Origin of the sequence: Sphingomonas sp. 2SG (assembly GCF_005503285.1) — a bacterium.
In the GTDB taxonomy this organism is placed as follows: Bacteria; Pseudomonadota; Alphaproteobacteria; order Sphingomonadales; family Sphingomonadaceae; genus Sphingomonas; species Sphingomonas taxi.
The window spans coordinates 1-55,216 of sequence record NZ_SCMZ01000012.1; the positions used below are offsets into that span (position 1 = coordinate 1).

Sequence of the window (55,216 nt, forward strand, 5' to 3'; positions counted from 1 at the left end):
ACAAGCTCTTTCCTGCCGATGTGACGAGCGACACCGTCGACTGGAGCCAGGGTCTGACCATCAATGCCATGCCGCTCAACGCCGCGATCTGCGTGCCCGGCTCTGGCGAAAGCTTGCCGGCCGGGGAGGTGCGGATCGAGGGCTATGCCATCGCCTATGATCGCCGCGTCTCTCGGGTCGAAGTGTCGGTAAACGGTGGTCGCGACTGGCAACAGGCGACGTTCACCGATGATCCGGAGGCGCACTGGGGTTGGCGGCGCTGGACCCTCGACGCCACGCTCGACAAGGGGCGCCAGCACCTTGTCGTGCGCGCCTTCGACGACACTGGACAGGGTCAGCCCGAGCGGCCGGATACGATGTGGAACTTCGCTGGCTATCTGTGCACCGCCTGGCATCATGTGCACGTGCTGGTCGAATGATCGAAGCGTCAGCGGCACCGGATCTCGGCTTTTGGATCGATGCGATCGGGCGGCTGGTGGTGGCGACCGCGGCTGGGATGGTGCTCGGCTGGGAACGCTCGCGCGAGAACCGGCAGATCATGGGCTTGCGGACGCTGGGCCTCGTCGGTCTGGCGAGCTGCATCGCCGTGCAGGCGATCGTACACAGTGGCTTGCCGAATGTGAACGCCGATGCCGCAGGACGGGCGATGCAGGGCATTCTGTCCGGCGTCGGCTTCATCGGTGCCGGCGCTGTGCTGCGGGTCGGCCAGGGTCAGGAAGTGCATGGATTGGCGACTGCCGCATGCATCTGGGTAACAGCCACGATCGGCGCGGCAGCAGGGTTGGCGGTGTGGCCGCTCATCATCGGCGGGTTGAGCCTTGCGATGCTCGTACTGTTCGTCGGCGCTCCACTCGAACGTCGCATTCGCGAACGGGCCAGGCTGACTCCGGCAGAGGCCGACCGGAACGATGCCGCGCGCAAGCCGTGATCCCGCTGGTCCGCCCAGTGCCTGTCGGCGCTGAGAACTGGCCAGGTGCTATCAGGACACAAGCGCCGCATCGGCCTGGCGCTGGACCTCGTTGGCGATCGGATGCAGCTCGGCAGCGGGGCGCTCCCCCACCACACTATAGCCGATCCCGTCGACCGCCCATGTGACCCGGCCCATGGTCCCGCTGGACGTGCTGGTCATGCTTGCGCTCTTGTCGATTTGCATGGGCCTCGTCAGCACCGCAAGCTTCGACGCTTGCGGTCCATCATAGAGGAGCAGCGCTGCAGGGCCGTGGGGCGTCGCGACCAATCGCCCCCCGCCATAGCGGTAACCCGCTGTGCTGAGGTCCGGGATGGTCACGCGCTCACCCAATCGGCTGGAGGTCCATCGGATCAGCATGGCGCGCTGGTCGGGGCCGATTTCCGCCGGTCGAATCCGGTCGGCGGCATAGACACGGAAATTGTCGCTCGCCTCATTGGCCAGCGCCGCGATGCCCGCGTGGGGTTCGCCGCTCCACCGCGCGCTCGACCAACCACCGCCAAATCCGACCGCCAGCAGAAGCGACGCGGCGATGGCGAGTTGCCAAGGCGGTTGGCGTTGCCGTCCCCTGATGGCTGCGACGCGCATCGTCGCCGGGATCGGTTCCTCCGCGATGGGAGCGAACAGGGACGCAAGGGCTCGCGCCTGCTCCGCCTGCTCCCGCAAACGGGCATGCACGTCCGGCTGGCCTTCAAGGTAAGCGTCGACCAGACGCTGCCGCTCGGGCGACAGCCTTCCATCGATCCACGCGGCCAGATCGTCCTCTCCGATCGGGCTGGTCATCGAATACTCCTTAATCGTGGCCGTTCAGCCTCGCGGAGGAGCGTCGCCAGACGGTCGCGCGCCCGCGATATGCGCGACATCACCGTTCCCAGCGGCACGCCGACGACGGCAGCGACTTCCCCATATGACAGACCTTCGACGGAAATGAGGAGCAGCACCGTCCGCTGCTCCTCGGGCAACGCATCAAGTGCGCGCAACAGGTCTCGGTGGTGCAGGCCTACGTCCTGATCGGCCGGGCGGCCGAGCGCAGCGTCGTCGACGAGGTGGAGCGGAACCGCCGTACCTCGCCGACTGTGCTGCCGCTGATGGTCGACCAACAGATTGTGCAGGATCGCGTAGACCCATGGGCGAACCTCCGCACCCCGTCGCTGGCGCCAGCGCCCGACCGCGCGCTCAAGGCAATCCTGCACCACGTCATCCGCCATCGCCGGATCGCGCAACCACGACCGGGCATAGCGGCGCAGACCGGGGATCAGTGGCTCGATCGCGGCGGCAAGCGGGTCCATCTCAGTCGCGCTGCACCTGCACGATGCGGCCCGGAGCGCCGTTCACCACCTCGGCGACCGCCAGAAAACGCCGGGGTGCCGCGGTGCTGCCTTGAACGATCTGCCGGATCGGACCCGACGCGTTGACGATCGCCGCACCTGCCGGATTGCTCATGAAGTTCGCAAGCGGCTCTACCGCACCGCTGCCGTCCGCGTTGGCGGTGAGCACGAGCATGTAAGGCTTCTTGGGCTGCAAACCGGTAACGGCACTCTGCACGACCTGAATGATGCCCTGGTCGAAGAGGGTAATGCTGCTTGCAGCACCATTGCCGCGAACCGGCCCCATGTTCAGATGCACCGCCTTGCCTGCCGTACCGAGCGGTTGAAGATTGTCGGTGCCGAGGCCTGTCGGAATAGCGTTCGGCACATAGGCGATCGCCTGCGGTGCCTGTCCGACCGGCACGGTGGCAACGACCTTGTTGCCGGCGGTGTCGATCGCGGCAAGTTCATCAGCATTCTCCAGCCCGACATAGATGCGCCGGCCGTCGCCCGATGGCCAGACACCGTGCGGCATCTTGCCGACCGGGATGGTGGCGACAAGCGCGAAGTCGGACGTGCGGAACACCTTCACCGCGTTTTCCCCGCCTACCGTGACATAGGCGAACTGTCCCCTGACCGTGCGGGCGAAGTTGACGTGATTGGTGATCGGTCCGGTATCCAGCACCTTGAGGATCGCGAAAGGCGGCTTGGCATCGAATGCGACCGTCTTGCCGATGTCCTTCAGCGTGAACCACACCTGCTTGCCGTCCGGCGTCGCGGCGATGTTGGGACAGAACGGACTCGGCTGCGCCACCTGTCCGACCTGCGCGTGGGTCGAGACATCGAACACGGCCAGCACCGGATTGAACGAGGAACAGACATAGCCGTATCGGCCATCGGGAGAGAAGATCGTCATGCCCGGACCACCGGGCGTCTTGATGCGACCGGTCTCCTTGTACGTCTTGGGGTCGAGCACGGCGATGTAATCCTCGCCGCGTACCGTAACCCACACCTCCTTGCCGTCCGGCGTGAAGAACGCCTCATGCGGGCTGCGCCCGACATAGGTCGTGTGCTTGACGGTGTTGGTGGCGGTGTCGATCCACGACACGGCGTTGGATCCGATCGACACGACCGCCAGTGTTTTCCCGTCCGGCGAGAAGCCGAGGCCGTGAACCAGCACCTGCCCCTTGTAGAGCGGGGAAAAATTCATCGGCTGCGGATCGCCGAGCTTGATGACGCCGAGCAACCTGTTGTCGGCCGGGTCCGTCACCGACACCGTGTTGGAGAATTGTTCGGATGCATAGACGCGGTCGCGGTGGCTGACAGGCACGTCCTTGGCGTTCCACGGCGCCTGCTGGGCCATGGCAATGCCCGGTGCGGCGCTCATCAGCAAGGCGGCCGAGCGCAGGAAGGTCCGGATCATGTCAGTGCTCCATATGGCTGTGGTAGTCGCCGCCCTGCGTCGGGGCTGGCGTCGAAGGGGGTAGCGGCTGACCAATCGCCAACTTCATGGCGGCGATCTCCTGCTGCTGATCGATGATGATCTCCTGCGCAATGCGCTTGAGCTGCTCTTTATGACCGTAGCGCAGCTCTGCCACCGCCATATCAATGGCGCCCTGGTGATGCGGAAGCATCATTGCGACGAAGTCGCGGTCGACGTCGCCGGACGGCTTGACCATCATGCCCGCCATCATCCGGTCCATCGCGGCAGATACCATGCTGGCGTAGCCATCGGCGGGGGCGGCCGCGGCTGCGCCGGTGAGCATGGCCGAAGCAGTCAGACCCAGCATCCAATTTCGTCTACGCATAAGCCTCCGGCGCATCAGTCTCGAAAGCGTAGACGACGCCCGTCGAGATTTATTCCATGGTTGAGCCAATTATTGATCCTCAGCAAAACAATGGTCTCATCGTGACCCTGCCGATGGTTGACCAGGTCGCCGTCGGACAGCATATGCTCGGCACGGCGATGGATTTCCGCCGGGCCATTCGGCCGAACCGCCCTCGCAAGGGTCGATGATTCCTACCAGGCGCCGCAAGGCAGCAAGGAGGAATCGTGCGCGCGACATTTCGCAATCTCTACGACCAGTTCAACATGGCAGCGTTCATTCGCGATCGCCGCACCCATGCCATGTCGGTGCTGCGATGGGCCTTGATCCTGGTCCCGATGGCCGCAATGGTGGGAACGCTCTGCGCGGCTTTCTTGTGGAGCCTCGATGCCGTGACCTGGCTTCGCTTTGCCTTTCCCTGGCTGCTCTACCTGCTGCCGATCGGCGGGTTCGTGGTCGGACTGCTTTACCATCTGACCGGCCGCTCGGTGGAGGGCGGCAACAACCTTATTGTCGAGCAGATCCACGAACCGGGCGGGGGGGTGCCACTGCGGATGGCACCGCTGATCTTCTTCGGCACGGTGGTGACCCATCTGTTTGGCGGTTCGGCCGGGCGCGAAGGCACCGCCGTCCAGTTGGGCGGCAGTCTCGCCAGCGGTTTCGGTCGCGCGCTCAAGCTCGATGCTGACGGCACCCGCATCCTGCTGATGGGGGGCATTGCGGCCGGGTTCGGCGCGGTGTTCGGCACGCCCATCGCAGGGGCGGTGTTCGCACTGGAGGTGTTGGCGATCGGGCGTGTCGAATATCGCGCGCTGGTGCCGTGCCTGGTCGCGGCACTGGTCGGCGACTGGACGTGCCTTGCCTGGGGCATCCATCACGGCGTCTACCGGATCGATGCGCTGGTGCCGGTCGATGCGCTGCTCGTCACCAAGGCGGGCGTCGCCGGGGTTGCGTTCGGGCTGGTCGGTCTCGCCTTCGCCGAAGCCAATCACACGCTCGGCGGGTGGCTCAAGCGCATCGTCTCCTATGGCCCGTTACGCCCCGCCATTGGCGGCATCGCGGTCATCGCGCTCGTCTACCTGTTCGGAACGCGCGACTATCTCGGACTCGGCACGTTGGCAGCGACGCCCGACAGCCTCACCATCGCCAGCTTCTTCGGACCGGACACGCATCCGTGGAGCTGGGCGATCAAGCTGCTGTTCACCGTCGTCACGCTCAGCGCCGGCTTCAAGGGTGGCGAGGTGACACCGCTGTTCTTCATCGGCGCGGCGCTCGGCAACGCACTCGCCCCCATGTTCGGCGTGCCCACCAGCGTATTCGCCGCGCTCGGCTTCGTCGCGCTGTTCGCGGGCGCGGCCAACACCCCGCTCGCCTGCACCTTCATGGGCATCGAACTGTTCGGCGCTGCCTATGCGGTGCCGATCGCGGTGGCCTGCTTCGTCGCCTACCTCTGCTCCGGTCATAACGGCATCTACCTGTCGCAGCGCGTCGCGGTGCCGAAGGTGCCGGCGACCGGCCTCACCCCGAACGCGACGCTTCGCGAGGCGCGGGCACACCGCGCCTCGCGAAGCCCACGCTCCTGATCCCCCCACCAATCGAGGGTTTGTCCATGCCCAATCGTTTCACCGTCCAGCATCGCGAAATCGGCATGCTGCGTATCTACATGAAACCGTCCGACCGAATTGGTGAGCGCAGCCTGCGTACGCTGTGGGCTGCCAAGCCGCTCTATCGCGAGCTAATCCAGACGGCATCATCAATGCCGTCGCGCAACACACGCACTATGGGTTCAGCAACCACGGCCAGATCCGCGAGAACGGATCGGAGGCGGCCGATCCCCATCTGACGATCTGCGTCGAACTCGTCGGCGAACGCGACCAGCTCGACCGGTTCTGCCGGCGACATGGCGACCTGCTCGGCGACAAGGTGATCGTCTACAAGCAGCTGGAACACTGGTCGGTCATGCCGCGGTTCGACCGATGACACCAATGATCGAATATGGGCTGCTGATCGTCGGTGCATTTGCGGCTGCTGCAATCTCGGGTTCGGCCGGGTTTGGCGGGGCACTGCTGTTGCTGCCGCTGCTGATTTAAGTCGTCGGCGTGACCGAAGCGGTGACGCTGCTGACGATCGTCCAGATCATCGGCAACGGTGCGCCGGCCGGGATGGGCTGGGCTGGCGCCAATCCGTTGGCGGCCCGTGTTGCTGTTCCTCTCCGCTGCCATACCGTTCTCGATGCTGGGCGCATTGTCGTTCGCGTCGCTACCGACGGCGCTCGTTGCGCGGATCGTGGGCGTGGCGATCCTGCTGTTCGTCATCCTGAAGGCCACGGGCATGATCGCGTTTAAACCCTCGCGCCGCGTGCTGGTGATCGGGGGCGGTGTGACCGGCCTGTTGTCCGGGCTAGTCGGGAGCGCCGGGCCGCTCGGCGCAGCGGTGTTCCTGAGCCTCGGTTTGCCACCGCTTGCCTATGTCGCGAGTGACGCGGTCGCCTCGATCGTGATGCACAGTTCCAAGACAATTGTTTACGGCGCGACGATCGACCTTGGACCAACCTTCTGGCCGCTGGCGATCGCGATGGGGCTGGCGATGATCGTTGGCACCTGGGCGGGGTGCTTGCTCATCAAGCGTCTGCCCGTTGAGCGCTTCCGCCAGCTCGTCATGGTCCTGCTCGCGCTGATCGCGACCGAGATGATCGTCATGGGTTAGTGGGAGGATTGTCGCGAATATCCTGAGTTTCGCTACACCAGCTCAAGCGTGGTCGGCTGACGGCGTAGCTGTCGCGAATGTCAGTCGCGGAATTACGCGACTTTCAACGCACATCTGCGACACGCTAACCTGTGCGTTAACGGTGTCGCTACGCAGGAGCCGGTGCCCGGCTCGTTCAGCTGAGCCGCAGCCAACCGCGCGGCCGGACGGCGGCTTTCAGGGAGCAGAAAAGTTGTCCTGAATGACTTACTATGGGTCGGAAGTCGCCCGGCAGCTTTCGCCGAAACGCCGCCCAACAGCGGACAGGCGGTTTTCCACCAGGATGCAGACCTTCCGCTTCCAGAGGATCGACAGGTGGTTGCCCCCTGCCCTTCCCGCCAAGTTCTAGCGGATCGTCACGACCTTGACCTCGACTGCATCCGCGATCTTCTTCCAGTTCTGGTCGCTTGTCCAAGCGGGCAATCCATCCCGTCGGGCTAGAGCCAGACAAAAGCGATCTCCAAGGCTAAGGCCCGCCTCGGCCGTCGCGGCGCGCAGCCGCCCGGCGATTTTCGCCAAGGCCTTGTCGGCCGGCACTACCGTCAGTGGCAGCGGATCAAGCATGGCATCAACTTCTCGCTCGGGCATTCCGGTATGAATGAAGTGGGTCACCACCTCAGCGTAGTTCACGCTGCTCACTCGCGCACCGGCGATACCGGCTGCAACCTTGGTAGATCCCTTTTCACCCTTGATCATTGCGATGAGAGCCGAGGCGTCGAGAACCACGCTCATTCGCCGCTATCTTCGCGACGCCGATTGAGGAATGCGTCAACAGAGGCGTCGGGATTACCGCCGGTATATTGCTCGGCCAGCGCCTGCGCCCTTGCCACCGCTTGGCTGGCGGTTCGCAGAACAACGCCATCTTCGGTTTCGTCGAGATATACCGCACCGCCACCCGTCAGGCCCAACCGCTTGCGAACGTCAGCGGGCAGGCTCATGCGCCCGTTTGGCGTTATGTTGATCTGTAGCGTCATGACGGCCTCTGTACCTCTGATCAGCATCGTCATCATCTTCTAGGGATATCCCGGCTTAGCAGCAACCGTCCCCACGGTATGCCAGCGAGCCTCGTTTGTACCACACCGTTTGGATTATGGCTCATCGACGTGAAGCTGCCCCACGTGCATAATCTCCGGTGCTTTTAACGTATACCCTCAGGGCACCTCACTTTCCTGGTTCGTTTTACGTCTAAGAACAACGAAAAAAATCTTGATTAATCTGCCCGCCTGGTCCTCCTGAGGTCTTAAACAAAGAGGACCATACGGCACCCAATCAAACGGCACCGTGAAGCTGCGAACAGGGCTAACAAGGCGCAGTGGCGGCCGAACGAGCGACCGGAACTTTGGGCAAGCACCGCATTTGCCCTGACCCAACGCAACTCCTGAATTTCGGCCTTATTCTTCCATTCGACGTATGATCGGGCAATCGGGACGATCATCGCCGTGGCAGCGCTCAACCAAGTCGATCAGCGCCGATTGCATAGCTTCCAAGGCCCGTGCCTTGCGGCCCAGCTCGGCAGCCCGCGCTTTCGCCAGCGCCTTCACCTCGGCGCTCGACCGATCCCGATCCGACCACAAGCCGAGTAGCGTGCGGATCTCCTCGATCGGAAAGCCCAGATCACGCGCGTTCGCTATAAATCGCAGACGGTGAACGTCCGGGTCCGAATAGTCCCGGTAGCTCCCGCGCCGGGGCGGCGCGGGCACGAGGTCGATCTTCTCGTAGTGACGGATCATGCGTTGCGAGACGCCGCTGGCCTCCGATGCCGCCCCGATGTTCACAATTTCACCGCGTTTAGACGCAACGCGTTGAGGACAACGGTGAACGACGAGAGTGCCATCGCCGCGCCGGCCAGCATCGGCGACAGCAGGAGGCCGGCAACGGGGTAGAGCACACCGGCCGCGACCGGGACGCCGACCCCGTTGAACAGAAACGAGAAGAACAGGTTCTGCCGGATATTTCGCATCGTGGCACGGGCGAGCTTGCGGGCGCGCACGATCGCCGAAAGGTCGCCTCGCGTAAGCGTCATGCCAGCACTTTCGATGGCCACGTCCGTCCCAGTGCCCATCGCGAGCCCGACGTCGGCAGCGGCCAGCGCCGGGGCGTCGTTGATGCCGTCGCCCGCCATCGCGACCTTGGCACCACCCGCTTTAAGCTCGCCGATGATGCGCGCCTTATCTTCCGGCCGCAGATCGGCATGCACATCGTCCAGACCGCCCACGGCGCGCGCAACCGCATCGGCCGTCCCGCGATTGTCGCCCGTCAGCATGATGACCCGCAGCCCCTCCTTACGGAGAGCCGCGATGGCATCGCGTGCCGATGCCCGAACCGGGTCGGCAACCGCAAGCAGGCCGGCGAGCGCGCCATCGACGGCGATCAGGATGACGCCGGCTCCTTCGCTTCGATGGCGATCCGCCGCAGCGTCGAGTGGCTTGGGATCGGCGCCGATCCTGTTCATCTGTGCGGCGTTGCCGATCACCACCGACCGGCCGCTCACCGTGGCACTGACACCCATGCCCGTCTGCGAGGCGAAGTCGGCAATCGTGCCGAGTTGCAATCCGCGTTCCTTGGCAGCGACGACGATCGCATGGGCGAGCGGATGCTCGGACTGGCCTTCGACCGCGGCGGCAAGAGCGAGCACGTCGTTTTCCCCGACCGTGCCCGTTGCCTCGATCGCGATCAGCGTCGGCTTGCCTTCGGTAAGCGTGCCCGTCTTGTCGATGACCAGCGTATCGACCTCGTCGAGCGCCTGCAGACTTTCGGCGTTCTTGACCAGCACGCCCGCCTGCGCACCGCGCCCGGTGCCGACCATGATCGACATCGGCGTAGCAAGCCCGAGCGCGCAGGGGCAGGCGATCACCAGCACGGCAATCGCATTAAGAAGGGCATGGCCCATCCGTGGCTCGGGACCCACCAGTGACCACACCACGAAAGTCGCGATCGAAATCAGCACGACCAAGGGTACGAACCAGCCCGATACGCGATCAGCGACCGCTTGAATCGGGGCACGGCTCCGCTGAGCTTCCGCGACCATGCGGACGATGCGCGCCAGCATGGTGTCGGAACCGACCGCGCGAGCTTCCATGACGAGGCTGCCCGTGCCGTTCACCGTTCCCCCGGTGACCGCGGCATCGACTTCCTTGAGGACGGGAGCGGGCTCGCCGGTAAGCATGGATTCGTCGACCGAGGAGCGACCCTCGACCACCACGCCGTCGACCGGGATCGCCTCGCCAGGGCGAACCCGCAGCCGGTCTCCAGTTGCCACGTCCGCAAGTCCGACTTCTTCCTCTGAGCCGTCAGACCGCAACCGTCGCGCTGTCTTGGGAGCGAGGTCCATAAGGGCGCGGATCGCGCGCCCCGTTGCTGCCCTGGCGCGCAGTTCAAGGACCTGTCCGAGCAGCACCAGCGTCACCACGACGCCGGCAGCCTCGTAATAGACCGGGACCATGCCCCCGTGCATCCGGAACGTCGCAGGGAAGATGCCGGGCGCGAGCGTCGCGACCAGGCTGTAGAGGAATGCCGCACCCACGCCGATCGCGATCAGCGTGAACATATTCAGATGGCGGGTGCGAAGCGACGTCCACCCCCGCTCGAAAAACGGCCAGCCCGCCCAAAGCACGATGGGTGCAGTGAGCGCGAGCTGAATCCAAGGCGAAGCGGCAGGGCCAACGATGTGGATCCCCGACATTTCGGCGAACATCGAGACGATAAGCAGCGGGATGGTGAGCGCGCCCGCCACCCATAGGCGACGGGTGAAATCGACCAGCTCGGGGTTGGGGCCGTCGTCGAGCGACGGTTCTTCCGGTTCGAGGGCCATGCCGCAAATCGGGCACGTCCCCGGCCCTTCCCGGCGAATTTCCGGGTGCATGGGACATGTCCACATCGCCCCCGGCGTTGCCAACGGCTCGGGCTTTGGCTTGGCACCGAGGTAGGCATCTGGGTCGGCTACGAACTTGGTCCGACACCCTGCGCTACAGAAATGATAATCATGGCCGGCATGCTCGGCATGGTGCGCTGTTTTTGCCGGATCAACGGTCATGCCGCATACCGGGTCGGTCACTGTGGCCGAGGGTTCTCCGCCCGCCTTCCCCGAGCAGCAACCTCCTTTGGCAGCTTGCGGAGCAGCCGGAGGTCCGGAGGACGAGCAGCAGGAAGCGCCGGCTTCGCGCTCGACCGTAGCCGGTTTGCCGTCTTGCTTGCCCGAGCAGCCGCAGCCCCCGGCAGAATGGGCGTGGGAATGAGGGTCGTTCATAGAGAAACTCCTTCGACCCGAAAGCATGTAGGGTCTGACACCGTGTCAGGGTCAAGTCCCCCATTCTGCCGCCGCACGGTACGTGATGGTTATACGTCGCCGAGCCCGATTGCCCTCGTCCTGCTTCTCACATTGCCGATGCGGGCGGCTCGAGGGTTCCCAGCCAGGCGACCAGCGCCAGGATCGTGACGGCGCAGGCCGCCTCGACCGCAAGGCTGCGCCGCAGCGTGCCGAGCGCGCCCCGATGATCGGCCCCGGCGATCGACCGCTCAAATGCGGGGGTCAGTCGGAAGCGATTGAGCGAGGCCAGCCCCAGCATTGCGCCGAACAGCGCGAGCTTGGCTAGAAGGAGCTGTCCGTAGCGGGTGCTCGGAAGGCTCAGCAGATTACCCGCACCTACCAGCAGCCAGCCATTCACCAGGCCCGTCACGACGATCGTGCCGACCACGATTGTACCCACCATGCCGAAGCCGTGCAGCGCGCGATGGGTCAGTTTGAGATAGGTAGCGTCGACCCGACTTGGCGCGCGCGCGACGAGCAGCGTCAGCCCAAGCAGCGCACCGACCCAGGCTCCGGCTGCCAACAGGTGGAGGATGTCGGCCACCAGATGCACCCAGCCCGTCGCGTTTTCGTCCATCGCGCCATGACCCGTCCACGCGAGTGTCGCGAGCGCGATCCCCGCCGCGAGTGCAACCGTGCCGAGTGGAACGGCCCGTCCTGCCGCGATCAGCGCGACGACTGAGGCGACCACCAGCGCAACCATGCGTGCCTCCCACGCCGCGCCGGTCGCGGATCCGGTGAGCAGCATCCCGATCGCCTCGCGATCGATCGGCCAAGGCGGCACGCCGGCCATGGCCGCGGCAAGCAGCGCGAGGGCGATGGCAGAGAGCAGCAGGCCGAGCAGGCCGCTTCCGACCAGCCAGGGGCGCAAGGTGATCGCGTCCGTCCGCTCACCGGCCTTGAGACCATAGAGGCTGAAAGCCGAGAGGCCGAACAGCCCGCTCAGCGTCACATAGAGCGCGAAGCGGACCGCGATCAGCGGCCAGTCGGCTTCCACCTTACTTCACCGCGAAGGCGAAGTTGCCCGCGACCCGGTGCGTGTCGGTCGAGACCACGTGCCAAGCGACGCTGTACCGGCCCGCGCCGAGTGGCGACTTGGGCGTGACGACAAGGGTGCGACCGTCACCGGAGACACCGGCTGCAGCCGCTACCTTCATCGGTGCGTGCGAGGCGCCGCCATGTCCGGTCATCATCAGATCCGCGCCCGAAAACTTCGGCATCAGTTTCTCGCTGAAGTGCATCTCGACCCGGGCCGGCTTGGCGACGGTCGCGTTCGGAGTCGGAGACGCGGACACCAGCTTAGGGTGGGCGTAGGCCGTGCTGGCGAGGCCAAGAAGGGCAAGGGCGGCAGGAAGGGCAACGTGACGCATAAGGTTACTCCAATGGAGGGCTCGTATTCCCTTTTACGCGGCGCCAGCGCCCACCCCTCACGCTCGTATGAGGGATGATGGGCAGCGCTGCGTAAGGGATGGTAGAGGGGCAGAGTGGACAGCATGGACGATCTGGACAGAGCACTGGCGAGACTGGCGGGCGCACCCGTCCCCCTTGCCTTGAATGACATCGAAAGCCGGGTGCTGGCGCGCATCGGCGCGCAGCCGGTTGTCGCGCGGCGGGCCGGGCTCGGCATCGGCGTGATGACAGTGGTTGCGCTGGGAATCGGGATGGCCGGTGCGGAGCTGCCGGCAACTGCCAGCTCCGTCGCATCGCTTGCGCCACTCGGAGGAGCCTCGCCGCTCGCGCCTTCCGCATTGCTGATCGGCGAGCCATGACATCGACCACTCGCGTTGTTCTGTGCGTTGTGCTCGCCTTCCTAGCCGCGGTCGGAGGCGTGTTCGTTGGACGTGCGCTGTTGCCCCATCCCAAGCAGCCCGGCGCGGCGCTGCACGAGGTGCTGCATCACAAGCTTGCCCTGAATGGCGATCAGCAGGCAAAGTTGAAGGTTCTGGAAGACAGGTTCGCGGTGCAGCGCCGTGCCCTCGAACTGGAATTGCGCGCCACCAATGCTCGGCTCGCCGAGGCGATCGAGTCCGAGCACGGCAATGGTCCCCGTGTCGCCGCTGCGGTCGACCAGAGCCACGCCGCAATGGGCGAGCTGCAGAAGGCGACGCTCGCGCACATCTTTGCGATGCGGCAGCTCCTCCGTGCCGATCAGACCCCTCAATTCGATGCCGCGGTGGTGAAGGCGCTCACCGACGGCCAGGGGTGAGCCTTGATTGGACTTCGCTGACCGATAGCGAGCTGGCGACACTAAGCATCGCCGGGCGACAGGCTGCTTTTGGCGAAATCATGCGGCGCTACCGGCAACCGGTCTTCCGTCTCGCCCGCGCCTGCACTGGTGAGCCGGACGAGGCACTCGACCTCGTGCAAGAGACGTTCGTCTCCGCTCACCAGGCCCTGTCGCGCTACGATGCGCAGCGGTCGATGAAAGCATGGCTGTCGGCGATCGCAATCAACAAGTGCCGCGATTGGGGGAGAAAGCGGACTGTGCGCCGTTTTCTATCCTTTGCCCTTCCCCTCGACGGGCAAGCCGAAGCAGTCGTCGACGAAGAACCCGCGGCCGACGCCGCTGCGGCGGACCGGCAGGAACTGGCCCGAGTGACGCGCGCGATCGCGACCCTGCCGATGAACCTCAAGGAGGTGCTCGTGCTTCGGACCATCGAGGGCTTGAGTCAGGCCGAAACCGCAGATGTGCTGGGTGTTAGCCAGAAAGCGGTCGAGACACGCCTGTACCGTGCTCGCGCTCGCCTGGTCGAAAAGTTGAATGCGGCTCAAGGGGTAGGCTCCCCGTTCGCGTAGAGGAATAAGACGGGCCGACAGCGGCCCAACCCCAAGGAGCCACCATGTCGCGCGTTCTCGACCGCCGCCAGTTATTGCGCGGTGCTACCCTTGCCGGAGGAGGCGTCGCCCTGTCGGCGTACATGCCGGCTTGGGCGCAGCCCGTTTCCGCCGGCATCGTGAAGCCACTGCCGACCGTGTCGGGCGATGACATCCGGCTGCGTGTCGCGCATCAGATGATGACGATCGACGGGCGGCAGAGCCACGCCATCGGCATCAACGGCACCGTCCCCGCCCCGCTGATCCGCCTGCGTGAGGGCCAGACTGTGCGCCTTCACGTCGAGAACGGCCTGGACGAGCAAACCTCCTTGCATTGGCACGGCCTCATCCTGCCGTTCCAGATGGACGGCGTACCCGGCATCGCCTTCCCCGGCATCGATAAGGGCACGACCTTCACCTACGAGTTCCCGATCGTTCAGGCGGGGACCTATTGGTATCACAGCCATTCCGGGCTGCAGGAGCAGATGGGCCTCTACGGGCCGATCGTGATCGACCCCAAGGGAGCCGATCCGATCCAGTCGGACCGTGAGCACGTCATCGTGCTGTCCGACCATAGCCAACTCCACCCGCATCGCATCTTCATGAAGCTCAAGAAGCAGTCGGGCTATTTCAACCGGCAGCAGCAGACGCTCGCCGGCTTGCTGAAAGGCGAGGATCAGCCGCTCAAGGATCGCCTCGAATGGGGCAAGATGCGGATGGACCCGACCGACGTCGCCGACGTGACCGGCTCAACCTATACCTATCTGGTCAACGGCCATGGCCCACAGGACAATTGGACCGGCCTCTTTCGACCCGGCGAGCGAGTTCGCCTGCGCGTCATCAACGCGTCCGCGATGACGACCTTCAATGTTCGCATCCCAGGTCTGAAGCTGGCGATCGTTCAGGCCGATGGCTTGAACGTGCGCCCCGTCGAGGTCGACGAATTCCAGATCGGCGTTGCCGAAACCTACGACGTGATCGTCACCCCGACCGACGAGCGCGCCTACACGCTGGTGGGCGAGAGCGTCGATCGTTCCGGCATGGCGCGTGCTACCCTAGCACCGCGCGAAGGCATGGCGGCCGAGGTTCCTCCGCTCCGCAAACGTCCCGTCGCCACCATGAAGGACATGGGGATGGACATGAACATGGACATGTCGGGCGGCGGATCGATGCAGGGCATGGATCATAGCGCCATGCCCGGGATGGATCATGGATCGATGCCGGCTGCCAGCACGCCCGCTCCCACGATGGATCACTCGCAGATGGGCCACGGCGCCACCGGTGCGGGTGCCGGCGCGATGGCCGGCATGGCGGGTATGGATCACGGCACCCAGGCCGGGGCTGCGATGCCGGGCATGGCCGGCGCGTCAGGCGCACACGACGGCATGGCGATGGGCGGAATGGCCGGCATGGATATGAACATGCGGGACTTCTCCAAGGCCCCCGGCGTGAAGAAGGGGCCGGGTGTCCAGACCATCTCGCCGATGCCGATGGACCGCACTGGCGATCCCGGTCAGGGGCTGGAGAATGTCGGGCATCGCGTGCTCACCTACCGCGATCTGGTCGCGGTCGATCGTAATCCCGATCTGCGCGCGCCGTCGCGCGAGATGCAGATCCACCTGACGGGCAACATGGAGCGCTACATGTGGGCGCTCGACGGCGAGAAGCTGTCCGAGGTGAAAGCACCGATCCCGTTCCTTGCCGGCGAGCGCGTCCGCGTCACGCTGGTCAACGATACGATGATGGGCCACCCCATCCACCTGCACGGTCACTTCTTCGAGCTGGTGACGGGCCACGGCGCGTACAGCCCTAGGAAGCACACCGTCATGGTGCAGCCCGGGGGCAAGGTCAGTTGGGATGTGACCGCCAACGAGGGCGATTGGGCGTTCCACTGCCACATGCTCTACCACATGCACGCGGGCATGATGCAAGTCGTTCAGGTCCGTTCCGCGAAGGGAGAAGCAGCATGAAGACGCTCCTCCTCGCCGGGATCGGCGCGCTCATCGTGGTCGCGCCCGCGACGGCCCAGACGATGGACCATTCGATGATGCCGGGCATGAGCATGCCCGGGATGAAGATGCCCGCGAAAAAGCCGGCTGCCAAAACCAAGCCCGCTACTAGGAAGGCCCCTGCCAAGAAGGCGACCCAGCGGAAGGCACCAACGAAGCGCGCGGTCGCTCCCGTAGCCGATCCTCATGCTGGTCACGCCATGTCGGGCATGGACATGGGCGGTGCCAAGCCGGCCGACCCGCATGCCGGCCACGACATGTCGGGCATGCAGGGCATGGTCATGAGCCCCGCTCCGGCCACGAACGGGGGCGAACACGCCGGGCACGACATGTCGGCGATGCCCGGCATGGAGATGGCACCCGGCCAGCCAATGCAGCACGACATGGCGTCGATGCCGGGGATGACGGCACCGATCGGCACAGATCTGAAACCGGGTAATGCTCCCGCGCCTGCCCCTGCCCCCGGGCTTGCCGCGTCGCGCTACTATGGCGAGGCGGCGATGAGCGAGGCCAACCGTAACCTGCGCCGCGAGCATGGCGGGATGACCTACTATCAGGTGCTGTTCAATCTCGCCGAGTATCAGGCGCGCAAGGACGGCGACGGTTATCGCTGGGATGGCGAAGCGTGGATCGGGGGAGATATCAACCGGTTTACCCTGAAGAGCGAGGGCGAAGGCACGTTCGGCAAACCGCTCGAAGCGGCAGAAGTGCAGGCACTCTATAGCCGCGCGCTCGACCCTTACTGGAATCTCCAGGCGGGCGTTCGCTACGACTTCAAGCCGAACCCGTCGCGCACTTATGCTACGGTCGGCATCGAGGGACTTGCCCCTTATTGGTTCGATGTCGAGGGCGCTTTGTTCCTGTCGGACAAGGGGGACGTCCTAGGCCGAGCCGAGGCTTGGTACGACGAGCGGGTGACGCAGTTCTTCGTGCTGCAGCCGCGCGTCGAAGCCAATTTTGCAGCCCAGGACGTGCGGCGCGACGGCATCGGGTCGGGGCTCACCGACCTCGAGCTCGGGCTGCGCCTCCGTTACGAAAAGTCGCGTGAGTTCGCCCCCTACATCGGTGTGTCTTGGGAACGGCAGTTCGGCGATACCGCGCACTTTACGAGGGCGCGGGGCGATGACACCGGCGGGTTCAGTTTCGTCGCCGGCGTGAGGACGTGGTTCTGAGCCCCCGGCTTCGCCTCCACCTTGGAGCTAGCAAGATCCACCGCTGGCTTGCCCTCCTGATCGGCGCGCAGGCGATCGTCTGGTTCACCAGCGGCCTTGTGATGAGCCTGCTCCCGATCGACACCGTCCATGGCGATCACCGGATCGAACGGAACGCCGAGCCGGCGCTGTCGAGCACCCAAGGCTTCGCACCGTTGCCTGCCTTGCTCGCATCGGCAGGAGCGCCGGTCCGCCAGCTTCAGCACCGCATGCTGCTTGGGCGACCTATCGTCGAGGCACAGCTTGTCGACGGACACATCCGCCTGCTGGACGCCCGCACCGCTGCGCCGCTTCCACTACTGGACGCCAAGGTGGCCGGTATGATTGCCCAGAAAGCATATCGTGGGGCTGGCGTCCCCGCGCCCACTCTCGAGCGGGTTGAACGCGCCAGTACCGAATATCGGGGGTCATTGCCCGCGTGGCGTGCCACTTTCGCCGACGATGACGCCACGCGCATCTATGTAGCGGCTGAGACGGGACGGCTCACTTCGGTCCGGACAGGAACGTGGCGGCTCTACGACTTTTTCTGGGGCCTCCACATCATGGACTGGACCGAGCATGAGCGGTTTAACACGCCATGGCTCAACGCTTTTGCCGCAGGCGGTCTCGTTTTCGCGGTGTCGGGCGCGATTCTTCTGTTCATGCGTTGGCCGAGACGGTCGCGCCGTAAAGCCGGGGGGCGTATTTCCAAACAGGGAGTCGCATGATGGACGACCACCAAGGCAAGATGAACATGGGAATGGGCTACGGTCGCTTCGCGGCGATGGTGGCGACCTCGACCGTCGTCATGTTCGGGCTCATGTATGTGAATGTCTATGCTCTCGGGCATATCGAGTTCAGCCAGACACGGTTCTGGATGGCCTTCGTGATGGGCGCCACGATGTCGATCATCATGCTCCTCTTCATGTGGTCGATGTACAAGAACAAGCGGATGAATGCCGCGATCATCGGCGGTAGCATCGTGGTGTTCGCGCTAGCGCTATGGCTTGTCCGCAGCCAGGAGACCGTGGACGACGTGAGCTACATGAAGGCGATGATCCCGCACCACTCGATCGCGATCATGACGAGTGAGCGTGCCCACATCAAAGACCCTGAGGTGCGCAAGCTGGCAGACGGGATCATCGACGCTCAGGTCCGTGAGATCACACAGATGATGCGAGCGATCGCCCGCCTCGAGGCACACCCAACGCCGGCGAATGCGCCCGACCTGCTCTCCTATCGTGACAAGCAGGTGCCCCCTCCGCCGCCAGAGACCGACGAGACCGTCGGAGTGAACACCCTCCAGCCGATCCGCTAAAATCAACCAAGGCCGCAAGGGGTAAGACCCTCCCGGCCGTATCTCTCCTTGGGCGGGGGCCGTTCTAGGAGCACGACCATGAAGAACATTACGACGATCGGCCTTCTTGCCGCAGCGCTCGCCGCCACCCCCCTTGCCGCGCAGCAGGGTGGCATGGCGGGGATGGACCATAGCCAAATGCAGGGCATGGATCATTCCAAGATGATGCAGTCGACTCCGGCCAACCCTTATGGGCCGGACATGATGAAGATGAACGAGAAGATGATGTCGGCGATGGGCGCCGATGCCGGCGAGACGTGGATCCGCAAGATGATCGAGCACCATCGCGGTGCCGTGACCATGTCGCAGACCGTGCTTCATCACAGCCAGAATGCCGAAATCCGGCGTGAGGCGCAGAAGACAATCGCCAGTCAGAACCGCGAAATAGCGACGCTCAATGCTATGCTGCGCAAGATGGGCAAGCGTTCACAGTAACGCCGTTGCCTAAGCCCCCGCCCTAACGGGCGGGGCTTAACCGAGGAGTCGAGCGATGAAGTTGTCGATCCGAAGCGCACTTGCTGCCGCAGCCATGATGATGCCGGCTGCCGCCTTGGCGGCGAACAGTATTGCGATGCATCGCGATCCAGGATGTGGCTGTTGCGAGAAGTGGGCGGCACAGGTGCGCCAGCAGTTCGGCCGCAACGTCCAGATTATCGACGATGCGCACCGCGATGTGCTCCAGCGCAAAACAGGCGTGCCCGCGGATCTCGGCTCCTGCCATACCGCGATCATCGACGGCATGGCGTTCGAGGGACATGTCCCGATCGCTGACATGAAGCGAGCGCTTGCGCAGCATTCCAAGGGCGTGCGCGGCCTCGCCGTGGCTGGGATGCCGATGGGTTCACCCGGCATGGAAGTGCCGGGCATGAAAGCGCAGCCGTATGACGTGATCGCGTTCGGCCCTGGTGGCCGGCGTGTGTTTGCCCATCACGGCGGATAGTCGTTGACACCCGCACGTCCACGCCCGACCGTATCGGTGTGAAAGGTCATCTTTCCCTCTTTCTCCTCTTGGGAGCGTTGCTTGGCCTGTTCGGTCAGCAGGCTGCCTATGCCGGGGGGCCGGCGCTCGCGCCGATGATGGAAGCGAGCCATGCCATGCCGTCCGGCATGGACTGCGCCGGCATGGAGGGCATGCCGAAGGCCGTGCACGAGCAGCCCTGCAAAGGGCTTACGCTCGCATGCATCGCTCAGATGGGATGCATGATCCCCATGACCATCCAGGACCGCCTCCCTTTGACGGCACCACGCGTTCCCCTGCCTCCTGTCGCCTACCGCGTTGTGGATGCACCCTTGGCCGGACGCGACCTAATGCCGGAACTGCAACCGCCCACCGTCTGAGTTGACCCGATCGCGGTCTTGCATCCGCGTTCCCGTAAGGGGGCGTGGGCGAGAGCGCGTGATCGTATCACTCCCTCCAGACGGACTTAGCCATGCGCGCATCCCTGATGCTGGCCGTGGCGGCGCTTTCGACGAGTGCCGCACACGCAGAATCTCTTACTTACGACCAAGCGATACGCGGGGCGGTCGCAAACGCCCCCGGGGCAGCCGCAGGGCGCGCGGGAGTCACGGCTGCCCAAGCTGAGGCCGGCGCTGCCGGAAGTCTTCCCGATCCCCGATTATCGATCGGGATCGATAACTATCCAATTTCGGGACCTCCCGCCTTCTCGCTGTCGCGTGACGACATGACGATGGGGCGGGTCGGCTTTCAGCAGGACTTACCCAACCTGGCCAAGCGCCACGCCGCGCAGGCGCAAGCCCAGGCGGCGATCGTAACCGCCCAAGCATCCCAGGAGATCAAGCTCCGGCAGATCCGGTTGGGTGCAGGACAAGCGTGGATCGACCTTGCCTATGCCGGTCGACGGTTGGCAGCGATCGATGCGATCATCCGGTCGCTGGGCGCACTTCCACCTGCCGCGCGAACGGCCGTTTCGTCCGGCACGGCGCGTCCGGCCCAAAGCTTGGGAATCGATCAGGCCATTGCCGGTCTGGAGGATCGGCGCGACGAGCTGGTAGCCGCAGTTGCGCGTGCCCGCGCCATGCTGGCCCGCTGGACGGGCGTACAGGCTCCCGAGATCGCAGGAGACGTGCCGGCGATCGACTTGGCCCCGGTACGCCTGCGGGTAGCGCTTGAGCAGCATCCCGACATGATTTCTGCCGACGCTGGCATTCGTCGCGCCCAGGCCGATGTGGACGCAGCACGAGCGGAGAAGCGCCCGGATTGGGGTGCCGAGGTGGCGTACCAGCGCCGCGATCCTCGCTATGGAGATATGATATCGGCCGGCGTTTCGATGAGCCTGCCGCTCTTCGCACGGTCCCGCCAGAATCCGCGCATAGCGGCGCGGCAATCTGCTGAAGCACAGGCAGAGGCGCAGCGCGAGGAAACGCGACGCACTCTCGCGGCCGACCTCGAGGCCGCTCTGGCTGACCATCAGATGCACCACAGCCAGTGGCAGCGGGCACAACGCGTCCTTCTTCCGCTCGCTCGGGAGCGAGCGGAATTAGAGACGGCCAGCTACTCGGCCGGTCGGGCAAGCCTCACCGACGTCATTGATGCCAAGGCGGCGTTTGCAGACGCCGAACTGACGGCGCTCGAACGGGAGGCGCAGGTCGCTTCCGATGCAGTCCGCCTCACCATCACCTTCGGGAGCGACGACCGATGAGCGGCACGACCATGACCCGCGCCCGTCTTGCAACCGCTGCGGGCGCACTGGCCCTTGTAGCAGGCGGCATTGGTTTCGGCATCGCGCGGCTTGGAAACACCGCCGGCTCGCCAATGCAGCAGGCGCCGACCGACCAGCGCAAGATACTCTACTGGTATGACCCCATGATACCGGCCGAGCATCATGACGGCCCGGGCCTTTCGTCGATGGGGATGAAGATGATCCCCCGATATGCCGATAATGGCTCCGCTGCGAATGCCCCTCCAGGTGTCACTATCGACGCAGCGAGTATCCAGCGCCTTGGTGCGCGGATCGTGTCAGCGGAACGAGGAGCGCTCACCAATCCGATGACGGTGACGGGCAGCATCGACTTCAACGAGCGTAACCTCGCTGTCGTTCAGGCGCGCAGCGCCGGCTTCGTCCAACGGGTCTATGCGCGCGCGCCTGGTGACGTAGTGCCTGCGGGGGCTCCGCTTGCCGACCTCCTCGTTCCCGAATGGGCAGGCGCGCAAGCCGAGTACGAAGCCGTCCGGCGCACGGGCGACGCGGCGCTGTTACGTGCCGCTCGCCAACGCATGACGCTGCTCGGCATGACCGGCTCGACGGGCGGACGCACGACGATCCGCACGCCGATCGGCGGTGTCATCAAGACGCTCAGCGTTCGGCAGGGAATGACCATGGCGCAAGGGCAGACCCTTGCCGAGGTGAACGGGCTTGGCACGGTCTGGCTGAATGCGGCCGTTCCCGAGGCGAGCGCCGGTACGCTGCGCGTCGGCGTCCCTGTAACCGCCACGCTTGCGGCCTTTCCCGGCGAAAGTTTCGCTGGCCGCGTTGCCGCGATCCTACCCCAGGCGCAGGCCGAGACCCGCACGCTGACCGTTCGGATCGAGCTTGCCAACAAAGGCGGCAGGCTCCGACCGGGCATGTTCGCCAGCGTCGCCTTGGGTCAGGACGCACGCGACAGACTGCTCGTGCCCAGCGAAGCTGTGATCCGTACCGGCCGCCGCACGCTCGTCATGCTCGCCAGTCCCGGAGGGCGGTTCCGACCCGCCGAGGTCCGGATCGGCACCGAAGGCGGCGGGAAGACTGAAATCCTTGCGGGGCTCGCGGACGGCGAAAAGATCGTGGCATCGGGCCAGTTCCTGATCGATTCCGAGGCTAGCCTTGCGGGGCTCGATGCGCGGCCAATCAGCGGCGACGCGAAGCCGCAACCGAAGCAGCCATCCGCTTCGACGGGTCAAGTCTATGAAACCCTCGGAAGTGTGGAGGCGATCGACCCTCGCTCCATCACGCTGTCCCATCAGCCGGTGCCGGCGATCGGGTGGCCGGCGATGACGATGACCTTCCGCGTTGCCGATCCCGCCTTGCTACGCGGCTACAAGAAAGGCGATCGTGTCCGGTTCGGCTTCGAGCAGCCGTCGGAAGGCCCGACCTTGCGCCGCATCGTTCGGGAGGGCGGACGGTGATCGCCACCATTATTCGCTGGTCCGTCGCCAATCGCTTCCTTGTTGTGCTGGCAGCCCTCGCGCTCGCCATTGCCGGCGTCTTCGCCATGCGAGCGACCCCTGTCGATGCCTTGCCCGATCTATCGGACACCCAGGTCATCATCCGGACGAGCTGGCCGGGCCAAGCCCCGCAGATCGTCGAGAACCAGGTCACCTATCCGCTGACCACCACCATGCTTTCCGTGCCCGGCGCCAAGACCGTGCGCGGCTATTCCTTCTTCGGCGACAGCTACGTCTATGTGATCTTCGATGAGGGCACCGACCTGTATTGGGCACGTTCCCGCGTCCTCGAATATCTGAGCCAGGTTCAAGGTCGGCTGCCACAAGGGGCGCAAGCCGCGCTCGGCCCCGATGCCACCGGGGTTGGCTGGATCTACGAATATGCGCTGGTGGACCGCAGCGGCCGCCATGACCTGTCTCAGCTCCGATCGTTGCAGGACTGGTTCCTGCGGTACGAGCTGAAGACCCTTCCTGGTGTCGCGGAGGTCGCCAGCATCGGGGGCATGGTGAAGCAGTACCAGGTTCTGCTCGACCCGACGCGGCTTGCCGCGCTCGGCGTCACCCACGCTCAGACCGTAGAGGCCATCCGCCGTGCCAATCAGGAGGCGGGCGGTTCGGTGCTCGAGATGGGCGGGGCGGAGTATATGGTCCGCGCGTCGGGTTATCTCCGCACAGTTGACGATTTCCGTGCGATCCCCCTCAGGGTCGCCGGCGCCGGGGTTCCGGTGACGTTGGGCGACGTCGCCACCATACAGCTCGGGCCGGAGATGCGGCGCGGCATCGCCGATCTGAACGGAGACGGAGAGGTTGCGGGGGGCGTCGTCATCTTGCGCCAAGGCAAGAACGCCCGCGAGACAATCGAGGCGGTTAGAACCAAGCTGGCGGACTTGAGGCAAAGCCTTCCTTCCGGCGTGCAGATCGTCACCACCTACGACCGTTCGCAGCTGATCGATCGCGCGGTGGAGAACCTGTCGGGCAAGCTCCTTGAGGAGTTCGTCGTCGTCGCGCTCGTCTGCGGCCTGTTCCTGTGGCACGTTCGATCGGCCTTGGTCGCGATCGTGACCTTGCCGCTAGGTGTGCTCGCCGCCTTGCTCGTCATGCGGGTCCAGGGCGTGAACGCCAACATCATGTCTTTGGGCGGGATCGCGATTGCGATCGGAGCCATGGTGGATGCTGCCATCGTCATGATCGAGAACGCGCATAAGCGCATCGAGCATTGGGAGCATGAGAACGCCGGCCAGGCACTCGTCGGTGAGGAGCGCTGGCAGGTCATTACCGAAGCTGCCGCAGAGGTTGGGCCCGCACTGTTCTTCAGCCTTGTCATCATCACACTCTCCTTCGTGCCGGTCTTCACGTTGGAGGCTCAGGAAGGGCGGCTATTCGCCCCGCTCGCCTTCACCAAGAGTTATGCGATGGCCGCGGCCGCTATTCTGTCGGTCACGCTCGTTCCGGTGCTGATGGGCTGGTTGATCCGAGGGCGCATTCCCGCGGAGCAGGACAATGTCATCAACCGTGGACTGACCCGCCTCTATCGTCCTGCCTTGGATCGGGTCATGGCGCGCCCCTGGGTGACGATCGCCGTCGCCGTCGTCGTGCTGGCAACAACAGCCTGGCCGCTTGCTCGGCTCGGAGGCGAGTTCATCCCCTCGATGGATGAGGGCGACCTGCTTTACATGCCGTCGGCCTTGCCGGGCCTCTCAGCCGCCGGTGCCTCTGACCTGCTGCAACGGACTGATCGGCTCATCAAGACGGTGCCGGAGGTCGCAACCGTGTTCGGGAAGGCCGGGCGCGCCGAAACCGCGACAGACCCCGCGCCGCTCGAGATGTTCGAGACGACGATCCAGTTCAAGCCACGCGACCAGTGGCGAGCGGGGATGACGCCGGCGAAGCTCGTGGAAGAGCTGGACCGGACTGTACGTGTGCCCGGGCTCACCAACGTCTGGGTGCCGCCCATCCGAAACCGGATCGACATGCTCGCGACCGGGATCAAGAGCCCGATCGGCGTGAAGGTTTCGGGCGCCGACCTTGCCGAGCTGGACCGGATCGCGGCGAACGTCGAGCGGATCGCCAGGACCGTGCCCGGGGTCAGTTCCGCTTTGGCGGAGCGCTTGACTGGTGGACGCTATGTCGACGTGGACATCAATCGGGCGAACGCCGCCCGGTACGGCCTCAACATTGCCGATGTGCAGGAGATCGTGTCGGGCGCGATCGGGGGCGAGACGATCGGGGAAACGGTCGAAGGCTTGGCCCGCTATCCCATCAGCGTTCGCTACCCGCGAGAATTGCGAGACAGCCTGGACGGGCTGCGCACGCTTCCGATCGTGACCGCCACGGGGCAGCAGATCACGCTCGGTACCGTCGCTACGGTTTCGGTCGCCGAAGGACCACCGATGCTGAAAACCGAGAACGGCCGACCATCGACATGGGTCTATGTCGATGTCCGCGGCCGTGATCTGGCCTCGACCGTCGCGGACTTGCAGCGTGCCGTTGCAAAAGGGGTGCGGCTCAGCCCCGGCGTATCGATCGCCTATTCAGGGCAGTTCGAGTATCTGCAGCGTGCCGAGAGCCGGCTGATGCTGGTCGTTCCGGCAACGCTCGCGATTATCTTCCTGCTGCTTTACCTGACCTTCGGCCGGCTCGACGAGGCGGCATTGGTCATGGGGACCCTGCCTTTCGCCCTCGTTGGGGGCATCTGGATCCTCTGGCTGCTCGGCTATGCGCAGTCGGTCGCGACGGGCGTCGGGTTCATCGCCTTGGCAGGCGTCTCCGCAGAGTTCGGCGTCATCATGCTGATCTATCTGAAGCACGCGCTCGCCGACCGCGGGCCGGCGCCTTCGAGAGAAGAAGTAGTCGAAGCGATCCGGGAAGGCGCGCTGTTGCGGGTGCGGCCTAAGGCGATGACCGTTGCCGTCATCATCGCCGGCCTGCTTCCCGTGTTGGTCGGACACGGTGCCGGTTCTGAGGTGATGAGCCGTATCGCGGCGCCGATGATCGGCGGAATGCTCACAGCCCCTCTCCTCTCCATGTTCATCTTGCCTGCTGCCTACATGCTGTTGCGGCAGCGGGGTCTCACTAGCGCCAAAAGGAGTACATCATGAAAGTAACGTCTATGCTTCGGGCCGGTCTTATCCTGCTCGTAACCCCCCTCGCCACCAATGCCTTGGCCGCTCCAGCGTCGCCGGCCGCTTCGGCCGTCAAAGTCGGCAAGGGCGTAGGCACGATTACCGCTCTCGACCCTCGCGGTGGAACCGTAACCATCAAGCACGGTCCCATCCCGGCAATCGGTTGGCCGGCAATGACCATGACTTTCCGTGCTTCGCCCCCCACGCTGCTCAAGGATCTTCAAAAGGGGCAGCGGGTCGGTTTCACCGCCAAGGCACGGGGTATGACCGCCGAAGTCACTTCGATTAGGCGGCAATAGCCGGTCTCGATCCCCAAAAGCGGGGTGCGGGTGGTTGCCTGACAGAAGCTGCCCGCATCACGCTAGGAGGCGCGATGGCAATTACTGCGGGGCTAAGGCCTCAAGGATCCTGCAGTCCGCCACTGTGTTGCGGCTACAGGAGTCGATCAGCGTGTCCAGCTCGGCCGCAAGCGCCGTCAGGTCGGCAATCTTCCGCGTTATTGCATCCCGATGTTGGTTGGCGATCACGTCCACGGCCATGCAGGATTGCTCGCGACGATCGGCGAGCCCCATCAGCTCCCGCACCTGTTCGATGGAGAAGCCGAGATCGCGCGCCCGACGAATGAAGGAGAGGCGGCGCAGATGCTCACCCTCATAGGTCCGGTAATTGCTGGCCGACCGAGCTGGGGCCGGCAGCAAGCCGATTTGTTCGTAATAGCGGATTGTCTCGACCTTGGTGCCCGTCGCCAAGGCCAGTTTCCCGATCGTCAGTTTTTCAGACACAGTGCTTGACCCTCTAGCGACTAGAGGGTCCATATAGGCTGCCAGATCGATTCTATCGAGGTGGCAAGATGGCCTGCACGAGCTGCGCGTCCGACAAGGCGGGCACCCTGAATGACCCGAAGTGGCGGCGCGCGCTATGGATCGCGCTCGCCATCAATGGCGGTATGTTCGCGGTCGAGATCGTCGCCGGGATCACGGGCGGGTCGAAAGCGCTCCAAGCCGACGCGCTCGACTTCTTCGGTGATGCCGCCAACTACGCGATCAGCCTTGGTGTCGCCGGGATGGCGATAGCCTGGCGCGCGCGCGCAGCGATGCTGAAGGGAGCGACCCTTGCGCTGCTCGGGCTCTATGTGCTGCTCGCCGCGGGTTGGGGAGCGCTCCACAGCACTGTGCCTCATGCCGAGGTCATGGGTGTCGTGGGCGTCGCGGCGCTGATCGCGAACATCTTGGTAGCAGTGATGCTGTATCGCTTTCGCAGTGGTGACGCGAACATGCGTTCGGTCTGGATCTGCTCGCGCAATGACGCGATCGGCAACATCGCCGTGGTGCTGGCCGCAGGCGGCGTCTTCGGTCTGAACAGCGCGTGGCCTGATCTTGTGGTGGCCACGTTGATGGCGGTGCTCGGTTTGTCGGGTGGCATCCAGATCATGCGACAAGCGCGCGCCGAACTGCGATCCGGTTCCACGCCTGCTCCTTCCAATTACAGGCAGCCGTTACATGGCAACCGGTAAGCTGCTAAAGTGGAGGCCAATGCACCGACTTTCCGCCTTGTTCCTCTGTCTCATGCTCATGCTTTCGCTTGGGTTGGGATCGGTCGCGCATGCGACCGAAGGCTTGAGATGCGTCGATCCTACCTCCGCCAGCTCGCTCGAACATAGCGTCGGTGACGGGGACCAGGTGCCGGCCGATGCCGACAAGTCCTACCCGCACCATCATGGTGGTTGTCACGGCCATCATATCGGCGTGCCCTTCGAAGCCAGTCTTGCCGCCTCCGTAAGCGAGCTGCCTATGGCGCCCATCGCGTGGAACAACGACCCGATGGCACCGGTGCCTTCGGACCCGGCCCTGCGACCACCCCAAGCCTGACGATCGCCTAATCCGCCGGGAGCTCCCGCGCGGCACCTCAGGTTCGTCAGGAGTTCGTCACCATGTCCCGTTTTATCGCGGCCTTATTGGCCGTGGCGTCGTGCGCGTCGATCGCGCATGCGCAATCATCCGAGCCGGCATCGACCAGTCCCCCGCTCACGCTGGAGCGAGCGCTGGCGCTCGCCGGCGCAACCGCGCCTAGTCTCGAAGCCGCTACAGCCGGGGTGCGGGCGACCGAGGCGGGACGTACCGTCGCCGGCTACCGGCCAAACCCGTCGATCGTCGCCGAAACCGAGAACATCGCCGGCAGCGGCCAATATCGCGGCCTCCGCAGCGCCGAGACAACCGCCGGTCTGGCGCTCCCCATCGAACTAGGAGGAAAAAGGTCGGCACGGATCGCGGTCGCCGACGCACTCGGCAATCGGGCGCGTATAGGCACGGTGCTGGCCGAGGCCGATTTGCGGCTTGCCGTCACCCAGCTCTACATTCAGGCAGCATCGGCCGAGCGTCGTCTCGTTACGGCGCGCGAGCAGGCCGGCATCGCCCGTGAGGCGCTGCGCGCAGCCGGGGTCCGTGTGCAGGCGGGACGTGCATCACCGCTCGAACAGCAGCGTGCCGACGTGCTGCGCATCAACGCAGAGACGGCCGTGGAGCGTGCCCAGCGGCTTGCCGAGGTGGCGCGGGACAATCTCGCGCGCCGGATTGGGCAGCCCGTGACCGCGCCCCTGGACCTCGCATGGTATGATCGTGTCGAGGGCTTCGGACCGGCGAGGCCGATCGAACCCGCCGGTACGCTCGCCCTGGCAGCGGCCCGTGCCGACGCAACGACGGCCGAAGCACAGGTGCGGCTCGCTCGCTCTCAGCGCGTTCCCGACATAACGCTGAGCGCCAGCGCACGACGGCTCGAGGCGACCAACGACGTTGCCGCGGTATTCGGGGTTTCCATCCCGTTCCCCGTCTTCAACAACGGCAAGGCAGCCGTAGCCCAGGCCCGCGCGCAGAGCGATCAGGCTCAGGCCTTGCGGCGTGCCGCCGAGCTGGACGTGGCGCAGGACATCGCGAACGTTCAGGCGGAGGTGGCCAATGCCGCCACGTCCGCACGCAATGCGAGCGGGCCGATGCTGGCGTCAGCTGCCGAGGCGGCTCGTATTGCCCGGATCGGCTACCGCGAGGGCAAGTTCGGCCAGCTCGACTTGCTCGATGCCGAGCGGACACTGTCCGAGACGCGCACCGCCGCGATCGACGCGCTCGCCACCTATCACGACGCAAAGGCACGCCTGGAACGGCTCGTTGCCGCCGCGCCCTCCCCCGAGGAAACCATTCAATGACGAAGATCATCATGCGGACGCTGGCGCCCGTGACCCTGGCCCTCATCCTTGCCGGATGCGGGGGAGCCGGCAGCAGTGGTGAAGCCGGCGAAAAAGCCGGAGCCGAAAAGACGGAAGGCGCCGAGGCAGCCGAGGCCAAAGAAGGCCCCAAAGATGTCGTCACCCTATCCGCGCAGCAGATCGCGGACGCCGGGATCGAGGTCACGCGGCCGACGGTCGGTGGTGTGGCCGGTGCGATCGAGCTTTCGGCAACGATCGAAGGCGATCCGCAAGGCGTGCAGGTGGTATCAGCATCGTTGGGCGGGCGGCTTGTCTCGCTGACTCGCAATCTCGGCCAGTCCGTCGGTCGCGGCGATCCCCTCGCCATCATTGAGAGCCGCGAAGCGGCTTCCCTCAAAGCCGAAGTGGAAGCCGCTCGCGCGCGTGCCGCCCTTGCGCAATCGAACCTTCGTCGGGAGCAGCGCCTGTTCGCCGAGCGTGTCTCGCCGGAACAGGATCTCGTAGCGGCGCGGACCGCCGCCACGGAAGCCGGCATAGCACTTCGTTTGGCGGAGCAGCAATTGTCCGCGACCGGCAGCGGAGGCGGCGCGCTCAACCGCATCGCGGTGCGCTCGCCGATCGCCGGTCAGGTCATCGCGCGCTCGGCCACGCTCGGTCAGTCAGTCGCAGCCGACGCCGAGCTTTTCCGGGTCGCCAACCTTTCCAAGGTCACGGTCGCAACCTCGCTGGTGCCTAGCGATGCGGGCCGGGTGAGGCCCGGCGCGCGCGTCGAGGTGACAGCAGCGGGGCGCCGTCAGGAGGGGCGCGTCACGTTCGTGTCTCCCATTCTGGACGAAACGACGCGCTTGGTGCCGGTGATCGTCACGCTCGATAATGCCGGCAGCACATGGCGCATCGGTGAGACGGTCAACGTTTCGATCCTGGTGCCGACCAGCGGGGATCGCACCGTCGCCGTGCCATCCGCCGCAGTACAGATGATCGAGGACAAGTCGTTCGTCTTCGTGCGAACCCCGACCGGGTTCCGGGCAACGCCGGTGACGTTGGGGCGCACCAACGGTGGTCAGGTCGTCGTCACGTCCGGGCTCACAGGCTCGGAACGGATCGCTTCCACCAACAGCTTCACGCTCAAGGCCGAACTCGGCAAAGGCGAAGGCGGGGATGAGGACTGAGCCATGATCGGTCGCATCGTCACCCTCTCCGTCGAGAAGCGTTGGCTGGTCCTGCTTCTCACCGTCGCTGCTGCGCTGCTCGGGATCGGCGCGCTGCGCCAGCTCCCGATCGACGCCGTTCCCGACATCACCAACAACCAGGTGCAGATCAACGTCGTTGCTCCTGCACTGTCCCCCGATCAGATCGAGAAACAGGTCGCGTTCACGGTCGAGACCGCGCTCGCCGGCATTCCCGGCCTCGAATATACCCGCTCGCTCAGCCGCAACGGCTTCGCCCAAGTCACCGCCGTCTTCACCGAAAAGACCGATATCTACTTCGCCCGTCAACAGGTGGCGGAGCGGCTGCGGACTGCGGAGGAAGACCTTCCCGAGGGCGTGAACCCCGAAATCGGGCCGATCGCGACCGGGCTCGGCGACATCTTCATGTGGACGGTCGAGTACCGCGAGCTGGATCAGGTTCGTCACCGCAACGGTGAGCCTGGCCTGCAACGTGACGGCAGCTACATCACGCCCGAAGGCGATCACCTCGTCAGCGAGGCCGACAAGGCAACCTACCTGCGCACCGTCCAGGACTGGATCGTCACTCCTCAGCTCAAGAGCACGGCGGGCCTAGCGGGGGTCGACTCCCTTGGCGGTTACACCAAGGAATATCTCGTCGTCCCCGACGTTCAGCGGATGGCCGCAATGCGGCTGACGCTGCAGGATCTCACCACCGCGCTGGAGCGCAACAACACCAGCGCCGGCGCCGGGGTCGTCAATCGCAATGGCGAAGGGCTTGCCGTCCGCTCCGATGGGCGCGTGCGCAATGCCGACGAGCTTGCCCGAACCGTCGTCGCCACCCGCGAGAGTGTGCCGATCCTCCTCAACCAGATCGCGACCATTCGGACCGGTCAGGCGCTGCGCATGGGTTCGGCGTCCGAGAACGGGCATGAGGTCGTCGTCGGGACGGCCGTCATGCGGATCGGCGAGAACAGTCGCACCGTCTCAACCGGAGTAGCCGAACGGCTGGCCCAGATCGGCCGTTCGCTGCCGGTCGATGTCGTCGTGAAGCCGGTGATGAACCGGACCGAACTGGTGAACTCCACCATATCGACGGTTGCCCGCAATCTCGCCGAAGGCGCGCTGCTGGTCATCGTCGTTCTCTTCGCCCTGCTCGGAAACTTCCGGGCAGCGCTGATCGCGGCCCTCGTCATTCCGATCACGATGCTGCTCACCAGCATCGGCATGTTGCAGGCGGGCGTTTCGGCCAATCTGATGAGCCTCGGCGCGCTCGACTTCGGCCTGATTGTGGACGGCGCCGTCATCATCGTTGAGAACGCATTGCGGCGCCTCGCCGAGGCCCAGCATGGTCGCGACGGCGAGCTGACGATGGAGCAGCGGCTCGGGCTGGTCGCCGCGTCCGCACGCGAGATGATCCGCCCGTCCGTCTACGGCCAGGCGATCATCATCCTCGTCTACGCGCCCTTGCTCACCTTCACGGGTGTCGAGGGCAAGATGTTCGAGCCGATGGCGCTCACCGTCATCATCGCGCTAGTGTTCGCTTTCATCCTGTCGCTGACCTTCGTGCCCGCGGCCATCGCCATCTGGCTCAGCAAGCGGGTGGAGGAGAAGGAAAGCCGGGTCGTGACGTTCCTCCGGCAGCGCTACGAGCCGGGTCTCGATGCGGCCATGCGTCGCCCGACACTCACCATCGGCGTCGCAATCGGCGCGCTGGCGCTTGCCGGCGTCGCCTTCACCACCTTGGGGCAGGAGTTCCTGCCTCAGCTCGACGAGGGAAACATCCTCGTACAGGCCGTGCGTATCCCCGGCACGTCGGTCGACCAGAGCCAGGCAATGCAGTTCCAGGTGGAAAAGGCCCTCGCCAAGGCACCCGAGGTCCGCTTTGCCTTCTCGCGCACGGGTACGTCCGAAATCGCATCCGACCCAATGCCGCCGAACGCCACGGACACCTTCGTCATCCTGAAGCCGAAGGCGGAATGGCCCGATGCCGGTCTCTCCAAGGAAGAGTTGGTGGAGCGCCTTGAGAAGCGTCTCTCCGCCCTCCCCGGCAACGCCTACGAGATCACGCAGCCCATCCAGATGCGCTTCAACGAGCTGATCGCAGGCGTCCGCGGCGACATCGCCATCAAGGTGTTCGGTGACGACTTCGGCGAGATGAATGCGACCGCAGATCGGATCGCCGGCATCCTTCGGCGGACACGGGGTGCCGCAGATGTGCGGGTCGAACAAACTGAAGGTCTGCCGATGCTCGACATCCGGCCTAACCGCACTGCCATGTCGCGTGTCGGCGTAACCGCCGGCGACGTGCAGGACACGGTTGCGGCCGCGATCGGGGGCCGACAGGCCGGCGTGATCTTCGAGGGCGATCGCCGCTTTCCTGTCGTGATCCGAATGGCGGAAAGCTCCCGGTCCGACCTGACGGCAGTTGCTCAGGTGCCGGTGCCGACCTCGGGTGGTGGCTTCGTGCCGCTGTCGACCGTGGCCGATATCGCCGTTGTCGATGGACCGAACCAGATCAGCCGGGAAAACGGAAAACGGCGCGTGGTGGTGCAGGCGAACGTGCGTGACCGCGATGTTGCGGGCGTCGTTGCGGATGCCCGGTCGGCGATCGACGCCCAAGTGAAGCTGCCGGCGGGGACGTACCTCGAATGGGGCGGTCAGTTCGAGAACCTGGCGTCGGCCCGTGATCGCCTCGCACTCGTAGTGCCGATCTGTTTCGTGGTTATCATGCTGTTGCTCTATGGGGCGCTAGGCTCCGTTCGAGACGCCCTGATCGTGTTCACCGGCGTCCCCTTGGCGCTGGTGGGAGGGGTACTCGCGCTCGTGCTGCGCGGGATGCCCTTCTCGATTTCCGCGGCGGTCGGCTTGATCGCGCTTTCCGGCATCGCTGTTCTCAACGGGTTGGTCATGGTGACGTCCATCCACGACCTGATGCGGGACGGCATGGATCGGTCGCTTGCGGCCCACCAAGGCGCGCTGGTCCGGCTCAGGCCGGTCGCGATGACGGCGCTCGTGGCTTCGCTCGGTTTCGTGCCGATGGCACTGGGGCATGGCGCGGGAGCGGAGGTGCAAAAGCCGCTGGCCACCGTCGTCATCGGGGGCCTGATCTCCGCGACGCTGCTCACCTTGTTCGTGCTGCCGACGCTCTACGCCCGCTTCGGAAGCCGCGCCCTGCCCGCACCGGCAGACGGACATGTCGAACTCCCGCCCCTCCCCGCGCAGGCGCACTGAAAGGCATAATCATGCACGAGCATGCAGCGGGCGGACACGCCCACGACCACACTGCCGGCGCCAATGCCAAGATGCTGAGTTGGGCATTGGCACTTACGACCGCCTACCTCGTGGCCGAGGTTGTCGGAGCCTTTGTCTTCAACAGCCTCGCGCTTCTCTCCGACGCAGCGCACATGCTCACCGACGTGGCAGCGCTGGTGATCGCGCTGCTCGCGATCCGGTTCGGACAGAAGCCGGCCGATGACAAGCGGACCTTCGGCTACAAGCGGTTCGAGATCCTAGCTGCTGCCTTCAACGCCCTGCTGCTGTTCGCCGTAGCGATCTACGTGCTGGTGGAGGCGGTACAGCGCTTCCGGCAGCCCGAGGTGGTCCAGTCAACGGGGATGATGATCGTCGCTGCGATCGGCCTCGTGGTGAACCTCATATCCATGAAGCTGCTCACGTCCGGCAAGGACACGAGCATGAACGTGAAGGGTGCCTACCTCGAGGTTTGGGCCGACATGATCGGCTCCGTAGGGGTGATCGCGGGGGCGCTCGCGATCCGGTTCACCGGGTGGACGTGGGTCGATCCCATTGTCGCGGTCGGCATCGGCCTATGGGTACTGCCCCGAACGTGGGTGCTGCTCCGAGACACCACCAACGTGTTGCTGGAGGGTGTCCCCGGAGGGATCAAGCTGCCCGAGTTGCGTGCCGGGATTGCCGGCCTGCCCGGTGTTGCCGGAGTCCACGACCTTCATGTCTGGTCGATGGCATCGGACAATATGAGCTGCACCGCGCACGTCACGCTTGCCGACGGCGCCGATGCTGATGCGGTGAGGAAGACGGTTGCGGACATGCTCGATAGCCGGTTCGGGATAGAGCATTGTACGATCCAGACCGAGGCGGCCGCCGAGCCTTGTGAGGACACCGGGCACCTGCACCCGTGAGCGCGCGGTGACGACACGAAAGCTGTGGCGCTGGACGGAGGAAGCCGACGCAGAGCTTCGCCAACGGATTGCTGCGAGGCAGCCCCTGGCGACGATCGCGAGGGAGATGGGCAGAACGATGGATGGCGTTCGAGGGAGGGCGACTGCGCTACGGGTCGCCCTTCCTTCCCCTACACGTCCATGGCGTGCGACGGTTAAACGGGAGCCGAAGCCACCGCGCTTCTAAGCCTTTTGGCTATTAGGTGTTGATGGCAATGCTCGACAGATCGGTTGTGATGTCGACCGGCACGCCGGCGTGCTTGCGCTCCGAGTAACGGTCGACAAGCTGGTCTGCATGGGGGCGCAGCAGGACGGTGAAGCGCACCAGTTCCTCCATCACGTCGACGATCCGGTCATAGTAGCTCGACGGCTTCATGCGCCCCATTTCATCGAACTCCTTGTACGCCATCGCGACCGAGGACTGGTTCGGGATCGTAAACATCCGCATCCAACGACCGAGAAGGCGCAGCGTATTGACCGCGTTGAACGACTGCGATCCACCCGAAACCTGCATCACGGCCAGCGTGCGTCCTTGTGTCGGCCGCCTGCCCTTCATTTCAAGTGGCAGATGGTCGATCTGCGCTTTCATGATGCCGGTGATCTGGCCGTGCCGTTCCGGGCTGCACCATACGTGCCCCTCCGACCACATCGACAGCTCGCGCAGTTCGTGGACCGCCGGATGATCGTCGCCAGCCACCTGATCGGGCAGCGGCAGCGTGGAGGGATCGAAGATGCGCGTTTCGGCGCCGAATAAGCGCAGCAGGCGAGCGGCTTCCTCGATGGCAAGGCGCGAGAAGGAGCGCTCGCGCAAGCTGCCATAGAGCAGCAGGATGCGCGGGGCCGGCTCGGCCGGCCCCAGGCCCTCCGCAGGCCGCGAGCGGAGATAGGCTGCATCTAGCGCCGGCAGGTTATCGGGATCGGTGAGGGTGCGAAGTGGCATCAGAGGACTTTCACGAGATAAGACGCCGAAGCGGGGCAGAGCGAGGTGAACTCGCGCGTGGCGGCAATGGCCGAGGGTGCCGCATGCCGATCGGCAGCCGCATAGCCGAGCGAGCGGAAGAACACGGCTGCTGTCGTGGTCAGCAGATGCAATCGCTCCACGCCCAGTCCGCGCGCTTCTTGTTCCAGCGCCGCGACCAGCGTTCGGCCGATGCCGGCGCCTCGACGATCGGGGACGACGAGAATGGAGCGGAGCAGGCGGTCTGCTCCCTCGCCTTCGAGACCGCCATAACCGACGAGGCTATCCGCATCGAACCGGAAGAAGATGCGGTCAGGCTCCGCGAGATCGGCACTGGGCAGGCTTGCGGTATTGAGAAGCCATGCCAATCCCGTCAGCTCGTTCGGATCGAGGCGTGTGGCGATCAGCGCCGTCACACAGCACGCGGCCCGAGCAGGATCACACAGGTTCCAATCAGGCACAGGGCAGCGCCGCCGACATCCCAGCGATCGGGACGGATGCCCTCCACGCTCCACAGCCAAAGCAGGGAGGCGTAGATGTAGATGCCGCCATAAGCGGCATAGGCCCGCCCCGCTGCGTCACTGTCGACGCGGGTCAGAAGCCAGGCGAACAGGATCAAGCACGCAATGCCGGGGACCAACCAGAGGGGCGCCTTGCCCATCCGGAGCCACGCCCAAAACGCGAAGCATCCGGCGATTTCCGCAAGCGCCGCGCCGACGTAGATGAGGGCTGTCATCCAAGAGTGATCCTCAATGCCAAGGCGCCAAGGGTGATGAGCAGTACCGGCACGGTCAGCGTGACGCCGACGCGGAAATAATAGCCCCATCCGATCCGCACGCCCTTCTGACCGAGAACGTGAAGCCACAGCAACGTCGCGAGAGACCCGATCGGCGTCAGCTTCGGGCCGAGGTCGCAACCGATTACGTTGGCGTAGATCATTGCTTCCTTGACTGCGCCGGTCGCGTGCGCCGCCTCGATCGACAGCGCTCCGACCAGCACGGTCGGCATGTTGTTCATCACCGACGAGAGGATGGCCGCGATGATGCCCGTTCCGAAGGCCGCACCCCACACACCGCCTTGTGCCGTGCGATCGAGCAGCGCGGCGAGGTGATCGGTCAGGCCGGCGTTCCGCAGGCCGTAGACGACCAGGTACATGCCGAGCGAGAAGATCACGACCTGCCATGGCGCGCCTCGCAGTACCTTCCGTGTCTCGATTACATGGCCGCGCCCAGCGATCACCAGCAGCAGGATCGCGCCGGCAGCAGCAACTGCGCTTACCGGCACGCCGAGGGGCTCGAGCAGGAAGAAGCCGGCGAGCAGGAGCGCCAGGACAACCCACCCGGCGCGAAAGGTTGCGGCATCACGAATAGCCTCATGGGGCGCGCGCAGCGCTTCGACATCATAGGCTTGTGGAATGTCACGGCGGAAGAACAGCATCAGTGCGCCCAGCGTGGCGGCGATCGACACCAGATCGACCGGCACCATCACAGAGGCATATTCACCGAAGCCAACTTTGAAGAAGTCAGCCGACACGATGTTGACGAGATTGGAGACGACCAGCGGCAAACTTGCTGTGTCGGCGATAAAGCCGGCTGCCATGACGAACGCCAGCGTCGCCTTGTCCTTGAAGCCCAGCGCGCGCAGCATGGCGATGACGATCGGCGTCAGGATCAGCGCCGCGCCGTCGTTGGCGAACAGGGCAGACACCGCCGCGCCCAGCAGGACGATCAGGACGAATAGCCGGCGACCGTGCCCCCTGCCCCAGCGCGCAACGTGCAACGCCGCCCATTCGAAGAACCCTGCCTCATCGAGCAGTAGGCTTATGACGATGATCGCGACGAATGCGGCGGTCGCGTTCCAGACGATACCCCACACCACCGGCACGTCGGATAGCGTAACGACGCCCGCGAGCAGCGCTACGACGGCCCCGCCCATTGCACTCCATCCGATGCCGAGGCCTTTGGGTTGCCAGATGACGAGCGCGATCGTGGCGACGAAGATCAGGACAGCAAGGAGCATCAGGCGACGCGCTGACCCGATGCGCCAACCACTTGCTGGCCGTCTTCCTTGGCGAACGCTCCGAGCTGATCCGCTGGCAGCAGATCAAGAACTGCCTCCGAAGGCCGGCAGAGCTTCACGCCGAGCGGCGAGACGACCAGCGGGCGGTTGATGAGGATCGGGTGTGTCATCATCGCGTCTACCAGCGCGTCGTCAGACAGTGACGTGTCGTCCAGACCCAGCTCGGCATAGGGCGTTCCCTTTTCGCGCAGCAGATCTCGCGGCGAGATGCCGGCGCGGTCGATCAGCTCAACGAGCAGCGCGCGCGCAGGCGGAGCCTTCAGATACTCGATGATGTGCGGCTCGATCCCCGCATTGCGGATCAGGCCGAGGGTGTTGCGGGACGTGCCGCACTCGGGGTTATGATAAATGACGATATCGACGGCCATGAGGGGTCCTTTCAGCAGCAGGGGGCGAGTTCGGCGACAAGCGGCGCCCACAGCGCGGCATTGCCGGCGCAGCAGTCCTTGACGAGGAACAGCGTGAGCGCGCGCAGGCCGTCCAAGTCGGCCCGGTAGATGATGGAGCGGCTGCGTCGTTCGGACCGCACGAGGCCCGCCCGCGCGAGAATGCCGAGGTGTGCGGACATGGTGTTCTGTGGCACGTCGAGCTGACGAGCGATGTCGCCTGCTGCCATGCCGTCCGGTTCATGCAGTACCAACAGACGGAAGACGTCGAGGCGCGTCGCTTGCGCGAGCGCGCCCAACGCAGTTATGGCAGAATCGCTTTCCATAAATCCAGCATAGCGGATATATCGGTGAGAGCTAGTCGCGTCGATCTGCCCTTTCGTATCTCAGCCTTCCGCGTTGATGGCTTCCGGATCCGGTGCCGGGAAATGGCGGTACAAGGTCGGGACCGATACCCCGATCGCAGGCGCGATTTCACGCATCGGCATTCCCGAGGCCAACAGCTTGCGAGCAGCCGCGAGCCGGTTGGGCGTCATCACCGTCTTCCGGCCACCCACCCTTCCCTCGCGCCGCGCGACCACCAGGGCGGCTGTTGTGCGTTCGCGATTAAGGTCGCGCTCCATTTCAGCCATGGCCGCCATGATGTGGAAGACGAGCTTGCCGGCAGTGCCGGCTGTGTCGATCCCATCGGTCAGCGATCGGAGCCCGATGCCGCGCTCGGCCAGATCGGCGGCCAGATCGACCAACCCCTTCATCGTGCGGCCCAAGCGATCGAGCTTCCACACGACCAACACATCGCCGGGTCGGGCATGGGAGAGCGCGTCGGCCAAGCCGACGCGGTTCGCCTTCGCGCCGCTTGCCTTGTCGCTGAAGGTTCGTTCGCAACCCGCCTCGCCCAACGCGTTGAGCTGGGGCGTCAGATCCTGTTCGGGGGTCGAGACCCTGGCATAGCCGATCAGCATGAAGCGTTCTCAAAACTCATCTCCCGTGCCTAGCACGGGCACCATCAATCGAGAATGTGTTTTGATACGCCCATGACCCCTGCTAGACATTCTCACATGGTAGCGCATCAAAATCGATCGTTTGTGAGGCCCGCCGCGAAGGTCCACTAAATGTCATCCATGTGACATGGGCAATCATGCCGTATCATCACGGAAGCCCGGCTGACAGTCCGATATATTAGCACGTGCCCCGCTCGCCGCCATTGGAACGAGCTGTGGCGGTGAAGGCCGTTGTGCCATTGTTCCTCATATGGCATATTGAGCTTTAAGGAAAAATTGCGAGAGACTACCGTGGCTACACAGACCATAGATATCAAGGTGGCTAGCAACGGTCGCATGGTGCTTCCGGCATCAGTACGAAAGGCTATGGGGTTGCACGGTGATGCCAAAGTCATATTAACGGTTGAGGACGATCAGGTACGGCTGTCACCAATCGGCCATGGTGTCTCGCGGGCACAGGCGTTGTATCGCGAGAATGCCAAACATGTGCGCACGACCGACGACTTCCTCGACGACCGTAAGGTCGAAGCCGCCACGGAGCTCGAAGAGGTTCCATCGGGTGGCGAGGAGCGAGGCGCACAATGACGTCAGCAGTCCTTGACGCATCTGCCGTGCTAGCGCTGGTTCGAGATGAACCCGGTTCCAATAAGGTCGCTCCCCACATCGGACGTGCCGCGATCTCGGCAGTCAATCTTCAGGAGGTCATCAAAGAGCTGCTGCTCAGCGGCCTTGACGAACCCCTTATCCGCGAACTGCTCGACGAGCTTCGGCTGGATGTTCGTGCCCATGATGTCGACGCAGCCTACGCCGCTGCCGCTCTGCACGAACAGACTCGCCAATATGGCCGCGGTCTTGGTGACCGATCATGCCTTGCACTGGCTGTCCAGCTTGGCGTCCCTGCTCTCACCGCCGATCGCGAGTGGAAGAAGGTGAAGGTCAAGAACCTAAAGCTTGAGCACATCCGGTAGCCGCAGCCTACTTCTGCCTCAACCAGCGTCGCTGACTTCGTGCTTTTGACGACAGTAAGTCCGCTTGCCGATGTGGAAGGTCAGTGTTCGGACTGCCCCCGCCTTCAGAGCGGCCCTGCCCCGCACCTGGTTCAGGTCCGGCGAACCGTCTGGTCGTTCTTAGGCATGCCTTTCGCGGACCGCTTAATAGCTGGTACTTTAATCGCCTCCTAATGGCGTAAAAAGGACTAGACTAATAAGCACCACATATAGCAGACTACGGGATGTTCATCCGAGCCTATCTTCGCGCTTCTACCTCCGAACAGGATGCGTCGCGCGCCAAGAGCGCCCTCGACATGTTTGCGGCCGAGCACGGGCTTCGGATTGCGGCGCGCTATGTCGAAAACGAAAGTGGAGCCAAGCTTCACCGGCCAGAGCTGTTCCGCCTGCTGTCGGATTGCGAGCCGGGAGACGTGCTCCTGGTCGAGCAGGTTGATCGGCTTTCCCGCCTCACCTCACCCGACTGGATCAAGCTGCGCAATCTAATCGACGCCAAGCAGGTCCGGGTTGTCGCACTCGACCTGCCGACGTCGTGGATCCTGACGGCACCGACAGATGAGTTCACCGGCCGAATGTTCGCAGCGGTCAACGCCATGATGTTGGACGTACTCGCCGCGGTTGCTCGCAAGGACTATGAGGACCGCCGTCGTCGACAGGCCGAAGGCACTGCAAAAGCCAAGGCAGCGGGCCTTTATAAGGGGCGCCCCGAGAACAAAACCCGTAACGCTGCCATCTCGAGTCTTCTTCGCGATGGCCGAAGCTGGCGCGATATAATGGATGCGACTGGGTGCAGTCGAACGCTGCTCGCCAAGATTGCTCGTGATCGCCGTCGACAGGCAGAGGCTGACGCACCAATGTCAGACGCGCACTCCTAATGTCTTCAGACAGACTCGAGACCCTCATAATGAGGTGTTCAATTTCTTTGCTACCGACCTTGGATGGACGGGTTTTGGGTACCAAAGCCCATGCCCACTCAGGGCATACCCTGCGGACACGACACCAGTTTACGCTTGAAATCAGTCGAAGCGAGCGAGAGGCGTGGATTTTCAATAGCGGGTGAAAGACTACCATTCACTCCTCAGCGGAATGCAAATAAAGCTATGATGCGCTTGCCATATATATCCAAGCCCCGGCCTGATGAAAAGCTTTCCGGCTGGCTTCGCCAGATCGCATTTGAGTTCGGACTGCCTAGCGCGCAATCATTGCTACGTGCATTCGGCCTTCCGCCCGTAAGCTCTTTGATACTAGATTTCTCATGCCCCCCGGATTTACTTCGGCGTCTTTCAACTCTGACCGGTCTTTCAATGCAAGCACTCGAAAAGCTCGGCGACTCGCAGCGATCTGATCAATCAAATGCTGTAGGCGGACCCAAGAGAGTAAGGGTAGGGTACGTATGGGGGACTTCACACCGCCGAATATCTTTGATGCTAGAATCGATCAACCTAGATGAATGCGAGCGCGTAATCCTGCGTCCGCCCAAGCCAATTAAATACAATAACATTCAGCGCGAACTAGCTCGAGCTGAAATATTTCGAGCAGAACCTAGAACAACGTTTGTATTTTACGATCTTTCTACGCTCGCTTACTCAGCAAATGATTTAGCCGATCTTTTTGAAAGATGTCTTTCTCGTGACGTACACTTAGAATTTTCGAAAGAAGAAATTTTATTTTCGACCGGTCACGATCTATCCCTACTAAGAAGAGCTTCTACTATATACGATAAATTGGAAACCAATCTTGTAAAAGAGTCTGATGAAAAGGAGGATCTGCTGATCGCGAGTCGTCGGCGTAAGCAAGACTTTCGCACATTTCGGAAAGGTCGCAAACGGGCTTTGACTGTCCAACAAGCGCAGGAAGCCGCAGAGCTATACCTGGAAAATGGTACCCCAGTGGCCGAGATTAGTCAGCGGTTTGGAACTAGCCAACCAACGATCTATCGCGTCATAATGGACCACCGCTTGGGTAGAGCCCCCAGGGATCGGATTGCTCCAGAGGAAGAATGACGCACCTTGTCGCAACGGTGGTGATCGACAGACTGGCTTATCGCGCAGCCCTCACTGCCGGTGCAATGCAACGATCCCCGATGCAATTAAACGTTCACCCTTCACACCGCCGCCGGTCAGCGCCGCCATCGAGGCGCTGTGATGCGGACTGCGGAACGGCCGGTTGCGGGTCAGCCGCCCGCCGGCGAGCGTACCGGCGACCGACTGGACCATCGACACTTCGAGTGCCTCCGCGGCGTCGAGCGGTGGCAGGATGCCGGGCAGGCACGACGCCATCAGCGACTTGCCCGCCCCTGGCGGCCCGATCATCAGCAGATTGTGGCCACCGGCGGCGGCGATCTCCAGCGCGCGCTTGGCGACCTCCTGCCCCTTCACCTGGCGCAGGTCCGGACCGTGGCCGATCGGCTCGACCTCGCCGGCAGGCGGTGCGGCGAGCAGGCCGTGGCCCTTGAAATGGTTGATGAGGGCGAGGAGGTCGGGCGCGGCGAGCACCTCGATCGATCCGGCCCAGGCTGCCTCTGCGCCCTGCGCCGCGGGGCAGACCAGCCCCCTGCCCTCGGCGCTGGCGTGGATCGCCGCGAGCAGCACGCCCGGCGACGGTGCGATGCGGCCGTCGAGACCGAGTTCGCCGACGACGACATAATCGGCGAGATGCTCGACATCGATCACCGCCATCGCCCCCAACAAGGCGAGCGCGATCGGCAGGTCGAAGTGCGAGCCCTCCTTGGGCAGATCGGCGGGCGACAGATTGACGACGATCCGCTTTGGCGGCAGCGCCAGGCCGAGCGCGGAGATCGCCGCCCGAACGCGTTCGCGGCTCTCCGCCACCGCCTTGTCGCCGAGACCGACGACGTAGAAGGCAGGCACGCCCGGGATGAGCTGCACTTGCACCTCGACCCCGCGAGCCTCCAGCCCGAGATACGCCACCGTCTGCACGATCGCCGCCATGTCTTGCCCCTTCGTCTCCACCATAGCGGCGTTCGGGCACGATCGGTGCGGACGCGACGATCGCAGCCGTCTTGTCAGGATAACACACACTGCCTATCTCAACCGGCATGACGCATCGAAACCCTGCCCTTGCGTTGACTTCCGCGCCCCGTCTGGCTAAGCGCGCCCCATCAAGGCCGTCCGCGTGGCGGCCCTTTTCTATTCAGACGATCAGGGAATGAATCATGAAGCGGACCTTTCAGCCGAGCAATCTGGTGCGTGCACGTCGCCACGGCTTCCGCGCCCGGATGGCGACGGTCGGCGGCCGTGCGGTGATCCACGCGCGTCGCGCGCGTGGCCGCAAGAAGCTGTCGGCGTAATTCCGGTGCCGGACGTCGGTCCTGCCGACGTCCGGGCTCCCGTCGGCGCAGCCGACATGCAGGTGACCGTCGGCGCAGCCGACATACGGGCGACGGCCGCCGCAGCCGACATCCGCACGATGACGCTGCGCCGCGATTTCCTCGCGGCCAATGCGGGCAAACGCGCACCGATGCCGGGCTTCGTCCTGCTGGTGCACGATCGCAAGGACGGCGATCTGGCGATTCGCGTCGGCTTCACCGTCACCAAGAAAATCGGCAACGCCGTCGTCCGGAACCGCATGAAACGGCGGTTGCGGGCTTTGGCGCGCGAGCTGTTGCCGGAGGGCGGCATCCGCGGCGCCGATCACGTGCTGATCGGTCGCGACGGCGGTATCGAACGCGACCACGCTTTGCTCAAGGCCGAGTTCGGCAAGGCGCTGGGCAAGATCGCGCGCGGCGAGGATTCGCCGTCGCGGCCGCGCGGACCGCGCAAGCCACGCCGATGATCGCGCAGCTTCTCATATGGATAGCGCGCGGCTGGCAATTGGGGCCGTCGGTGATCCTGCCGTCCTCGTGCCGCTATCAACCCTCCTGTTCGGCCTATGCAATCACTGCGCTTCGCCGCTATGGCGCCGCCAAGGGCGGATGGCTGGCGGCGAAGCGGATTGCGCGTTGCCATCCCTGGGGCGGGTACGGACCCGATCCCGTCCCTTGAGCTACGGGGCTGTATTTTGAACAAAGAACGCCAGAATTTCATCCTGTTCGCGGTCTTCGCGGCGGTGATCCTGTTTGCCTGGCCGCTGATCCAGGGCAAGTTCTTCCCCGTGGCCAATCCGCCGGTGACGAAGATCGTCAACGGCAAGTCGGTGCCGGTGACGACGAAGACCGCCGATCCCACCGCCGATGCGCCCGCCGCGACGCGCAGCCGCCAGGCGGTGCTGGGCGAAAGCCCGCGCGTGCGCATCCAGACGCCGACCTTGCAGGGCTCGATCAACCTCAAGGGCGCGCGCATCGATGACCTCGTGCTGGTCAAGTACAAGGAAACGATCGCCAAGGATTCGCCGCCGATCCGGCTGCTGTCGCCCGCCGGCGCGCCCGAGGCCTATTTCGCCGGCTTCGGCTGGCGCGACGACGGACTGAAGCCACCCGCCGCGGATGCGGTGTGGACCGCCTCGTCGCAGCTGCTCGCGCCGGGTCGGCCTGTCACGCTGACCGCCGCCAATACGACCGGCCAGCGTTTCGCGATCGAACTTTCGGTCGACGACCAATATATGTTCACCGTCAGGCAGACGGTGCAGAACGGCGGCGCCGCGCCGGTGCCGGTCGCGCCTTACGGCTATGTCAACCGCGTCGGCGTGTCGAAGGACCCCGGCACGTGGCAGATCCACACCGGCCCAATGTCGGTCCATGGCGGCGGCGCCGATTACGGCACCAAGTTCAAGGACCTCGACAAGGCGCCCGAGAAGTTCACGACGACCGGCGGCTGGCTCGGCTTCACCGACAAATATTGGCTGACCGCGCTCGTCCCCGATCAGGCGGCACAGTTCGACGGCCAGTTCCGCGCCGGCGCCAACACCGCCTATCAAGCCGATTATGCCTTCGCGCCCAAGCTGCTGCCCGCCGGCCGCGCACTGACCCAGACCAGCCGCTTCTTCGCCGGCGCCAAGGAGGTGAAGGCGCTTCAGCATTACGAGAATGACGCCGGCGTCGCCAAGCTCGACAAGGCGATCGACTGGGGCTGGTTCGAGATCGTCGAGAAGCCGATCTTCACCTATCTCGACTGGCTGTTCCGCATGATCGGCAATTTCGGCGTCGCGATCATCCTGCTGACGGTGACGATCCGCGGCCTGATGTTCCCGATCGCGCAGCGCCAGTTCGCCAGCATGGCGAAGATGCGTGCGATCCAGCCGAAGATGAAGGCGATCCAGGAGCGCTACAAGGACGACAAGCCGCGCATGCAGCAGGAGGTGATGGCGCTCTACAAGACGGAGAAGGTCAATCCCGTCGCGGGCTGCCTGCCGACCCTGCTCCAGATCCCGATCTTCTACGCGCTGTATAAGGTGCTGATGCTGACGATCGAGATGCGCCACCAGCCGTTCGTCGCGTGGATCAAGGATCTGTCCGCGCCCGATCCGCTGACGCCGCTCAACCTGTTCGGCTATCTCCACTTCACCCCGCCGCACATGATCGCGATCGGCGTCGTGCCGATCATCCTCGGCATCTCGATGTATTTCCAGTTCAAGCTGAACCCGGCGCCGATGGACGATACGCAGAAGCAGGTGTTCGCGATCATCCCCTGGGTGCTGATGTTCGTGATGGCGAGCTATCCGGTCGGCCTGCAGGTCTATTGGATCGCCTCGAACTTCCTCGCGATCCTCCAGCAGCGCGTGCTCTATGCCCGCCACCCCGATCTCAAGATCGCGGCCGCCAAGTGAGCGAGGATGTCGTCATTCCCGAGGACGAGGGTTTCTCGGCCGAGCTGATCGAGCAGGCGCGCAAGACCTTCGCCGGTCCGGTGAGCTTCCTCAAATCGGCGCCCGCGCTCGAGCATCTGCCCGCGCCGGTGGTGCCCGAGGTCGCGTTCGCCGGGCGTTCGAACGTCGGCAAATCGTCGCTGCTCAATGCGCTGACCGGGCGTAACGGGCTGGCGCGCACGTCGAACACGCCGGGGCGGACGCAGGAGCTCAACTTCTTCGACGTCGGCCTGCCGCTGGCGTTCCGGCTGGTCGACATGCCCGGCTATGGCTTCGCCAAGGCGCCCAAGGATGTCGTCAAGAAATGGCGCTTCCTGGTCAACGACTTCCTGCGCGGGCGCGATACGCTGAAGCGCGCGCTGGTGCTGATCGATTCGCGCCACGGCGTGAAGGACGTCGATCGCGAGATCCTCGAGATGCTCGACAAGGCGGCGGTCAGCTATCGCCTCGTCCTCACCAAGGCGGACAAGGTCAAGGCGACCGAACTCGCCGACGTGATGGACAGCGTCGCGGCCGAGGCACGCAAGCGGCCGGCGGCGCATCCCGATATCCTCGCGACGTCGAGCGAGGGCGGCATGGGCATCGCCGAACTGCGCGCCGCGGTGCTGGAAGCGGTGGGCTGATCCGCCCTCGCTGACCCGGCCAATCGCGTTCGGGCGGCCACGCATATCTCGTCACCCCAAAGTGGTTCCGGGGTGACGGGTGGGCGTGGCGAGGTCTGGTTCCACCCGAGCACGCTGGACCTGCCCTCCCCGCGCGGCTAGTCCCTTGGCCATGAAGCTCATCATCGGCAACAAGGCCTATTCGAGCTGGTCGCTGCGCGGCTGGCTGGCGTGCAAGCAATCGGCGCTTCCCTTCGAGGAGGTCGTCGTGCCGCTCTACGACGCGGAATGGGACCGCCGCCGCGAGGGCGCCGAATTCGCGCCCTCGTCGGGCAAGGTGCCGATCCTGTGGGACGGCGAGGCGGTGGTGTGGGACAGTCTCGCCATCGTCGACTATCTCGCCGACAAGGTCGGCCGCGAGCGCTTCTGGCCCGCCGACGAGGCGGCACGCGCGATGGCACGGTCGATGGCGGCGGAGATGCATTCGAGCTTTACCGCGCTACGCCGCAAACATGCGATGAACATCCGGCAGGTCTTTCCCGCCAAGCGCCCCGACGACGACGTGCTCGCCGATCTGGCGCGGATCATGGAATTGTGGGCGCAGGCGCGCGCGCGCTGGGGCGGCGGCGGCGACTTCCTGTTCGGCGACTTCGGCGCGGCGGACATCATGTACGCGCCCGTCGTCACGCGGATCATCACCTATCAGCTGCCGATCGCGCGCTTCGCCGCCGCCTATATCGATGCGGTGATCCGCCATCCGTTCATGCAGGACTGGATCGCAGGCGCGCAGGAAGAGGATTGGGTCATCGAGCAATACGAGCAGCAACCCGCGTGACCGATGTCGTCGCGCTGACCCAGGCGCTGCTGCGGGCGGAGAGCGTCACGCCGGCGCGCGGCGCGGTGTTCGACGTGCTGGAGGCGGCGTTGGCGCCGATCGGCTTCGCGGTCGACCGGTTCGTCGTCGGTGAGGCGCCGGACGGGCCGGTCGAGAATCTGATCGCGGTGCGCGCGGGCGTCGGGCAGCATCTCGCCTTCGCCGGCCATCTCGACGTGGTGCCGCCGGGCGTGGGCTGGACCGGCTCGCCATGGTCCGGAGAGGTGCGCGGCGACCTGCTCTACGGGCGCGGCGCGGTCGATATGAAGGGGGCGATCGCCGCCTTCGTCGCGGCGGCGGCGCGTGCGACCGGACCGACGCTGAGCCTGCTCGTCACCGGCGACGAGGAAGGACCCGCGACCTTCGGCACGCCGGCGCTGATCGAGCGGATGGCGGCGCGCGGCATCGCGCCCGACCTGTGCCTCGTCGGCGAGCCGACCTCGGTGCGCCAGCTCGGCGACATGGTGAAGATCGGGCGGCGCGGCTCGGTCAATATCTGGATCGTCGTGGCGGGGCGGCAGGGCCATGTCGCCTATCCGCATCTCGCCGACAATCCGGCGGGCAAGCTCGCCAAGGCGCTCGCGGCGTTGCAGGACATGGGGCTCGACCATGGCAACGACTGGTTCCAGCCGTCGAACCTCGAGATCACCGACATTGCGGTCGGCAATCCGGCGCATAACGTCATTCCGGCGCGCGCCGAGGCGCGGGTCAACATCCGCTTCAACGACGGGCAGCGCGGCGACGACCTGATCGAGCGGGTCACCGCGCTGGTGCAGGAACATGCGCCGGGAGCGGTGGTGACCGGCAAGGTGTCGGGTGAGGCGTTCCTCACCGCGCCGGGGCCGTGGACTGCGGTGCTGAGCGCGGCGATCGAGGCGCAGACCGGGCTGGTCGCGGAGCTGTCGACTTCGGGCGGCACGTCGGATGCGCGCTTCCTGTCGCGGCTGTGTCCGACGGTCGAGTTCGGGCTGGTCAATGCGACGATGCATCAGGTCGACGAGGCGGTGGCGGTGGCGGATCTGGAGACGCTGGCGGCGGTCTATGCCGATGTGATCGGGCGGGTGGCCCAGCTCTAGCTCCTCCCCCGCCGCAGCACGATATAGAGCGCGCCCTGCCCGCCGTGGCGCGGGTGCGCGCCGCGAACGGCGGCGATCGCATCGGCGTGGCGCGACGCCGCGAGCCAGTCGGCAATCGCGGCGCGGATCGCGCCCCTCGCGTGGGGGCGTTCGCTTTCCGGGCGGGGCGGCTTGCCCGTCACCAGCAGCAGGACGCGCTCGCCGCGCGCGATCGCACGCGACAGGCCGTCGTCGAGCATCGCATGCGCGGAGCTCAAGGTGTGGCCGTGGAGGTCGATCGAGCTATCGGGGCTGACGATGCCGCGGGTCAGCCTTTTGTCCCAGCTGCCGTCCAGCGTGTTCTGGCGCGGCGGTGGCGGCGCCGGGACCGGCTTGGCCACCGGCGTGCGCGAAGCCATCGCGCGGGTCAGTGCCTTGGAGGGCTTGGTCGCCTTGGGTGGCGGCGGCGCGACGAGGGCGGGCGCCGGGCGCGTGGGCGCGGCCACCGCTCGGAGCGGTTTCACCGTCGCCATCACCCGGGCCCAGAGATCGGCCTCGTCAGGGTTGAGCTGGCGCACCGGCCGCTGTCCCATATATCGACGGATCGGGGGTGTAGCGCTGCGGCTGGGTCCGCGCGAGCGTGCCGACCGGCAGCAGCAGGAAGGCGGTGCCGCGCGCCGCCATGCCGCCCGCGGTCGCCTCCGCCACCGCGCCGGCGCCCCAGAAGGTGTCGAAGCGGTTGGCGCCCTTGATCGCGCCGCCGGTATCCTGCGCCACCCACAGGCCGCTTGCGTCCTGCCGGTCCATCGACAGGAACACCGGCGCACCGAGCGGCACGTATTTGACGTCGGCGGCGGCGCTGATCCCGCCGTTGACGACATAGCCCATCGCGCCGACCGGCGGCGTGTCGAGTTCGCGGAAGAAGACGAAGCTCTTGTTCTCCGCCATGATCGCGCGACCTTCCTCGGGATGGGCGCGAAGCCAGGCGACGATGCCCTGCATCGAGGTCTGGCCGGGCTGGAGCAGCCCGCGCGCCTTCATCAACGCGCCGATGCCGGTATAGTCGCGCCCGTTCTGCGTATCGTAGCCGACGCGCATGATCTCGCCATTGGGCAGGCGCAGGCGGCCCGAGCCCTGGATCTGGAGGAAGAACACCGACGCCTCGTCGGCGCCCCAGGCGAGCACCGGCGCCTTGCCGTCGAGCACGCCGGTGTCGATCGCGGCGCGGTCGTAATAAGGCACGAGGTTGCTGCCCTGTACGCGGCCGCGGATCTTCTTGCCCTTGAGCGCATCGCTGAACTTGCCGAGATCGACGTCGATCAGGTCGTTGGGACGGGCGTAGATCGGCACGGTGTAGCCGGCACGGCGCTCGCGCGACGCGGCGATCTCGGGCTCGTAATAGCCGGTGGCGAAGGCCTTGCCGTCGCCGACCTGCACCGCCTCGAAATAGCTGGCGAAGAAGGCGCGCGCGCCACCGCGCGGCACGCCGGCGGCAGCGGCGCAGGCGGGCTGCCAATCGGTGCCGCGGGTGAGGCCGGAGGCGTCGGTACGGCGCATCAGGCCCGGACAACTGGTGAGGAACGCCTGTCGTGCCGCCTCGGCCTGCGCCTCGGTGATCGGCAGCGTCGCGAGGCTCGGGCCGGGGACGATGCCGGCGGTTGCCGCGGTCGTCGCGCCGGGATTGGCGACGACCGGTGCGGCGAGCAGCGGCGTCGCGCCCTGGATACGGCCGTCGAAGCTGCGGCCGCTGGCGATCTGCTGACCGGGACTGCCGGGTCGCGTCGTCGGCCGGCTCGGCTGGCTGACCGGCTGGCGGCCGGGCTGGCGAGGCGGCGCAGCGCCGGTGTCGAGCGGCACGACGCGACCGCCGCAGGCGCTGAGAGCCAGAGCCAGCGCGATGCTGGCGATTACGCGATTACCGGTCATCCTGATCCCCGTATGTCCGCCTATCGACTGCGGAAAGCTGCGGCTGTGCCGAAGCGGAGGGGTCGCGACAAGGGCCAAGCGGTCGCAAATGCGGTGCGGCGTGTTGGACGACATGGACAAGATGGACACCTTAACGGAAACGATCGCGAGGAATCGTTTCCATTTCTGTGGTGATCCGGAGGTGAGAGGGTCGGCCGGCATGATGGCGGCATAGCAGAGCGCGGCGGGTGTAGGACAGCGGAGGGGGTCGGCTGGGAAACAGGGCGGTTCTATAATTGCCGTAAGCGCGTTTGTTCGAGCCGTGGCTTCCAAAGCCCATCCCGTCACCCCGGATTTGTTCCGGGGTCCACCCTGCGGCGAGGAGAAAGGCTGGAGGCGATACCGTTATCCTGCGGACCGGTAGACCCCGGAACCAGTCCGGGGTGACGAATCTAACGGGAAATCGATCGAGCCTCATCCGCTCAGCCGTATGCGGGGTGTGGGCGCTCCCCTATTCCTCGTCGGTGTCCGCCAGCTTCCAATTGGGGTCGCGGCTCTTCAGCGTGCGGGCGAAGGTCCAGACGTCGTGCGTCTCGACCGCGTCGGTCAGAGAGCCGGCGATGACATGGCCCTCGGCGTCGCGGGTCACCGCAGCGATATCGGCATCGAAGCGGACGGTGATGCGTGCCTCGCGACCATCGAGCGACGCATCGGCGATCACCGCGCGCTCGATCGAGACCAGACGGTTCTCCAGCGTCTCGCCGGCCTCGCGGCGGGCGGCGATCGCTTCGCCGAAGGCATGGGCGACGTCGGGCTCGGCGAGGGTCGCCAGCGTCGCCTCGTCGCCTGCCCAATAGGCTTCCAGCGTCATGCGATAGGCGGATTGCGCGCCGGACAGGAACTGGTTGACGTCGAAGCCCTGCTCACCGGCGATGATCGCCCGCAGGCCAGCTTCGGCACGCGGTTCGATGTTGCGGTTGACCGGCTCGCGCGATTCGGCGGTGGCATCGATCGGGCGCGGCGCCAAGGCGACCGCTGCGGGGCGATCGTCGGCGGCACGCGGCAGGGGCTGCTGTTCGTGGCCGGTGCGTTTGCCGAGCACGCTGTACAGGCGCAGCGCCAGGAACGCCGCCACCATCGCGAGTAAAACTACGTAAAACACCGTGCCTCCGATCTTGATCGATACATAGGCCCAAAACCCCTTCAATTCAAACCGGGGCTTTCGACCCGCGGGCTTTTGAGCCCAGCCCGTTGAAACCCGGTTCGGGCGCTGCTAGGCGCGGGCGCCAAAGGCATCGAACGCCCGACATGCGGCTTCGGTCCCCTTCTTTTTCCGCTTCATTCGAGGATCATTCCCATGGCCGACCAGGACAACGGCACTTCGATCGATACGCAGTCGGCGCTCAACGGCGCGGACACCGCCCCCGCCGCCGGCCTGATCTCGCAATACGTCAAGGATCTCTCGTTCGAGAACCCCAATGCGCCGGGCATCTTCCAGAACGCCAATCCGCCGGCGATCGACGTGCAATTCAACATCGGCACCGCCCAGGTCGGCGAAGAGGTGCATGAGGTGCTGCTGAAGATCGACGTCAAGGCCGAGGTCGAGGGCCAGACCGCGTTCATCGTCGACCTGACCTATGCCGGCCTGTTCGGCCTGCGCAACGTGCCCGCCGATGCGGTGCAGCCGTTCCTGCTCGGCGAAGCGCCGCGGCTGCTCTTCCCCTTCGCGCGCCGCGTGCTCGCCGATTGCGTGCGTGACGGCGGCTTCCCGCCGCTGCTGCTCGAGCCGATCGACTTCGCGCAGCTCTATCTGCAGCAGGCGGAGCAGAACGGCGCCTTCTCGGTCGGCGACGTCGGCCACGCCTGATCCATAAGGCGGGGGGCGCGATCGCGTGAATCTGACCAAGGCGCTCGGCTCGGTGGGCGGGCTGACGCTCGCCAGCCGGGTGCTGGGGCTGGTACGCGACGCGCTGTTCGCGCGCTTCGTCGGCGCCGGCTTCGCTTCGGACGCGTTCCTGATCGCCTTCCGCCTGCCCAACATGTTCCGCGCCTTGTTCGCGGAGGGCGCCTTCTCGGCAGCGTTCATCCCGATGTTCAACCGCAAGGTGGCCGAAGCCGGCGGCGACGGTCTGCCGACGGGGGTGCGCTTCGCCGAGGACGCGCTGTCGGTGCTGCTGCCGATCCTGATCGGCATGACCGTGCTGATCGAGATCGCCGCCTGGCCGGTGACGTGGCTGCTGACCTGGGGCTTCAACGACGCCTCGCATGACCAGTTCGCCTATGTCGTCCAGCTCTGCCGCCTCACCTTCCCCTATCTGCTGCTGATCAGCCTCGTCTCGCTGCTCGGCGGCATCCTCAATTCGCTGCACCGTTTCTGGGTGGCGGCGGCAGCGCCGATCCTGCTCAACCTGACGCTGATCGTCGCCCTGCTCGTCTTCCACAGCGACCTGCCGCTGGTCACCGCGCGCAACCAGGCGATCGCGGTGACGATCTCGGGCGCGTTGCAGCTCGCCTGGCTGTATTTCGCCTGCCGCAAGGCGGGGGTGCATCTGCGCGTCAAGGCGCCGCGGCTCGGGCCGGACGTGAAAAAGCTGCTGTCGCTGATCTGGCCCGCCGCGGCGGGTGCCGGCGCGGTGCAGATCAACCTTGTCGTCTCGACCGCGCTCGCCGCCTCGCTGCTCAGCCACGGCTCGGTGACCTATATCTACATGGCCGACCGGCTGAACCAATTGCCGCTCGGGTTGGTCGGCATCGGTCTCGGCACAGTGCTGCTGCCGACGATCTCGCGTCAGCTCGGCAAGGGCGACGAGGCGGCGGCGATGACGACGCAGAACCGCGGCATGGAGCTGGCGCTGTTCCTGACGCTGCCGGCGACGGTCGCGCTGATCGTCTGCGGCGTGCCGATCGTCGCGGCGCTGTTCCAGCATGGCCAGTTCACCGCCGCGGCGGCACATGCCACCGCACAGGCGCTCGCCGCCTTCTCGATCGGGCTGCCGTCCTACATCCTCGTCAAGGTGCTGACGCCGGGCTATTATGCGCGGTCGGACACCCGCACGCCGGTGCGCTATGCGACGGTGTCGATGGTGGTCAATCTGGTGCTCAACCTGATCCTGATCGTGCCGCTCCAGCATATGGGGCCGCCGCTCGCCACCGCGATCGCGAGTACGGTCAACGTCGCCTTGCTCTATAATACATTGCGCAAGCGCGGGCAGTTCGTGCCCGACGCGCAATTGACGCGGCGGGCGCCGCGGCTGCTGGTCGCGGCATTGGTGATGGGCGGGGTGATGTTCTTCCTCAACGACCTGTTCGCCCCCTATGTGTCGGGGAGCAACCTGGCGCGCTGGGGCGCGATGGCGGTGCTGGTCGGGACCGGCACCTTGGTCTATGCGCTCGCCGTGTTCGCGACCGGTGCGCTGCGCCCCGCGGACATTCGTCAGCTCATCCGTTCCAGATAAGGCCCATCATGGCAAAGCGCGTCGTTTCCGGGATCAAGCCCACCGGCAATCTCCACCTCGGCAATTATCTCGGCGCGGTGAAGCAATGGGTCGCGCAGCAGGATGCGATCCAGGCGGAGGGCGGCGAGACGCTCTACTTCATCGCCGACCTCCACGGGCTGACCGAGTGGATCGCGCCCGCCGAGCTGCGCGCCAATACGATCGAGATGACCGCGACGCTGGTGGCGGCGGGGATCGATCCCGACCGCTCGATCCTGTTCAACCAGGCGCGCGTGCCCGCACATAGCGAGATGGCGTGGCTGCTCAACAACGTCGCGCGGGTCGGCTGGCTCAACCGCATGACGCAGTTCAAGGACAAAGCGGGCAAGAACCGCGAGGGCGCGAGCGTCGGCCTGTACGATTATCCGGTGCTGATGGCGGCGGACGTGCTGCTCTACAATACGACGCACGTGCCGGTCGGCGAGGACCAGAAGCAGCATCTCGAGCTGGCGCGCGACATCGCGACCAAGTTCAACGGCGATTATGCCACCGAGCTGTTCACCCTGCCCGAGCCGTTGGTCAGCGCCGCGGCGCCGCGGATCATGTCGCTCCGCGATGCGTCGGCGAAGATGTCCAAGTCCAATCCGTCCGAACAGTCGGTGGTCAAGCTGATCGATTCGGACGAGGTGATCGCCGACAAGTTCCGCAAGGCGAAGACCGATCCCGACGTGCTGCCGGCGACCGTCGAGGAACTGGCGGAGCGGCCCGAGGCGCGCAACCTGCTGACGATCTTCGCGGCGCTGGCCGACCGGACGCCGGGCGACGTGCTGGCGGATTATGCCGGCAAGGGGTTCGGCGCGTTCAAGCCCGACCTCGCCGATCTCGCGGTGGCGAAGCTCGGCCCGATCCGCGACGAGATGGTGCGGCTGCTCGACGACCGCGGCGCGATCGACGCGATCCTCGAAAAGGGCGCGGACAAGGCACGGACACTGGCGGTGCCGGTGCTGCGCCGCGCGCAGGAGGCGATGGGGCTGATGCTTTAGCCCCTCCCGTAAGGGCAGGGCTGTCGCATATGGACATCTGTAGGCTTCGGCCGACGTTCCAAAGCCCCCGTCACCCCGGACTTGATCCGGGGTCCCGCTTCTTCGGACGGTGCGAGGAAGCGGGATGCCGAATCAAGTCCGGCATGACGGCGATATAAATGCCGTCGCAACACTACAACTGATCGTCGGCGATAGCCCCCTGCAAAAGGGGCGGGTGCGTGTGGCCTCGCGCGCTACCGCTGCTTACGCCTCCAGCTCGCGCATCAGCGTGCGGACGGCGGCGTCGATGTCGCGATCCTGGTCGCGGAGTTCCTCGATCTTGCGGACCGCGTGGATCACCGTCGAATGGTCGCGGCCGCCGAATTTGCGGCCGATCTCGGGCAACGAGCGCGTCGTCAGGCGCTTGGCGAGATACATGGCGATCTGGCGCGGGCGCGCCACCGCGCGGCTGCGGCGCGCGGAGACGAGGTCTAGCGGCTTCAGCTCGAAATGCTGGCTGACCAGCTTCTGGATCTCGTCAATCGTCACCCGGCGCTGCGCGCCACGCAGCACGTCGCCGAGCGTCGCTACCGCGAAATCGAGGTCGATACTGTCGCCGGTGAGCTGCGCATAGGCGACGACGCGGTTGAGCGCGCCTTCCAGCTCGCGGATGTTGGCGTGAATACGGGCCGCGAGCAGGTCGAGCACCTCGTTGGGGACCTTCGCCTCGGGCAGGTCTGCGAGTTTCCTGTCCAGTATAG

General features: G+C 65.1%; 61 protein-coding genes, 1 pseudogene and 1 riboswitch (1 of these 63 cut by a window edge). Of the genes and pseudogenes, 39 read left to right on the forward strand and 23 right to left on the reverse strand.

What is annotated here, in order from left to right; all coding sequences use genetic code 11:
* On the forward strand, positions 1-419 hold a 419-nt coding region (locus tag FFS23_RS06960), incomplete at its 5' end, for a molybdopterin-binding protein (protein ID WP_502702117.1).
* The gene (locus FFS23_RS06965; protein WP_056626649.1) at positions 416-928 is read left to right on the forward strand and encodes an MgtC/SapB family protein; all 513 of its coding nucleotides are present in this window, start codon (positions 416-418) and stop codon (positions 926-928) included. The genes FFS23_RS06960 and FFS23_RS06965, both read left to right, overlap by 4 nt.
* Before the next feature lie 51 nt (positions 929-979).
* Here FFS23_RS06965 and FFS23_RS06970 read toward each other — a convergent pair whose 3' ends face one another.
* The 4 genes from FFS23_RS06970 to FFS23_RS06985 are packed head-to-tail and all read right to left on the reverse strand — an operon-like array spanning position 980 to position 4,064.
* The gene (locus FFS23_RS06970) at positions 980-1,750 is read right to left on the reverse strand and encodes an anti-sigma factor family protein (RefSeq protein WP_055817290.1); all 771 of its coding nucleotides are present in this window, start codon (positions 1,748-1,750) and stop codon (positions 980-982) included.
* Positions 1,747-2,256: an RNA polymerase sigma factor gene (locus tag FFS23_RS06975; protein ID WP_137898024.1), complete on the reverse strand. Its 510-nt coding sequence runs from the start codon at positions 2,254-2,256 to the stop codon at positions 1,747-1,749. Before FFS23_RS06975 ends, FFS23_RS06970 begins: the two co-directional genes overlap by 4 nt.
* Before the next feature lies 1 nt (position 2,257).
* Positions 2,258-3,697, reverse strand: coding sequence for a YncE family protein (locus tag FFS23_RS06980; RefSeq protein ID WP_055817296.1), 1,440 nt, complete (start codon positions 3,695-3,697; stop codon positions 2,258-2,260).
* A 1-nt stretch (position 3,698) separates the two neighbouring features.
* Positions 3,699-4,064, reverse strand: coding sequence for a DUF305 domain-containing protein (locus tag FFS23_RS06985; RefSeq protein ID WP_249340568.1), 366 nt, complete (start codon positions 4,062-4,064; stop codon positions 3,699-3,701).
* 163 nt (positions 4,065-4,227) lie between these two features.
* A riboswitch (Fluoride riboswitch) is annotated at positions 4,228-4,304 on the forward strand.
* A 23-nt stretch (positions 4,305-4,327) separates the two neighbouring features.
* Here FFS23_RS06985 and FFS23_RS06990 point away from each other — a divergent pair.
* The 3 genes from FFS23_RS06990 (at position 4,328) to FFS23_RS07000 (ending at position 6,806) form a co-directional block, all read left to right on the forward strand.
* A complete protein-coding gene (locus tag FFS23_RS06990) occupies positions 4,328-5,683 on the forward strand; it encodes a voltage-gated chloride channel family protein (RefSeq protein WP_137898025.1) in 1,356 nt (451 codons plus the stop codon).
* Between the two features lie 124 nt (positions 5,684-5,807).
* Positions 5,808-6,080 (forward strand): putative PII-like signaling protein, encoded by a 273-nt coding sequence (locus FFS23_RS06995; RefSeq protein ID WP_235513449.1) that lies wholly within the window; start codon positions 5,808-5,810, stop codon positions 6,078-6,080.
* Between the two features lie 216 nt (positions 6,081-6,296).
* Positions 6,297-6,806, forward strand: a complete 510-nt coding sequence (locus tag FFS23_RS07000; RefSeq protein ID WP_200909276.1) for a sulfite exporter TauE/SafE family protein — start codon at positions 6,297-6,299, stop codon at positions 6,804-6,806.
* Positions 6,807-7,190: 384 nt separating this feature from the next.
* Here the strand turns inward: FFS23_RS07000 and FFS23_RS07005 are convergent, their stop codons facing one another.
* From FFS23_RS07005 to copC, 6 genes are all read right to left on the reverse strand, one after another.
* The gene (locus FFS23_RS07005; protein WP_055817303.1) at positions 7,191-7,577 is read right to left on the reverse strand and encodes a type II toxin-antitoxin system VapC family toxin; all 387 of its coding nucleotides are present in this window, start codon (positions 7,575-7,577) and stop codon (positions 7,191-7,193) included.
* Positions 7,574-7,819, reverse strand: coding sequence for an AbrB/MazE/SpoVT family DNA-binding domain-containing protein (locus tag FFS23_RS07010; protein ID WP_055818096.1), 246 nt, complete (start codon positions 7,817-7,819; stop codon positions 7,574-7,576). Before FFS23_RS07010 ends, FFS23_RS07005 begins: the two co-directional genes overlap by 4 nt.
* 417 nt (positions 7,820-8,236) lie before the next feature.
* Complete coding sequence (locus FFS23_RS07015) at positions 8,237-8,620, reverse strand: MerR family DNA-binding protein (protein WP_137898026.1); 384 nt, start codon at positions 8,618-8,620, stop codon at positions 8,237-8,239.
* The gene (locus FFS23_RS07020; protein ID WP_212742924.1) at positions 8,617-10,899 is read right to left on the reverse strand and encodes a heavy metal translocating P-type ATPase; all 2,283 of its coding nucleotides are present in this window, start codon (positions 10,897-10,899) and stop codon (positions 8,617-8,619) included. Before FFS23_RS07020 ends, FFS23_RS07015 begins: the two co-directional genes overlap by 4 nt.
* Positions 10,900-11,218: 319 nt before the next feature.
* On the reverse strand, positions 11,219-12,148 hold the full coding sequence (gene copD / locus FFS23_RS07025) for a copper homeostasis membrane protein CopD (RefSeq protein WP_137898028.1): 930 nt from the start codon (positions 12,146-12,148) through the stop codon (positions 11,219-11,221).
* 1 nt (position 12,149) lies between these two features.
* Positions 12,150-12,521, reverse strand: a complete 372-nt coding sequence (gene copC, locus FFS23_RS07030; RefSeq protein ID WP_137898029.1) for a copper homeostasis periplasmic binding protein CopC — start codon at positions 12,519-12,521, stop codon at positions 12,150-12,152.
* Between the two features lie 123 nt (positions 12,522-12,644).
* Between copC and FFS23_RS07035 the strand changes: the two genes are divergently transcribed.
* From FFS23_RS07035 to FFS23_RS07100, 14 genes are all read left to right on the forward strand, one after another.
* The gene (locus tag FFS23_RS07035) at positions 12,645-12,920 is read left to right on the forward strand and encodes a hypothetical protein (RefSeq protein WP_137898030.1); all 276 of its coding nucleotides are present in this window, start codon (positions 12,645-12,647) and stop codon (positions 12,918-12,920) included.
* Positions 12,917-13,357, forward strand: a complete 441-nt coding sequence (locus FFS23_RS07040) for a periplasmic heavy metal sensor (protein ID WP_137898031.1) — start codon at positions 12,917-12,919, stop codon at positions 13,355-13,357. Before FFS23_RS07035 ends, FFS23_RS07040 begins: the two co-directional genes overlap by 4 nt.
* Positions 13,354-13,947: an RNA polymerase sigma factor gene (locus FFS23_RS07045; RefSeq protein ID WP_137898032.1), complete on the forward strand. Its 594-nt coding sequence runs from the start codon at positions 13,354-13,356 to the stop codon at positions 13,945-13,947. Before FFS23_RS07040 ends, FFS23_RS07045 begins: the two co-directional genes overlap by 4 nt.
* 44 nt (positions 13,948-13,991) lie before the next feature.
* A complete protein-coding gene (locus FFS23_RS07050) occupies positions 13,992-15,935 on the forward strand; it encodes a copper resistance system multicopper oxidase (RefSeq protein WP_137898033.1) in 1,944 nt (647 codons plus the stop codon).
* On the forward strand, positions 15,932-17,146 hold the full coding sequence (locus tag FFS23_RS07055; RefSeq protein WP_137898034.1) for a copper resistance protein B: 1,215 nt from the start codon (positions 15,932-15,934) through the stop codon (positions 17,144-17,146). Before FFS23_RS07050 ends, FFS23_RS07055 begins: the two co-directional genes overlap by 4 nt.
* On the forward strand, positions 17,137-17,892 hold the full coding sequence (locus FFS23_RS07060; protein WP_137898035.1) for a PepSY domain-containing protein: 756 nt from the start codon (positions 17,137-17,139) through the stop codon (positions 17,890-17,892). Before FFS23_RS07055 ends, FFS23_RS07060 begins: the two co-directional genes overlap by 10 nt.
* Complete coding sequence (locus FFS23_RS07065) at positions 17,892-18,482, forward strand: DUF305 domain-containing protein (protein WP_212742926.1); 591 nt, start codon at positions 17,892-17,894, stop codon at positions 18,480-18,482. The genes FFS23_RS07060 and FFS23_RS07065 overlap by 1 nt, the downstream gene beginning before the upstream one ends.
* Before the next feature lie 78 nt (positions 18,483-18,560).
* Complete coding sequence (locus tag FFS23_RS07070; protein WP_137898036.1) at positions 18,561-18,956, forward strand: DUF305 domain-containing protein; 396 nt, start codon at positions 18,561-18,563, stop codon at positions 18,954-18,956.
* Between the two features lie 94 nt (positions 18,957-19,050).
* Positions 19,051-19,461 (forward strand): DUF411 domain-containing protein, encoded by a 411-nt coding sequence (locus FFS23_RS07075; protein ID WP_137898089.1) that lies wholly within the window; start codon positions 19,051-19,053, stop codon positions 19,459-19,461.
* A gap of 38 nt (positions 19,462-19,499) precedes the next feature.
* Entirely contained in the window at positions 19,500-19,859 is a 360-nt protein-coding gene (locus FFS23_RS07080; RefSeq protein WP_137898037.1) for a hypothetical protein, read from the forward strand.
* Between the two features lie 344 nt (positions 19,860-20,203).
* Positions 20,204-21,181 (forward strand): TolC family protein, encoded by a 978-nt coding sequence (locus FFS23_RS07085; protein WP_502702118.1) that lies wholly within the window; start codon positions 20,204-20,206, stop codon positions 21,179-21,181.
* On the forward strand, positions 21,178-22,647 hold the full coding sequence (locus FFS23_RS07090) for an efflux RND transporter periplasmic adaptor subunit (protein WP_137898039.1): 1,470 nt from the start codon (positions 21,178-21,180) through the stop codon (positions 22,645-22,647). The genes FFS23_RS07085 and FFS23_RS07090 overlap by 4 nt, the downstream gene beginning before the upstream one ends.
* Positions 22,644-25,784: an efflux RND transporter permease subunit gene (locus FFS23_RS07095; protein WP_137898040.1), complete on the forward strand. Its 3,141-nt coding sequence runs from the start codon at positions 22,644-22,646 to the stop codon at positions 25,782-25,784. The genes FFS23_RS07090 and FFS23_RS07095 overlap by 4 nt, the downstream gene beginning before the upstream one ends.
* Positions 25,781-26,107: a copper-binding protein gene (locus FFS23_RS07100; RefSeq protein ID WP_137898041.1), complete on the forward strand. Its 327-nt coding sequence runs from the start codon at positions 25,781-25,783 to the stop codon at positions 26,105-26,107. The genes FFS23_RS07095 and FFS23_RS07100 overlap by 4 nt, the downstream gene beginning before the upstream one ends.
* Before the next feature lie 81 nt (positions 26,108-26,188).
* Here the strand turns inward: FFS23_RS07100 and FFS23_RS07105 are convergent, their stop codons facing one another.
* Entirely contained in the window at positions 26,189-26,590 is a 402-nt protein-coding gene (locus FFS23_RS07105) for a MerR family transcriptional regulator (protein ID WP_249340570.1), read from the reverse strand.
* 68 nt (positions 26,591-26,658) lie between these two features.
* Between FFS23_RS07105 and FFS23_RS07110 the strand changes: the two genes are divergently transcribed.
* The 6 genes from FFS23_RS07110 (at position 26,659) to FFS23_RS07135 (ending at position 34,330) form a co-directional block, all read left to right on the forward strand.
* A complete protein-coding gene (locus FFS23_RS07110; RefSeq protein ID WP_137898043.1) occupies positions 26,659-27,321 on the forward strand; it encodes a cation efflux transmembrane domain-containing protein in 663 nt (220 codons plus the stop codon).
* 19 nt (positions 27,322-27,340) lie between these two features.
* A complete protein-coding gene (locus tag FFS23_RS07115) occupies positions 27,341-27,676 on the forward strand; it encodes a hypothetical protein (protein ID WP_137898044.1) in 336 nt (111 codons plus the stop codon).
* Between the two features lie 62 nt (positions 27,677-27,738).
* Positions 27,739-29,004 (forward strand): TolC family protein, encoded by a 1,266-nt coding sequence (locus FFS23_RS07120; protein ID WP_137898045.1) that lies wholly within the window; start codon positions 27,739-27,741, stop codon positions 29,002-29,004.
* The gene (locus FFS23_RS07125) at positions 29,001-30,173 is read left to right on the forward strand and encodes an efflux RND transporter periplasmic adaptor subunit (protein ID WP_137898046.1); all 1,173 of its coding nucleotides are present in this window, start codon (positions 29,001-29,003) and stop codon (positions 30,171-30,173) included. The genes FFS23_RS07120 and FFS23_RS07125 overlap by 4 nt, the downstream gene beginning before the upstream one ends.
* Positions 30,174-30,176: 3 nt before the next feature.
* Positions 30,177-33,404 carry an efflux RND transporter permease subunit gene (locus FFS23_RS07130; protein WP_137898047.1) on the forward strand — a complete coding sequence of 1,076 codons (3,228 nt, stop codon included), beginning with the start codon at positions 30,177-30,179 and terminating at the stop codon, positions 33,402-33,404.
* A gap of 11 nt (positions 33,405-33,415) precedes the next feature.
* The gene (locus tag FFS23_RS07135) at positions 33,416-34,330 is read left to right on the forward strand and encodes a cation diffusion facilitator family transporter (RefSeq protein WP_137898048.1); all 915 of its coding nucleotides are present in this window, start codon (positions 33,416-33,418) and stop codon (positions 34,328-34,330) included.
* Positions 34,331-34,568: 238 nt separating this feature from the next.
* Here the strand turns inward: FFS23_RS07135 and arsH are convergent, their stop codons facing one another.
* From arsH to FFS23_RS07170, 7 genes are read right to left on the reverse strand one after another with little or no spacing between them, the layout of a single operon-like run.
* Positions 34,569-35,309 carry an arsenical resistance protein ArsH gene (arsH, locus tag FFS23_RS07140; RefSeq protein ID WP_137898049.1) on the reverse strand — a complete coding sequence of 247 codons (741 nt, stop codon included), beginning with the start codon at positions 35,307-35,309 and terminating at the stop codon, positions 34,569-34,571.
* Positions 35,309-35,743, reverse strand: coding sequence for an arsenic resistance N-acetyltransferase ArsN2 (gene arsN2, locus FFS23_RS07145; RefSeq protein ID WP_349303952.1), 435 nt, complete (start codon positions 35,741-35,743; stop codon positions 35,309-35,311). The genes arsH and arsN2 overlap by 1 nt, the downstream gene beginning before the upstream one ends.
* On the reverse strand, positions 35,740-36,063 hold the full coding sequence (locus FFS23_RS07150; protein ID WP_137898050.1) for a YnfA family protein: 324 nt from the start codon (positions 36,061-36,063) through the stop codon (positions 35,740-35,742). Before FFS23_RS07150 ends, arsN2 begins: the two co-directional genes overlap by 4 nt.
* Positions 36,060-37,346: an arsenic transporter gene (locus tag FFS23_RS07155; RefSeq protein WP_137898051.1), complete on the reverse strand. Its 1,287-nt coding sequence runs from the start codon at positions 37,344-37,346 to the stop codon at positions 36,060-36,062. Before FFS23_RS07155 ends, FFS23_RS07150 begins: the two co-directional genes overlap by 4 nt.
* Positions 37,346-37,774, reverse strand: coding sequence for an arsenate reductase (glutaredoxin) (gene arsC / locus FFS23_RS07160; protein ID WP_137898052.1), 429 nt, complete (start codon positions 37,772-37,774; stop codon positions 37,346-37,348). The genes FFS23_RS07155 and arsC overlap by 1 nt, the downstream gene beginning before the upstream one ends.
* An 11-nt stretch (positions 37,775-37,785) precedes the next feature.
* A complete protein-coding gene (locus FFS23_RS07165) occupies positions 37,786-38,118 on the reverse strand; it encodes an ArsR/SmtB family transcription factor (RefSeq protein WP_137898053.1) in 333 nt (110 codons plus the stop codon).
* A gap of 60 nt (positions 38,119-38,178) precedes the next feature.
* Entirely contained in the window at positions 38,179-38,754 is a 576-nt protein-coding gene (locus FFS23_RS07170) for a recombinase family protein (protein ID WP_137898054.1), read from the reverse strand.
* A gap of 330 nt (positions 38,755-39,084) precedes the next feature.
* On the opposite strand from FFS23_RS07170, the gene FFS23_RS07175 reads away from it, so the two are divergent.
* The 4 genes from FFS23_RS07175 to FFS23_RS07190 all read left to right on the forward strand — a co-directional run bounded on the left by FFS23_RS07175 (position 39,085) and on the right by FFS23_RS07190 (position 41,803).
* Positions 39,085-39,378 (forward strand): AbrB/MazE/SpoVT family DNA-binding domain-containing protein, encoded by a 294-nt coding sequence (locus tag FFS23_RS07175; RefSeq protein ID WP_137898055.1) that lies wholly within the window; start codon positions 39,085-39,087, stop codon positions 39,376-39,378.
* On the forward strand, positions 39,375-39,761 hold the full coding sequence (locus FFS23_RS07180) for a type II toxin-antitoxin system VapC family toxin (RefSeq protein WP_137898056.1): 387 nt from the start codon (positions 39,375-39,377) through the stop codon (positions 39,759-39,761). Before FFS23_RS07175 ends, FFS23_RS07180 begins: the two co-directional genes overlap by 4 nt.
* A 263-nt stretch (positions 39,762-40,024) precedes the next feature.
* Complete coding sequence (locus FFS23_RS07185) at positions 40,025-40,675, forward strand: recombinase family protein (protein WP_137898057.1); 651 nt, start codon at positions 40,025-40,027, stop codon at positions 40,673-40,675.
* A 549-nt stretch (positions 40,676-41,224) separates the two neighbouring features.
* A complete protein-coding gene (locus FFS23_RS07190; protein ID WP_137898058.1) occupies positions 41,225-41,803 on the forward strand; it encodes a helix-turn-helix domain-containing protein in 579 nt (192 codons plus the stop codon).
* Positions 41,804-41,902: 99 nt separating this feature from the next.
* On the opposite strand, the pseudogene FFS23_RS07195 reads toward FFS23_RS07190, so the two are convergent.
* Positions 41,903-42,751 (reverse strand): annotated as a pseudogene (locus FFS23_RS07195) (YifB family Mg chelatase-like AAA ATPase); the annotation flags it as partial.
* A 224-nt stretch (positions 42,752-42,975) separates the two neighbouring features.
* Here FFS23_RS07195 and rpmH point away from each other — a divergent pair.
* The 7 genes from rpmH to dapE all read left to right on the forward strand — a co-directional run bounded on the left by rpmH (position 42,976) and on the right by dapE (position 48,115).
* Positions 42,976-43,110: a 50S ribosomal protein L34 gene (gene rpmH / locus FFS23_RS07200; protein ID WP_031393806.1), complete on the forward strand. Its 135-nt coding sequence runs from the start codon at positions 42,976-42,978 to the stop codon at positions 43,108-43,110.
* Positions 43,111-43,115: 5 nt separating this feature from the next.
* Positions 43,116-43,595, forward strand: a complete 480-nt coding sequence (gene rnpA / locus FFS23_RS07205) for a ribonuclease P protein component (protein ID WP_502702119.1) — start codon at positions 43,116-43,118, stop codon at positions 43,593-43,595.
* Positions 43,592-43,804 carry a membrane protein insertion efficiency factor YidD gene (gene yidD, locus FFS23_RS07210; RefSeq protein WP_081974295.1) on the forward strand — a complete coding sequence of 71 codons (213 nt, stop codon included), beginning with the start codon at positions 43,592-43,594 and terminating at the stop codon, positions 43,802-43,804. The genes rnpA and yidD overlap by 4 nt, the downstream gene beginning before the upstream one ends.
* Positions 43,805-43,820: 16 nt before the next feature.
* Entirely contained in the window at positions 43,821-45,524 is a 1,704-nt protein-coding gene (yidC, locus tag FFS23_RS07215; RefSeq protein WP_137898059.1) for a membrane protein insertase YidC, read from the forward strand.
* Positions 45,521-46,186 carry a ribosome biogenesis GTP-binding protein YihA/YsxC gene (gene yihA, locus FFS23_RS07220; RefSeq protein WP_137898060.1) on the forward strand — a complete coding sequence of 222 codons (666 nt, stop codon included), beginning with the start codon at positions 45,521-45,523 and terminating at the stop codon, positions 46,184-46,186. Before yidC ends, yihA begins: the two co-directional genes overlap by 4 nt.
* A gap of 151 nt (positions 46,187-46,337) precedes the next feature.
* Entirely contained in the window at positions 46,338-47,000 is a 663-nt protein-coding gene (locus tag FFS23_RS07225; RefSeq protein ID WP_038658813.1) for a glutathione S-transferase, read from the forward strand.
* Positions 46,997-48,115, forward strand: coding sequence for a succinyl-diaminopimelate desuccinylase (gene dapE / locus FFS23_RS07230; protein ID WP_137898061.1), 1,119 nt, complete (start codon positions 46,997-46,999; stop codon positions 48,113-48,115). The genes FFS23_RS07225 and dapE overlap by 4 nt, the downstream gene beginning before the upstream one ends.
* Here dapE and FFS23_RS07235 read toward each other — a convergent pair.
* From FFS23_RS07235 to FFS23_RS07245, 3 genes are all read right to left on the reverse strand, one after another.
* Positions 48,112-48,687: a Smr/MutS family protein gene (locus FFS23_RS07235; protein ID WP_249340571.1), complete on the reverse strand. Its 576-nt coding sequence runs from the start codon at positions 48,685-48,687 to the stop codon at positions 48,112-48,114. The genes dapE and FFS23_RS07235 overlap by 4 nt on opposite strands.
* Positions 48,653-50,020 (reverse strand): murein transglycosylase A, encoded by a 1,368-nt coding sequence (gene mltA / locus FFS23_RS07240; protein WP_249340572.1) that lies wholly within the window; start codon positions 50,018-50,020, stop codon positions 48,653-48,655. The genes FFS23_RS07235 and mltA overlap by 35 nt, the downstream gene beginning before the upstream one ends.
* A 490-nt stretch (positions 50,021-50,510) precedes the next feature.
* Entirely contained in the window at positions 50,511-51,161 is a 651-nt protein-coding gene (locus tag FFS23_RS07245; RefSeq protein ID WP_137898062.1) for a Tim44/TimA family putative adaptor protein, read from the reverse strand.
* A 195-nt stretch (positions 51,162-51,356) separates the two neighbouring features.
* Between FFS23_RS07245 and secB the strand changes: the two genes are divergently transcribed.
* Genes secB through trpS form a run of 3 tightly spaced genes read left to right on the forward strand, consistent with a single transcriptional unit; the run spans position 51,357 to position 54,476 of the window.
* Positions 51,357-51,866 (forward strand): protein-export chaperone SecB, encoded by a 510-nt coding sequence (secB, locus tag FFS23_RS07250; RefSeq protein WP_038658797.1) that lies wholly within the window; start codon positions 51,357-51,359, stop codon positions 51,864-51,866.
* 25 nt (positions 51,867-51,891) lie between these two features.
* Positions 51,892-53,454, forward strand: a complete 1,563-nt coding sequence (murJ, locus tag FFS23_RS07255; RefSeq protein ID WP_038658794.1) for a murein biosynthesis integral membrane protein MurJ — start codon at positions 51,892-51,894, stop codon at positions 53,452-53,454.
* Between the two features lie 8 nt (positions 53,455-53,462).
* Complete coding sequence (trpS, locus tag FFS23_RS07260; protein WP_038658791.1) at positions 53,463-54,476, forward strand: tryptophan--tRNA ligase; 1,014 nt, start codon at positions 53,463-53,465, stop codon at positions 54,474-54,476.
* 243 nt (positions 54,477-54,719) lie between these two features.
* On the opposite strand, the gene dnaA is transcribed toward trpS, so the two are convergent.
* Positions 54,720-55,216, reverse strand: partial view of a chromosomal replication initiator protein DnaA gene (dnaA, locus tag FFS23_RS07265; protein ID WP_137898063.1) — the 3' end only. Its footprint extends 922 nt past the window's final position; the window shows 497 of its 1,419 coding nt (coding positions 923-1,419); its start codon lies beyond the right edge, outside the window; the stop codon is at positions 54,720-54,722.

Excerpts from the sequence above, each read along its gene's own strand:
- arsH (WP_137898049.1), bottom strand. The coding sequence starts at position 35,309 with ATGCCACTTCGCACCCTCACCGATCCCGATAACCTGCCGGCGCTAGAT.
- FFS23_RS07225 (WP_038658813.1), top strand. The coding sequence starts at position 46,338 with ATGAAGCTCATCATCGGCAACAAGGCCTATTCGAGCTGGTCGCTGCGC.
- FFS23_RS07235 (WP_249340571.1), bottom strand. The coding sequence starts at position 48,687 with ATGGGACAGCGGCCGGTGCGCCAGCTCAACCCTGACGAGGCCGATCTC.
- copC (WP_137898029.1), bottom strand. The coding sequence starts at position 12,521 with ATGCGTCACGTTGCCCTTCCTGCCGCCCTTGCCCTTCTTGGCCTCGCC.
- FFS23_RS07050 (WP_137898033.1), top strand. The coding sequence starts at position 13,992 with ATGTCGCGCGTTCTCGACCGCCGCCAGTTATTGCGCGGTGCTACCCTT.
- FFS23_RS07185 (WP_137898057.1), top strand. The coding sequence starts at position 40,025 with ATGTTCATCCGAGCCTATCTTCGCGCTTCTACCTCCGAACAGGATGCG.
- FFS23_RS07125 (WP_137898046.1), top strand. The coding sequence starts at position 29,001 with ATGACGAAGATCATCATGCGGACGCTGGCGCCCGTGACCCTGGCCCTC.
- FFS23_RS06970 (WP_055817290.1), bottom strand. The coding sequence starts at position 1,750 with ATGACCAGCCCGATCGGAGAGGACGATCTGGCCGCGTGGATCGATGGA.
- FFS23_RS07010 (WP_055818096.1), bottom strand. The coding sequence starts at position 7,819 with ATGACGCTACAGATCAACATAACGCCAAACGGGCGCATGAGCCTGCCC.
- FFS23_RS07130 (WP_137898047.1), top strand. The coding sequence starts at position 30,177 with ATGATCGGTCGCATCGTCACCCTCTCCGTCGAGAAGCGTTGGCTGGTC.
- FFS23_RS07120 (WP_137898045.1), top strand. The coding sequence starts at position 27,739 with ATGTCCCGTTTTATCGCGGCCTTATTGGCCGTGGCGTCGTGCGCGTCG.
- rpmH (WP_031393806.1), top strand. The coding sequence starts at position 42,976 with ATGAAGCGGACCTTTCAGCCGAGCAATCTGGTGCGTGCACGTCGCCAC.
- FFS23_RS07155 (WP_137898051.1), bottom strand. The coding sequence starts at position 37,346 with ATGCTCCTTGCTGTCCTGATCTTCGTCGCCACGATCGCGCTCGTCATC.
- FFS23_RS07110 (WP_137898043.1), top strand. The coding sequence starts at position 26,659 with ATGGCCTGCACGAGCTGCGCGTCCGACAAGGCGGGCACCCTGAATGAC.
- FFS23_RS07035 (WP_137898030.1), top strand. The coding sequence starts at position 12,645 with ATGGACGATCTGGACAGAGCACTGGCGAGACTGGCGGGCGCACCCGTC.
- FFS23_RS07065 (WP_212742926.1), top strand. The coding sequence starts at position 17,892 with ATGGACGACCACCAAGGCAAGATGAACATGGGAATGGGCTACGGTCGC.
- FFS23_RS07170 (WP_137898054.1), bottom strand. The coding sequence starts at position 38,754 with ATGCTGATCGGCTATGCCAGGGTCTCGACCCCCGAACAGGATCTGACG.
- FFS23_RS06980 (WP_055817296.1), bottom strand. The coding sequence starts at position 3,697 with ATGATCCGGACCTTCCTGCGCTCGGCCGCCTTGCTGATGAGCGCCGCA.
- FFS23_RS07090 (WP_137898039.1), top strand. The coding sequence starts at position 21,178 with ATGAGCGGCACGACCATGACCCGCGCCCGTCTTGCAACCGCTGCGGGC.
- FFS23_RS07190 (WP_137898058.1), top strand. The coding sequence starts at position 41,225 with ATGCTAGAATCGATCAACCTAGATGAATGCGAGCGCGTAATCCTGCGT.
- FFS23_RS07180 (WP_137898056.1), top strand. The coding sequence starts at position 39,375 with ATGACGTCAGCAGTCCTTGACGCATCTGCCGTGCTAGCGCTGGTTCGA.
- FFS23_RS07135 (WP_137898048.1), top strand. The coding sequence starts at position 33,416 with ATGCACGAGCATGCAGCGGGCGGACACGCCCACGACCACACTGCCGGC.
- FFS23_RS07165 (WP_137898053.1), bottom strand. The coding sequence starts at position 38,118 with ATGGAAAGCGATTCTGCCATAACTGCGTTGGGCGCGCTCGCGCAAGCG.
- FFS23_RS07005 (WP_055817303.1), bottom strand. The coding sequence starts at position 7,577 with ATGAGCGTGGTTCTCGACGCCTCGGCTCTCATCGCAATGATCAAGGGT.
- FFS23_RS06975 (WP_137898024.1), bottom strand. The coding sequence starts at position 2,256 with ATGGACCCGCTTGCCGCCGCGATCGAGCCACTGATCCCCGGTCTGCGC.
- trpS (WP_038658791.1), top strand. The coding sequence starts at position 53,463 with ATGGCAAAGCGCGTCGTTTCCGGGATCAAGCCCACCGGCAATCTCCAC.
- arsC (WP_137898052.1), bottom strand. The coding sequence starts at position 37,774 with ATGGCCGTCGATATCGTCATTTATCATAACCCCGAGTGCGGCACGTCC.
- yidD (WP_081974295.1), top strand. The coding sequence starts at position 43,592 with ATGATCGCGCAGCTTCTCATATGGATAGCGCGCGGCTGGCAATTGGGG.
- FFS23_RS07070 (WP_137898036.1), top strand. The coding sequence starts at position 18,561 with ATGAAGAACATTACGACGATCGGCCTTCTTGCCGCAGCGCTCGCCGCC.
- FFS23_RS07040 (WP_137898031.1), top strand. The coding sequence starts at position 12,917 with ATGACATCGACCACTCGCGTTGTTCTGTGCGTTGTGCTCGCCTTCCTA.
- mltA (WP_249340572.1), bottom strand. The coding sequence starts at position 50,020 with ATGACCGGTAATCGCGTAATCGCCAGCATCGCGCTGGCTCTGGCTCTC.
- FFS23_RS07115 (WP_137898044.1), top strand. The coding sequence starts at position 27,341 with ATGCACCGACTTTCCGCCTTGTTCCTCTGTCTCATGCTCATGCTTTCG.
- FFS23_RS07055 (WP_137898034.1), top strand. The coding sequence starts at position 15,932 with ATGAAGACGCTCCTCCTCGCCGGGATCGGCGCGCTCATCGTGGTCGCG.
- FFS23_RS07085 (WP_502702118.1), top strand. The coding sequence starts at position 20,204 with ATGACGATGGGGCGGGTCGGCTTTCAGCAGGACTTACCCAACCTGGCC.
- FFS23_RS07150 (WP_137898050.1), bottom strand. The coding sequence starts at position 36,063 with ATGACAGCCCTCATCTACGTCGGCGCGGCGCTTGCGGAAATCGCCGGA.
- FFS23_RS06985 (WP_249340568.1), bottom strand. The coding sequence starts at position 4,064 with ATGCTGGGTCTGACTGCTTCGGCCATGCTCACCGGCGCAGCCGCGGCC.
- secB (WP_038658797.1), top strand. The coding sequence starts at position 51,357 with ATGGCCGACCAGGACAACGGCACTTCGATCGATACGCAGTCGGCGCTC.
- FFS23_RS07100 (WP_137898041.1), top strand. The coding sequence starts at position 25,781 with ATGAAAGTAACGTCTATGCTTCGGGCCGGTCTTATCCTGCTCGTAACC.
- FFS23_RS07075 (WP_137898089.1), top strand. The coding sequence starts at position 19,051 with ATGATGATGCCGGCTGCCGCCTTGGCGGCGAACAGTATTGCGATGCAT.
- FFS23_RS06965 (WP_056626649.1), top strand. The coding sequence starts at position 416 with ATGATCGAAGCGTCAGCGGCACCGGATCTCGGCTTTTGGATCGATGCG.